This is a genomic window from Micromonospora sp. NPDC005163, from assembly GCF_053599835.1.
On the sequence record NZ_JBSFYP010000033.1, the window covers coordinates 1 to 56,269 of the forward strand.

52 protein-coding genes and 2 pseudogenes are annotated in these 56,269 nt (G+C 73.1%); 28 read left to right on the plus strand and 26 right to left on the minus strand.

What is annotated here, in order from left to right:
• Positions 1-97: 97 nt before the first annotated feature.
• On the plus strand, positions 98-721 hold the full coding sequence (locus ACWD6N_RS22105; RefSeq protein WP_354964765.1) for a GTP-binding protein: 624 nt from the start codon (positions 98-100) through the stop codon (positions 719-721).
• A gap of 42 nt (positions 722-763) precedes the next feature.
• On the opposite strand, the gene ACWD6N_RS22110 is transcribed toward ACWD6N_RS22105, so the two are convergent.
• The 6 genes and pseudogenes from ACWD6N_RS22110 to ACWD6N_RS22135 all read right to left on the minus strand — a co-directional run.
• Positions 764-1,852, minus strand: a complete 1,089-nt coding sequence (locus tag ACWD6N_RS22110) for a uroporphyrinogen-III synthase (protein WP_354964764.1) — start codon at positions 1,850-1,852, stop codon at positions 764-766.
• A complete protein-coding gene (gene nirD, locus ACWD6N_RS22115; protein WP_354964763.1) occupies positions 1,852-2,199 on the minus strand; it encodes a nitrite reductase small subunit NirD in 348 nt (115 codons plus the stop codon). The genes ACWD6N_RS22110 and nirD overlap by 1 nt, the downstream gene beginning before the upstream one ends.
• A complete protein-coding gene (nirB, locus tag ACWD6N_RS22120; protein ID WP_387327820.1) occupies positions 2,196-4,757 on the minus strand; it encodes a nitrite reductase large subunit NirB in 2,562 nt (853 codons plus the stop codon). The genes nirD and nirB overlap by 4 nt, the downstream gene beginning before the upstream one ends.
• The gene (locus ACWD6N_RS22125) at positions 4,754-6,190 is read right to left on the minus strand and encodes an FAD-dependent oxidoreductase (protein ID WP_354964761.1); all 1,437 of its coding nucleotides are present in this window, start codon (positions 6,188-6,190) and stop codon (positions 4,754-4,756) included. Before ACWD6N_RS22125 ends, nirB begins: the two co-directional genes overlap by 4 nt.
• A pseudogene (locus tag ACWD6N_RS22130) lies at positions 6,187-6,768 on the minus strand (molybdopterin oxidoreductase family protein); the annotation flags it as partial. The gene ACWD6N_RS22125 and the pseudogene ACWD6N_RS22130, both read right to left, overlap by 4 nt.
• 60 nt (positions 6,769-6,828) lie before the next feature.
• Positions 6,829-8,328, minus strand: a pseudogene (locus tag ACWD6N_RS22135) (molybdopterin oxidoreductase family protein); the annotation flags it as partial.
• A gap of 159 nt (positions 8,329-8,487) precedes the next feature.
• Between ACWD6N_RS22135 and ACWD6N_RS22140 the strand changes: the two are divergent.
• From ACWD6N_RS22140 to glmM, 7 genes are all read left to right on the plus strand, one after another.
• Entirely contained in the window at positions 8,488-9,195 is a 708-nt protein-coding gene (locus ACWD6N_RS22140) for a methyltransferase domain-containing protein (RefSeq protein ID WP_354964759.1), read from the plus strand.
• Positions 9,196-9,295: 100 nt separating this feature from the next.
• Positions 9,296-9,553, plus strand: a complete 258-nt coding sequence (locus ACWD6N_RS22145) for a DUF6364 family protein (RefSeq protein WP_354964758.1) — start codon at positions 9,296-9,298, stop codon at positions 9,551-9,553.
• A complete protein-coding gene (locus ACWD6N_RS22150) occupies positions 9,543-9,836 on the plus strand; it encodes a hypothetical protein (RefSeq protein WP_354964757.1) in 294 nt (97 codons plus the stop codon). The genes ACWD6N_RS22145 and ACWD6N_RS22150 overlap by 11 nt, the downstream gene beginning before the upstream one ends.
• 158 nt (positions 9,837-9,994) lie before the next feature.
• Positions 9,995-11,368 carry a nitrate/nitrite transporter gene (locus tag ACWD6N_RS22155; RefSeq protein WP_354964756.1) on the plus strand — a complete coding sequence of 458 codons (1,374 nt, stop codon included), beginning with the start codon at positions 9,995-9,997 and terminating at the stop codon, positions 11,366-11,368.
• A gap of 210 nt (positions 11,369-11,578) precedes the next feature.
• Positions 11,579-12,022: a 50S ribosomal protein L13 gene (gene rplM / locus ACWD6N_RS22160; RefSeq protein WP_074314528.1), complete on the plus strand. Its 444-nt coding sequence runs from the start codon at positions 11,579-11,581 to the stop codon at positions 12,020-12,022.
• A 20-nt stretch (positions 12,023-12,042) separates the two neighbouring features.
• Positions 12,043-12,516: a 30S ribosomal protein S9 gene (gene rpsI / locus ACWD6N_RS22165; RefSeq protein WP_053653862.1), complete on the plus strand. Its 474-nt coding sequence runs from the start codon at positions 12,043-12,045 to the stop codon at positions 12,514-12,516.
• 117 nt (positions 12,517-12,633) lie between these two features.
• Entirely contained in the window at positions 12,634-13,989 is a 1,356-nt protein-coding gene (gene glmM, locus ACWD6N_RS22170) for a phosphoglucosamine mutase (protein WP_354964755.1), read from the plus strand.
• 18 nt (positions 13,990-14,007) lie between these two features.
• Here the strand turns inward: glmM and ACWD6N_RS22175 are convergent, their stop codons facing one another.
• Together ACWD6N_RS22175 and ACWD6N_RS22180 are read right to left on the minus strand one after the other, a co-directional pair.
• Entirely contained in the window at positions 14,008-14,754 is a 747-nt protein-coding gene (locus ACWD6N_RS22175) for an ABC transporter ATP-binding protein (RefSeq protein WP_387327815.1), read from the minus strand.
• A gap of 2 nt (positions 14,755-14,756) precedes the next feature.
• Positions 14,757-17,585: an FtsX-like permease family protein gene (locus ACWD6N_RS22180; protein ID WP_354964753.1), complete on the minus strand. Its 2,829-nt coding sequence runs from the start codon at positions 17,583-17,585 to the stop codon at positions 14,757-14,759.
• Positions 17,586-17,660: 75 nt separating this feature from the next.
• Between ACWD6N_RS22180 and ACWD6N_RS22185 the strand changes: the two genes are divergently transcribed.
• Positions 17,661-18,311, plus strand: coding sequence for a PadR family transcriptional regulator (locus ACWD6N_RS22185; RefSeq protein WP_354964752.1), 651 nt, complete (start codon positions 17,661-17,663; stop codon positions 18,309-18,311).
• A 9-nt stretch (positions 18,312-18,320) separates the two neighbouring features.
• Here the strand turns inward: ACWD6N_RS22185 and ACWD6N_RS22190 are convergent, their stop codons facing one another.
• Positions 18,321-19,508, minus strand: coding sequence for a pyridoxal phosphate-dependent aminotransferase (locus tag ACWD6N_RS22190; RefSeq protein WP_354964751.1), 1,188 nt, complete (start codon positions 19,506-19,508; stop codon positions 18,321-18,323).
• Between the two features lie 148 nt (positions 19,509-19,656).
• On the minus strand, positions 19,657-20,241 hold the full coding sequence (locus tag ACWD6N_RS22195; protein WP_354964750.1) for an MmpS family transport accessory protein: 585 nt from the start codon (positions 20,239-20,241) through the stop codon (positions 19,657-19,659).
• Positions 20,242-20,864: 623 nt separating this feature from the next.
• Between ACWD6N_RS22195 and glmS the strand changes: the two genes are divergently transcribed.
• Positions 20,865-22,778, plus strand: a complete 1,914-nt coding sequence (gene glmS / locus ACWD6N_RS22200) for a glutamine--fructose-6-phosphate transaminase (isomerizing) (RefSeq protein WP_354964749.1) — start codon at positions 20,865-20,867, stop codon at positions 22,776-22,778.
• A 79-nt stretch (positions 22,779-22,857) separates the two neighbouring features.
• Here the strand turns inward: glmS and ACWD6N_RS22205 are convergent, their stop codons facing one another.
• The gene (locus tag ACWD6N_RS22205) at positions 22,858-24,537 is read right to left on the minus strand and encodes an alpha/beta hydrolase (protein ID WP_354964748.1); all 1,680 of its coding nucleotides are present in this window, start codon (positions 24,535-24,537) and stop codon (positions 22,858-22,860) included.
• Entirely contained in the window at positions 24,534-24,830 is a 297-nt protein-coding gene (locus tag ACWD6N_RS22210) for a hypothetical protein (protein ID WP_354964747.1), read from the minus strand. The genes ACWD6N_RS22205 and ACWD6N_RS22210 overlap by 4 nt, the downstream gene beginning before the upstream one ends.
• A 172-nt stretch (positions 24,831-25,002) precedes the next feature.
• Between ACWD6N_RS22210 and ACWD6N_RS22215 the strand changes: the two genes are divergently transcribed.
• The 6 genes from ACWD6N_RS22215 (at position 25,003) to ung (ending at position 30,454) form a co-directional block, all read left to right on the plus strand.
• Positions 25,003-25,371 (plus strand): holo-ACP synthase, encoded by a 369-nt coding sequence (locus tag ACWD6N_RS22215; protein WP_354964746.1) that lies wholly within the window; start codon positions 25,003-25,005, stop codon positions 25,369-25,371.
• 52 nt (positions 25,372-25,423) lie between these two features.
• Positions 25,424-26,893 carry an NAD(P)H-hydrate dehydratase gene (locus ACWD6N_RS22220; protein WP_354964745.1) on the plus strand — a complete coding sequence of 490 codons (1,470 nt, stop codon included), beginning with the start codon at positions 25,424-25,426 and terminating at the stop codon, positions 26,891-26,893.
• Positions 26,894-26,982: 89 nt separating this feature from the next.
• Positions 26,983-28,101: an alanine racemase gene (alr, locus tag ACWD6N_RS22225; protein ID WP_354964744.1), complete on the plus strand. Its 1,119-nt coding sequence runs from the start codon at positions 26,983-26,985 to the stop codon at positions 28,099-28,101.
• Positions 28,098-29,204: an alpha/beta fold hydrolase gene (locus tag ACWD6N_RS22230; RefSeq protein WP_387327808.1), complete on the plus strand. Its 1,107-nt coding sequence runs from the start codon at positions 28,098-28,100 to the stop codon at positions 29,202-29,204. Before alr ends, ACWD6N_RS22230 begins: the two co-directional genes overlap by 4 nt.
• Positions 29,201-29,683: a tRNA (adenosine(37)-N6)-threonylcarbamoyltransferase complex ATPase subunit type 1 TsaE gene (gene tsaE, locus ACWD6N_RS22235; protein ID WP_354964742.1), complete on the plus strand. Its 483-nt coding sequence runs from the start codon at positions 29,201-29,203 to the stop codon at positions 29,681-29,683. Before ACWD6N_RS22230 ends, tsaE begins: the two co-directional genes overlap by 4 nt.
• Positions 29,684-29,752: 69 nt before the next feature.
• Positions 29,753-30,454: a uracil-DNA glycosylase gene (ung, locus tag ACWD6N_RS22240; RefSeq protein WP_354964741.1), complete on the plus strand. Its 702-nt coding sequence runs from the start codon at positions 29,753-29,755 to the stop codon at positions 30,452-30,454.
• 27 nt (positions 30,455-30,481) lie between these two features.
• Here ung and ACWD6N_RS22245 read toward each other — a convergent pair whose 3' ends face one another.
• Positions 30,482-31,186, minus strand: a complete 705-nt coding sequence (locus ACWD6N_RS22245) for a helix-turn-helix domain-containing protein (RefSeq protein ID WP_387327804.1) — start codon at positions 31,184-31,186, stop codon at positions 30,482-30,484.
• Positions 31,187-31,451: 265 nt separating this feature from the next.
• Here ACWD6N_RS22245 and tsaB point away from each other — a divergent pair, with 265 nt between their 5' ends.
• From tsaB to ACWD6N_RS22280, 7 genes are all read left to right on the plus strand, one after another.
• On the plus strand, positions 31,452-32,129 hold the full coding sequence (tsaB, locus tag ACWD6N_RS22250) for a tRNA (adenosine(37)-N6)-threonylcarbamoyltransferase complex dimerization subunit type 1 TsaB (RefSeq protein ID WP_354964739.1): 678 nt from the start codon (positions 31,452-31,454) through the stop codon (positions 32,127-32,129).
• A 2-nt stretch (positions 32,130-32,131) separates the two neighbouring features.
• Positions 32,132-32,605 (plus strand): ribosomal protein S18-alanine N-acetyltransferase, encoded by a 474-nt coding sequence (rimI, locus tag ACWD6N_RS22255; RefSeq protein WP_354964884.1) that lies wholly within the window; start codon positions 32,132-32,134, stop codon positions 32,603-32,605.
• Positions 32,598-33,644, plus strand: coding sequence for a tRNA (adenosine(37)-N6)-threonylcarbamoyltransferase complex transferase subunit TsaD (gene tsaD, locus ACWD6N_RS22260; protein WP_354964738.1), 1,047 nt, complete (start codon positions 32,598-32,600; stop codon positions 33,642-33,644). The genes rimI and tsaD overlap by 8 nt, the downstream gene beginning before the upstream one ends.
• 14 nt (positions 33,645-33,658) lie before the next feature.
• On the plus strand, positions 33,659-33,913 hold the full coding sequence (locus ACWD6N_RS22265; RefSeq protein WP_053660576.1) for a hypothetical protein: 255 nt from the start codon (positions 33,659-33,661) through the stop codon (positions 33,911-33,913).
• 100 nt (positions 33,914-34,013) lie between these two features.
• Positions 34,014-35,714, plus strand: a complete 1,701-nt coding sequence (locus ACWD6N_RS22270; RefSeq protein WP_354964737.1) for an ABC transporter ATP-binding protein — start codon at positions 34,014-34,016, stop codon at positions 35,712-35,714.
• Positions 35,714-37,519 carry an ABC transporter ATP-binding protein gene (locus ACWD6N_RS22275; RefSeq protein ID WP_354964736.1) on the plus strand — a complete coding sequence of 602 codons (1,806 nt, stop codon included), beginning with the start codon at positions 35,714-35,716 and terminating at the stop codon, positions 37,517-37,519. The genes ACWD6N_RS22270 and ACWD6N_RS22275 overlap by 1 nt, the downstream gene beginning before the upstream one ends.
• Before the next feature lie 124 nt (positions 37,520-37,643).
• A complete protein-coding gene (locus tag ACWD6N_RS22280; RefSeq protein WP_387327829.1) occupies positions 37,644-38,741 on the plus strand; it encodes an IS481 family transposase in 1,098 nt (365 codons plus the stop codon).
• On the opposite strand, the gene ACWD6N_RS22285 is transcribed toward ACWD6N_RS22280, so the two are convergent.
• The 10 genes from ACWD6N_RS22285 to ACWD6N_RS22330 all read right to left on the minus strand — a co-directional run bounded on the left by ACWD6N_RS22285 (position 38,656) and on the right by ACWD6N_RS22330 (position 47,227).
• A complete protein-coding gene (locus tag ACWD6N_RS22285) occupies positions 38,656-39,396 on the minus strand; it encodes a DUF4142 domain-containing protein (protein ID WP_354964735.1) in 741 nt (246 codons plus the stop codon). The genes ACWD6N_RS22280 and ACWD6N_RS22285 overlap by 86 nt on opposite strands.
• A 122-nt stretch (positions 39,397-39,518) precedes the next feature.
• Complete coding sequence (locus tag ACWD6N_RS22290; RefSeq protein WP_354964734.1) at positions 39,519-39,818, minus strand: DUF1707 SHOCT-like domain-containing protein; 300 nt, start codon at positions 39,816-39,818, stop codon at positions 39,519-39,521.
• A gap of 19 nt (positions 39,819-39,837) precedes the next feature.
• Complete coding sequence (locus ACWD6N_RS22295) at positions 39,838-41,019, minus strand: ROK family protein (RefSeq protein WP_354964733.1); 1,182 nt, start codon at positions 41,017-41,019, stop codon at positions 39,838-39,840.
• Positions 41,020-41,039: 20 nt separating this feature from the next.
• The gene (locus ACWD6N_RS22300) at positions 41,040-42,302 is read right to left on the minus strand and encodes a sugar ABC transporter permease (RefSeq protein WP_387327798.1); all 1,263 of its coding nucleotides are present in this window, start codon (positions 42,300-42,302) and stop codon (positions 41,040-41,042) included.
• Entirely contained in the window at positions 42,299-43,123 is an 825-nt protein-coding gene (locus tag ACWD6N_RS22305; protein ID WP_354964731.1) for an ATP-binding cassette domain-containing protein, read from the minus strand. Before ACWD6N_RS22305 ends, ACWD6N_RS22300 begins: the two co-directional genes overlap by 4 nt.
• 115 nt (positions 43,124-43,238) lie before the next feature.
• On the minus strand, positions 43,239-44,333 hold the full coding sequence (locus tag ACWD6N_RS22310) for a sugar ABC transporter substrate-binding protein (protein ID WP_354964730.1): 1,095 nt from the start codon (positions 44,331-44,333) through the stop codon (positions 43,239-43,241).
• Between the two features lie 178 nt (positions 44,334-44,511).
• Positions 44,512-44,991 carry a Cys-tRNA(Pro) deacylase gene (gene ybaK / locus ACWD6N_RS22315; RefSeq protein WP_354964729.1) on the minus strand — a complete coding sequence of 160 codons (480 nt, stop codon included), beginning with the start codon at positions 44,989-44,991 and terminating at the stop codon, positions 44,512-44,514.
• A gap of 10 nt (positions 44,992-45,001) precedes the next feature.
• Positions 45,002-46,204, minus strand: a complete 1,203-nt coding sequence (locus ACWD6N_RS22320; RefSeq protein ID WP_354964728.1) for a THUMP-like domain-containing protein — start codon at positions 46,202-46,204, stop codon at positions 45,002-45,004.
• Positions 46,205-46,247: 43 nt separating this feature from the next.
• Entirely contained in the window at positions 46,248-46,436 is a 189-nt protein-coding gene (locus ACWD6N_RS22325; RefSeq protein WP_387327793.1) for a DUF397 domain-containing protein, read from the minus strand.
• A complete protein-coding gene (locus ACWD6N_RS22330; RefSeq protein ID WP_387327790.1) occupies positions 46,427-47,227 on the minus strand; it encodes a helix-turn-helix domain-containing protein in 801 nt (266 codons plus the stop codon). Before ACWD6N_RS22330 ends, ACWD6N_RS22325 begins: the two co-directional genes overlap by 10 nt.
• A 336-nt stretch (positions 47,228-47,563) precedes the next feature.
• Between ACWD6N_RS22330 and groES the strand changes: the two genes are divergently transcribed.
• The 4 genes from groES (at position 47,564) to ACWD6N_RS22350 (ending at position 52,702) form a co-directional block, all read left to right on the plus strand.
• Positions 47,564-47,878, plus strand: a complete 315-nt coding sequence (groES, locus tag ACWD6N_RS22335) for a co-chaperone GroES (protein ID WP_084757526.1) — start codon at positions 47,564-47,566, stop codon at positions 47,876-47,878.
• A 70-nt stretch (positions 47,879-47,948) separates the two neighbouring features.
• Positions 47,949-49,583, plus strand: a complete 1,635-nt coding sequence (gene groL / locus ACWD6N_RS22340) for a chaperonin GroEL (protein ID WP_354964727.1) — start codon at positions 47,949-47,951, stop codon at positions 49,581-49,583.
• 124 nt (positions 49,584-49,707) lie between these two features.
• Positions 49,708-51,471, plus strand: a complete 1,764-nt coding sequence (locus tag ACWD6N_RS22345) for a molybdopterin-dependent oxidoreductase (RefSeq protein ID WP_354964726.1) — start codon at positions 49,708-49,710, stop codon at positions 51,469-51,471.
• Positions 51,472-51,532: 61 nt separating this feature from the next.
• Positions 51,533-52,702, plus strand: a complete 1,170-nt coding sequence (locus ACWD6N_RS22350; protein WP_354964725.1) for a low temperature requirement protein A — start codon at positions 51,533-51,535, stop codon at positions 52,700-52,702.
• 121 nt (positions 52,703-52,823) lie between these two features.
• Here the strand turns inward: ACWD6N_RS22350 and ACWD6N_RS22355 are convergent, their stop codons facing one another.
• The 3 genes from ACWD6N_RS22355 to ACWD6N_RS22365 all read right to left on the minus strand — a co-directional run bounded on the left by ACWD6N_RS22355 (position 52,824) and on the right by ACWD6N_RS22365 (position 55,141).
• Positions 52,824-53,567: an SDR family NAD(P)-dependent oxidoreductase gene (locus ACWD6N_RS22355; RefSeq protein ID WP_354964724.1), complete on the minus strand. Its 744-nt coding sequence runs from the start codon at positions 53,565-53,567 to the stop codon at positions 52,824-52,826.
• A gap of 156 nt (positions 53,568-53,723) precedes the next feature.
• Positions 53,724-54,623 carry a LysR family transcriptional regulator gene (locus tag ACWD6N_RS22360; RefSeq protein WP_354964723.1) on the minus strand — a complete coding sequence of 300 codons (900 nt, stop codon included), beginning with the start codon at positions 54,621-54,623 and terminating at the stop codon, positions 53,724-53,726.
• 134 nt (positions 54,624-54,757) lie between these two features.
• Positions 54,758-55,141 (minus strand): WhiB family transcriptional regulator, encoded by a 384-nt coding sequence (locus ACWD6N_RS22365; protein ID WP_354964722.1) that lies wholly within the window; start codon positions 55,139-55,141, stop codon positions 54,758-54,760.
• 252 nt (positions 55,142-55,393) lie between these two features.
• On the opposite strand from ACWD6N_RS22365, the gene ACWD6N_RS22370 reads away from it, so the two are divergent.
• Positions 55,394-56,203, plus strand: a complete 810-nt coding sequence (locus tag ACWD6N_RS22370) for a helix-turn-helix transcriptional regulator (RefSeq protein WP_354964721.1) — start codon at positions 55,394-55,396, stop codon at positions 56,201-56,203.
• Positions 56,204-56,269 lie beyond the last annotated feature (66 nt).

Sequence of the window (56,269 nt, forward strand, 5' to 3'; positions counted from 1 at the left end):
CCATCCGTAGCATCATCGTGCGGGCGTGGAAGCACTACCGGTGGGACACCCGACCCCGCAGCCCTCGCATCCGATGACCTACTGGCGGACGCTCTAAGTGGACTTCGCAGGCTATGACCCCGCCGGGGGACGGCCGAGCCGGGGAATCGTCTCCGCGAAGATCGTCGTCGCGGGCGGCTTCGGCGTCGGTAAGACGACGCTGGTCGGGTCGATCTCCGAGATCACACCGCTGACGACGGAGGCGGTGATGACCGCGGCCGGTGTCGGCATCGACGATCCGTCCAAGGTGCCGGGCAAGGAGACCACCACGGTCGCCATGGACTTCGGCCGTATCACCATGGCGCAGGACCTGATTCTGTACCTCTTCGGCACCCCCGGCCAGACCCGGTTCTGGTTCATGTGGGACGAGATCATCCGGGGTGCGGTGGGTGCGGCCGTGTTGGTGGACACCCGCCGGATCACGGACGCCTTCGCGCCCCTGGACTACTTCGAGAACCGCAACCTGCCGTACGTGGTGGCGCTGAACCGGTTCGACGACGCTCCCCAGTACGAGCTGGAGGAGGTCCGCGAGGCGCTGGCCATCTCGCCGCAGGTGCCACTGGTGATGACCGACGCCCGGCACCGGGAGTCGGTCAAGCAGGTGCTGGTGACGGTGGTCGAGCACGCCATGCTCCGGCTCGAGGCCGAGCACGGCCGGGGATTCGCCACGCCGGTCGGCTGACCCGGGGCGGCCGGCCGGCACACGCCGGCCGGTCGCGAGGCGTCAGTCGACCCGGAGCCGGTAGCCGCGCTTGACCACGGTCTGCACCACGCGGGGGGCGTGCAGGCCGGCCCGGAGCCTGGCCACGGCCATCTCCACCGCGTGCTCGTCCGCGCCCCGGGGCAGGGTTCGCAGGAGCGCGGTACGGGACAGCACCCGGCCGGGGGACTGGGCCAGCGCACGCAGCACCGCCATCGGGGCGGGGGCGAGCGGGCGCAGCTCGCCGTCGATCATCGCGGCGTGTCCGCGCAGGGTGAGCAGGTGCCCACCGGCCTTGAACGTCGTCGTCCGGCGGGGCAGCTCGTCGACGATGGTCCGTACCAGCGCGCCCAGCCGGGCCCGGCCCGGCGCGCTGACCGGCACCCCGAGCCGTAGCAGCGGCTCGGCGGTCACCGCGCCGACGCAGCTGGCCAGCACGTCGCCACGGAACGCGGACAGCACGGCGTCGGTACGGTCGCCGGCCGTCCGCAGCAGCGCCTCGGCCGCCGGTGCCGAGGTGAACGTCACCGCGTCCACCAGCCGGCCGGCGATCAGGTCGACCAGCCGGTGCAGCGGCGCCGGGTCGGTCGGCGGTGCCCAGCGGTAGACCGGCACCTCGATCACCGTGGCCCCGGCGGCCTCCAGCGCGAGCGTGCAGTCCGGCTGCCGCTCGCCGTGCAGCTGCATGGCGATCACCTGCCCGGCCACCCCGCGCCGCCGCAGGTGGTCGACGACCTCGTCGCAGCTCTCCGAGGCGGGCGACCACTGGTCGTGCAGCCCGGCGGCGCGGATCGCGCCGCGTGCCTTGGGGCCTCGGGCCACCACGTACGACCTGGCGAGCACCGAGCGCAGTGGCTCGGCCAGCCCCCAGCCCTCGGCAGCCTCCAGCCACCCGCGCATGCCGATGCCGGTGTTGGCCATCAGGATGTCCGGCGGCCGGTCCAGGCAGGCGCGGGTCGCCTCGCGCAGCTTGGTGTCGTCGGACAGCGGCACGATGCGCAGAGCCGGGGCGAGGACCACCCGGGCACCTCGGCGTTCGAGCAGCGCGGCCAACTCGTCGCGCCGCCGGTCGGCGGTCACCCCGATGGTGAAGCCGGCCAGTTCCTCCCGCATCAGGCCTCCTGTCGCAGCCGCACCTCGACCAGCCCGTCCCGGCAGCGCACGTCGTGCCGGGCCACGGCCACCCCGGGCAGGTCGAGGCAGCGACCGGTGCGCAGGTCGTACACCTGCTTGTGCAGCGGCGAGGCAACCGTCGGCGCCGCGCCGCGGCTGCCCACGATGCCCCGGGACAGCACGTACGCGCCGGTGACCGGATCGTGGTTGTCGATGGCGAACAGCCCGTCCGTGGTCCGGAAGAGTGCCACCTGCACGCCGTCGACCAGGGCGGCGACGCCGCGGTCGGGCTCCAGCCGGTCGAGCCGGCAGATCCGGGTCCAGGTCAGGGTGGCGGTCCCGCTCATCGCCGTACCTCCGGCAGGCCCAGTGCCACGGGCTGCCGCCGCCGGCCGGTGTCGGCCGGTTCCCGTTCCCGACGGTCGTCGCCCGGGGTGGCGGGCGGCGGACCACCGCCCGCCGGCACCGGCTGGCCGCGCTCCAGCGCGAAGGTGATCGACGGGTCGGGTACGTCCGGCGCGTTGACGAAGGAGGTGAACCGGCGCAGCCGCTCCGGGTCGTTCAGCACGTCCCGCCACTCGTCGGAGTACGACGCGACGTGCCGGGCCATCGCCGCGTCGAGGTCGGCGCAGAGCCCCAGCGAGTCGTCGACGATGACCGACCGCAGATGGTCGAGGCCGCCGTCCATCGCCTCGATCCAGGCGGCGGTGCGTTGCAGCCGCTCGGCGGTGCGGATGTAATACATCAGGAACCTGTCGATCAGCGAGATCAGCGCTTCGGTGGACAGGTCGGAGGCGAACAGGTCGGCGTGCCGGGGCCGGAAACCGCCGTTGCCGCCGACGTACAGGTTCCAGCCGGTCTCGGTGGCGATCACGCCGAAGTCCTTGCCGCGCGCCTCGGCGCACTCCCGGGCGCAGCCGGAGACCGCCGACTTGATCTTGTGCGGGGCGCGTAGCCCCCGGTAGCGCAGCTCCAGCGCGACGGCGAGCCCCACCGAGTCCTGCACCCCGTACCGGCACCAGGTCTCGCCGACACAGGACTTCACCGTGCGCAGCGCCTTGCCGTACGCGTGGCCGGACTCGAAGCCGGCATCCACCAGCCGCCGCCAGATCTGCGGCAGCTGCTCCACCCGGGCTCCCAACAGGTCGATCCGCTGACCACCGGTGATCTTCGTGTAGAGGCGGAAGTCCCGGGCCACCTCGCCGATGACGATCAGCTTCTCCGGGGTGATCTCCCCGCCGGGGATCCGCGGCACGACGGAGTAACTGCCGTCGCGTTGCAGGTTGGCCAGGAAGTGGTCGTTGGTGTCCTGTAGCGACGCCTGCTCGCCGTCGAGCACGTGCCCCGCGCCCAGCGAGGCGAGGATCGACGCCACCACGGGCTTGCAAATGTCGCAGCCGCGTCCCCGGCCGTGTTCGGCGACCAGCCGGGAGAAGGTGCGGATGCGGCGTACCCGGACGATCTCGAACAGCTCGCGCCGGCTGGCGTCGAAGTGCTCGCAGAGCGCGGTGGACTGCGCCACGCCGGCCGCGTCCAGGAGCTGCTTCAGCATCGGCACGCAGGAGCCGCAGCTGGTGCCGGCCCTGGTGCACGCCTTCAGTGCCGACACGTCCGCGCATCCACCGGCGATGGCGGCGTCCACGTCGCCCCGGGTCACCGCGTTGCAGGAGCAGACCTGGGTGGCGGCGGGCAGCGCGCCGGCGTCCGCGCCGCCGTCCGGCGCGAGCAGCGCCAGCGGAGCGGCCGGCAACGGGCCACCGACGCTGGCCCGCAGCGTCGGGTACGCGCTGGCGTCACCGACCAGCACACCACCGAGCAGGGTGCGCGCGTCGTCGGAGAGGACCAGCTTGGCGTAGACCCGGGTGGCCGGGTCGGTGAACGTGACATCCAGGCAGCCCGGGGTCACGCCGTGCGCGTCGCCGAACGAGGCCACGTCGACGCCGAGCAGTTTCAGCCTGGTGGCGGTGTCCGCGCCCGGGAAGGTCGCCGCACCGCCGAGGAGCCGGTCGACCACCACCTCGGCCGTGGCGTACCCCGGGGCGACCAGCCCGTGGCAGGTGCCGTCGACCGCCGCGCACTCGCCGACCGCCCAGATCCGCTCGTCGGCGCTGCGGCAGGTCGCGTCGACCAGCACCCCGCCGCGCGGACCCAGCGGCAGGCCGGCGGCCCGGGCCAGTTCGTCCCGGGGCCGGATGCCGGCGGCCACCACCACCAGTTCGGCCTCCACCGTGCGGCCGTCGGAGAGGTCCAGCGCGGCGACCGCGCCGTCCGGACCGGGCCGGATCGCGGTGGTGGCCACCCCGAGGTGGGTCCGCACGCCCAGCTCCTCGACGTAGCGGCGGAGCATCGCGCCGCCGGCCGGGTCCACCTGCACCGGCATCAGCCGGGGTGCGAACTCGACCACGTCGGTGCTCAGGCCGAGCAGCCGCAGGGCGTTCGCCGCCTCCAGCCCCAGCAGCCCGCCGCCGATCACCGCGCCGGCCCGCCGGCCCCGCGCGTACGTCCGGATCGCCACCAGGTCGTCGAGGGTGCGGTAGACGAAGACCCCGGGCAGGTCCGCGCCGGGCACCGGCGGCACGAACGGGTACGACCCGGTGGCCAGCACCAGCGCGTCGTACCGGTGTTCGCCGGTGGCCGTGCTGACCACCCGCCGCTCGCGGTCGATCGCGGTGGCCGGCTCGCCCAGGCGTAGCCGCACCCCGTCGTGCGGGGTGTGCAGGTTCAACGCGTCCGCGTCCACCCCGTCGAAGAAGGCCGAGAGTCGCACCCGGTCGTACGCGGGTCGGCTCTCCTCGGCGAGCACCGTCACCCGCCAGCGCCCGCGCGGGTCGCGGGCCCGCAGCGCGTCCACGAAGCGCTGCCCGACCATGCCGTTGCCGATGACGACCAGATCGCCGTCGTTCATCGTGTCACCTCCACGGAGTCCGCCTGGGAAAGCCAGTCGACGATGCCGGCGACGGCGTCCCGACAGCCGCCGCAGCCGGTTCCGGCCCGGGTCGCCGCCAGCACGGCGTCGACGCTCCGGGCGCCGGAGCGCCAGCAGCTCACCAGGGCGCCCTTGGTCACGGTGTTGCACTGGCAGACCGTGGCCGCGTCCGGCATCAGCGCCGGGGACGCGGCCGGTGCCGCGCCGGCGCTGCCCGAGGCCCGGCCCAGCAGCAGTGACCGCCGGTCGGCCGGGACCGGCTGACCCCGGTCGAAGAGCTGGATCACGGTGCCGATCGTCGGGTTGTCGCCGATCAGGATCGCGCCGGTCAGCCGCTCGTCGCGGATCCGCAGCCGGGCGTACGTGCCCCGGGTCGGGTCGCTGAAGGTCAGTTCCTCACCCGGACCACCGCCGGTGGCGTCGCCCATCGCGGCCAGGTCGACACCGGCCGCCTTGAGCCGGGTCACCGCCGGCCGGGGCCGGTACCGGGCCAGCGGCTCGGCACCGCTGAGCACCTGGGCCAGCACCCGTGCCTGGGCCCAGGCGGGGGCGACCAGCCCGGTGAGTGTGTCGTCGTGCTCGGCGCAGTCGCCGATCGCGGAGATCCGCCGGTCGCTGGTGCGCAGCCGGTCGTCCACGACCACGCCGCGACGCACGTCCAGGCCGGCGTCGGCGGCGAGCGTGGTGTCGGGGCGTACCCCGCAGGAGAGCACCAACAGGTCGGCGTGGAGCGACCGGCCGTCGGCCAGGTCGAGGCGGACGCCGGTCGAGTCCGCGGCCACGCCGGTCGCCGGCACGGCCAGCTGGATGGTGACGCCCAGGCCGGTGAGCGTGTCGGCGAGCACGCCGCCGGCCATCGGGTCGAGCTGCCGTTCCATCAGGTGCCCGGTGGGGTGGACCACGGTGGTCGCCAGCCCCCGGGTGGCCAGCCCGCGGGCGGCCTCCAGGCCGAGCAGTCCGCCGCCCAGGACCAGCGCGCTGCGCGCGCCGCCGGCCACCCGGAGGATCCGCCGGCAGTCGTCCAGGGTGCGGAACGGCGCCACCCGGCGCGGCAGCTCCCCGGTCAGGCCGGGCAGCGGCGGCACCATCGCCCGGCTTCCGGTGGCCAGCACCAGGTGGTCGTAGCCGATCCGGTCGCCGTCGGCGGTGTGGACCGTCCGGCCGGCCCGGTCGATGCCGGTCACCGGCACGCCGGTGCGCAGGTCGCTGCTGTGCCTGGCGGCCTCGGCCAGCTCCACGTCCTGCTCGCCGATCCGGCCGGCCAGCAGCGCGGAGAGCATGATCCGGTTGTACGCCCGGTGCGGTTCCGCCCCGAGCACGGTGACCTTCCGGTCGCCGGCGCGGGCGTGCAGCTCGGCGGCGAGCCGTGCGCCCGCCATCCCGTTGCCGACGACCACCACGCGCTCGGTCATGCCCTCTCCACCCGCACGGCGCAGATCTTGAACTCGGGCATGCCGGAGATCGGGTCCACCGCGTCGTTGGTGACCGAGTTGGCCCGGGCGGGGCCCGGCCAGTGGAACGGCGCGAAGACGGTGTCCGGCCGGATGGTCGGGCTGAGCCGGGCCGGCGCCCGCAGCTCGCCCCGCCGGGAGGTGACCCGTACCGGCTCACCGTCGCCGATGCCGAGCCGGGCGGCCAGGTCGGGGTGCAGCTCGACGAAGGCGTCCGGTGCGGCCAGACGCAGCGCGTCCACCCGGCGGGTCTGGGTGCCGGACTGGTACTGGGCGAGCACCCGGCCGGTGGTGAAGTGCAGCGGGTACTCGTCGCAGACCGGCTCGGCGGCGGGACGGTGGTCCACCGGATGGAACCGGGCCCGCCCGTCCGGGGTGGCGAACCGGTCGGTGAAGAGTCGTGGCGTGTCCGGCCCGTCCTCGGTGGGGCAGGGCCAGAAGACACCGTCGGCGGCGTCGATCCGGGACCAGCTGATCCCGGCGTAGTCGGCCGGCCCACCGGCGGAGGCCCGCCGCAGCTCCGCGAAGACGGCGGCCGGGTCGGTCGGGAACCGGGCCACCGCGGCGCCGGTCGGCACCTCTGTCGGCTCGGCGGCGGCCAACCGGGCCGCCAGGTCGGCGAGGATGGCCAGATCGGTACGGACGCCCGGCGGGGGAGGGCGGAGCGCCCGTCGGCGCAGCACCCGGCCCTCCAGGTTGGTCATGGTGCCGTCCTCCTCGGCCCACTGCGCGGTGGGCAGCACCACGTCGGCCAGCGCGGCCGTCTCGGACAGCAGCAGGTCGGCCACGACCAGCAGATCGAGCTCCCGCAGTCGGCGTTCGACGTGGGCCGCCCGGGGTGCGGACACCACCGGGTTGGAGCCGAGCACCAGCAGCGCCCGTGGCCCGCCCGGGGTGCCGAGCGAGTCGAGCAGTTGGTACGCCGGCACGCCCGGGCCGGGCAGCTCGTCGGCCGGTACGCCCCAGACCCCGGCGACGTGCTCCCGTGCGGCCGGGTCGTCGATGCGCCGGTAACCGGGCAACTGGTCGGCCTTCTGCCCGTGCTCCCGTCCACCCTGGCCGTTGCCCTGGCCGGTCAGGCAGCCGTACCCGGAGCCGGGGCGGCCGGGTAGCCCGAGGGCGAGTGCGAGGTTGACGTACGCGGTGACGGTGTCCACGCCCTTGGCGTGCTGTTCGGCGCCGCGCGCGGTGAGGATGATCGCCCGTCCGGCGGTGCCCAGAGCCCGGGCGGTCGCCTCCAGGTCGGCCACCGGCACGCCGGAGAGCTGTTCCGCGCGGGCCGGCCACCAGGCCGCCACGCTGCGCCGGACCGCCGCGAAGCCGGTGGTCCGCTCCCCGACGTACGCCCGGTCGACCCAGCCCTCGGTGAGCGCGATGTGCAGCAGCGCGTTGGCCACCGCCAGGTCGGTGCCGGGCAGCGGTTGCAGGTGCAGGTCGGCCTGGCGTGCGGTGGCGGTGGCCCGTGGGTCGACCACGATCAGCCGGCCGCCGTTGCGGCGCTGCTCGGTCAGCCAGCGGACCAGCGGCGGCATGGTCTCCGCCGGGTTGGCGCCGACCAGCAGCAACGTGTCGGCCCGGCCCAGGTCGGCGAGGGGGAACGGCAGCCCGCGGTCGACGCCGAAGGCACGTAGGCCGGCGGCAGCCGCCGAGGACATGCAGAACCGTCCGTTGTAGTCGATGTGCCGGGTGCGCAGCGCGACCCGGGCGAACTTCCCCAGCGCGTAGGCCTTCTCGTTGGTCAGTCCGCCGCCGCCGAACACGGCGACCGCGTCCCGGCCGGACTCGGCCTGGACGGCGCGGATGCCGGTGACGATCCGTTTCAGCGCGGCGTCCCAGCTGGCCGGGCGCAGCTCGCCGCTGGCCGGGTCGCGCAGCAACGGGGTGGTCAGTCGTTCGGGGTGGTCGAGCAGCTCGGCGGCGGTCCAGCCCTTCTGGCACAGCCCGCCCCGGTTGGTGGGGAACTGCCGGGGGAGCACCGTCACCCCGTCGGGCTCCTCGCGCAGCAGCATGCCGCACTGGAGCGCGCAGTACGGGCAGTGCGTGGCAACCTCGCGGGGCGGGAACCCCGGTGGAGTTGCCGACCGTGCACCGTCTGTCATGTCGGCAAAGCGTGCCGTCGGGCGGTTTCCGGTCCGGGTCCCTTCTGTTTCGGTCCTGTCAAGTGGGGCTCACACCGCACCGAGGCAGGGGACGCGATGGCGGGGCGACGCCCTCGGCCTAGAATATGAGAAACCTGTCTCGATAATTGGGAGGGCGCGATGAGCGTGGCGGACGCCTTCGACGCGGTGGCGGGCAGCTACGACGCGGCACGCCGACGGTTGGTCCCCTGCTTCGACTCCTTCTACGGCACGGCGGTGCAGGTGGCCGCGCCCCCGCTGCGGGCCGCGCAGGCGGCCGGGCGTACCCCGGAGGTGCTGGACCTGGGCGCGGGCACCGGCCTGCTCTCGTTGCTGCTCGCCGCCGCGGTACCGGGGGTGCGGCTGACCCTGGTGGACGCCGCGCCGGCGATGCTCGCCCGCGCCGCCGACCAGCTGCACGTCCGGTCCGTGCCGCACCGGACGGTCCGGGCCGACCTGGCCGACCCGCTGCCGACAGGCCGGTACGACGCGGTGGTCAGCGCGCTGGCGATCCACCACCTGGCCGACACCGGCAAACGTGCCCTCTACCGGCGGGCCGCCGCCGCGCTGGTGCCCGGCGGGGTGTTCGTCAACGCCGAGCAGGTGGCCGGCCCGACCCCGACTCTGGACCGGCGCTACGACGAGGTGTGGACCGAGCGGATCACCGAGCTGGGCTCGCCCTCCGAGGAGATCGCCGCCGCCCGGGAGCGGATGCGGCACGACCGACCGGCGACCGTCGCCGACCAGTGCCGGTGGCTCACCGAGGCCGGCCTGGTCGATGTCGACTGCTACTTCAAGGAATGGCGCTTCGCGGTGTTCGGCGGTCGGGCGACCGGCGCCGGGCGCTGACGCGGTCCGACCAACGCCGGAATGTACGTTTCGACGCCAATGGTGACCTGCCCGGTCGCGAGGATGACTGACGGTCATACCGATGGGTAGTCTCACCGGCATGACTGCCAAGGTGACCCTGTCGTTCACAGACGAGACGATCGAGGAGGCCCGACGGTTCGCCAAGCGCGAGGGCCTGTCGCTCTCCGCGTGGATGGACCAGGCCGCCCGGGAGAAGGCGCTGCGTGAGGTCTTCACCGCACACGCCGCCGCGGTGAACCGCGCTGGCCTGGATCTGGAATCCGCCGCCCTCGCCGACGCGCGCGAGGTGGGCATGGTCGACGACCTGCTCTTCCGCGGCCGGCCGCGTGCTGCGTAGGGGTGAGGTCTGGCGCATCGAGGGCGCCCGGGAACGCCTCGGACTCGTGATCAGCTCGGACGTCTACAACTCCACCGACGTGCCCATCGTGATCGTCGTCGAGGTGGTCGAGGAGTCGCTGCTGCGGGACTCCCCGCTCGCCGTGTCGATGGGCCGGTACGTGGTGATGCCCGACCGGCTCTCCTCGCCGATGAAGAAGTGGTTCACCGAATGCGTGGATGTCGCCGACACCGACACCATGCTCCGGGTCGGCCGCGCGCTGCGCATCCTCCAGGAGCTCTGACCACCGCCGCTACCCGTCCGGCCGTCGCCGGGCGGGTCTCACCGTCGCCGCCGGCCTGCGGTGCGGCCCTCGTTTCCGCGCCGACCCGCGACGGGCACTGCCCGGTAACCCGGCGTTCCTAGCGTTCCCCCTGGTCACACCGACGAGGAGGAGCCGCAGTGAGCACGCTCACCAGCACAACCGCCCCACCCGCCGCCGCCGGGCGCCGGCACGAGCTCGCCGACTGGCGGCCCGAGGACCCCGACTTCTGGCGTACGACGGGCGCGCCGATCGCCCGGCGCAACCTCTGGGTCTCGATCTTCGCCGAGCACGTCGGCTTCTCGGTGTGGAGCCTCTGGTCGGTGACCGTGCTCTTCCTCGGCCCCGAGTACGGCATCGACCCGGCCGGCAAGTTCCTGCTCACCGCGGTGCCAGCCGCGCTGGGCGCGGTGCTGAGGCTGCCGTACACGCTGGCGGTGGCCCGCTTCGGCGGACGACGGTGGACCATCGTCAGCGCGCTGCTACTGCTGGTGCCCGCCGTGCCGATGGCGGTGCTGCTGGAGCCGGGCGTCTCGTACCCGACCCTGATGGTGCTGGCCTGTCTGACCGGGGTCGGCGGCGGCAACTTCGCCTCCTCGATGGCGAACATCAACCTGTTCTATCCGCAGCGGCTCAAGGGCCGGGCCCTCGGGCTCAACGCCGGTGGCGGCAACCTGGGCGTACCCGCGGTGCAACTGGTCGGGCTGACGGTGCTGGCCACCGCCGGGGCCGCGTACCCCCGGCTGGTGCCGGCGGTCTACCTACCGCTGATCGTGCTGGCCGCGCTGGCGGCAGCCCGGTGGCTGGACACCGTCCCCGGGGCCCGGAACGAGCCCGGCGCGCTGCGCGAGGCGGCCCGCGACCCGCACACCTGGATCATGTCGGTGCTCTACGTCGGCACCTTCGGGTCGTTCATCGGGTTCGGCTTCGCCTTCGGCCAGGTGCTCCAGCTCCAGTTCGCCGAACGCTTCCCCACCCCGGTCGACGCCGCCGGGCTGACCTTCCTCGGCCCGTTGGTCGGCTCGCTGATCCGGCCGCTGGGCGGGCACCTCGCCGACCGGCTGGGCGGAGCCCGGGTGACCTTCTGGAACTTCGTGGCGATGGCGGCCGGCGCCGGAACCGTCCTGTACGCGGCCCGGGAGCGGTCGTTCGTGCTCTACCTGGTGGGTTTCCTCGCCCTGTTCGTCTTCTCCGGCGTCGGCAACGGCTCCACGTACAAGATGATCCCGGCGATCTTCCGGGCCCGGGCGGCGGGCGCGGTGGCCGACGGCCGGTGCGATCCGGTGGCCGCCGCCCGCTGGGCCCGCCGGATGACCGGCGCGCTGATCGGCATCGCGGGAGCCGTGGGCGCCTCCGGCGGACTGCTGGTCAACGTCGCGTTCCGCCAGTCGTTCCGCACCACCGGCACGGCCGACGCCGCCTACCTCGCGTTCATCACCTGGTACGCGTTCTGCGTCGCGGTGACCTGGCTCGTCTACCGTCGGCGGGGGGCGGCCCGACTGGCCGGCGTGTGAGCTGTGCCATGATGGGCCGTGTCGGCACGCGCGACCGTACCCCCGTTTTGACCTGCTGATGGGGCGCCGGGTATCGTTGCCTGCTGTTGTACGACATCCAGAGGCGTGCCCTATCAGGTACGCTTGGTCGTTCGTGCGCGCTGGTCCGGCCTGCAAGATCTGGTCACCTCGGCGCGCGACCCCAGACCGACGACGAGACAAGGTAGACCTGTGCGTACGTACAGCCCGAAGCCGGGTGAGATCGAGCGTCAGTGGCACGTCATCGACGCCTCTGATGTCGTGCTGGGCCGCCTGGCCACCCACGCCGCCACGTTGCTGCGTGGTAAGCACAAGCCGACTTTCGCGCCGCACGTCGACACGGGCGACTTTGTCGTCATCGTGAACGCGGGCAAGGTTGCGCTGACCGGCAACAAGCGCCAGACCAAGATCGCCTACCGCCACTCCGGTTACCCGGGTGGTCTGAAGCAGATCGGCTACGAGGAGCTGCTGACCAAGCGCCCCGAGCGGGCCATCGAGCTCGCCGTGAAGGGGATGCTCCCGCACAACAAGCTCGGCCGTCAGCTGATCAAGAAGCTGAAGGTCTACGCCGGTGCCGAGCACCCGCACCTCGCGCAGCAGCCGGTGCCGTTCGAGATCAAGCAGATCGCGCAGTGAGCGCGGGCGAAGGAAGCAGCATGACCGACATCACCGAGACCGAGGTTGCCCCGGAAGCCCCCGAGGCCACCGAGGCGCCGGCGCCCGTCGCCCGCGCGCCTCGTGGTGACCGGCCGATCCAGACCGTGGGCCGCCGCAAGGAGGCCATCGTCCGGGTCCGTATCGTCCCGGGCACCGGCAAGATCACCTGCAACGGCCAGGACCTCGAGGCCTACTTCCCGAGCAAGGTGCACCAGCAGCTCATCAAGGACCCGCTGGTCACCGCCGAGAAGCTCGAGCAGTTCGACGTCATCGCCAACCTGCGTGGCGGCGGCACCACCGGGCAGGCCGGTGCGCTCCGGCTGGGCATTGCCCGCGCGCTGATCATCAACGAGCCGGACGACCGCCCGGCCCTGAAGAAGGCCGGCTTCCTCACCCGGGACGCCCGGGTCAAGGAGAGCAAGAAGTACGGCCTCAAGAAGGCCCGTAAGGCTCCCCAGTACTCGAAGCGCTGATCTTCGCCAGCGCCTTGTACTTCTGACGGACGGCCGGTCCGCCTCCCCTCGAACGGGGAGGTGGGCCGGCCGTTCCGCTTTCTCCTCATTGGCAGTGCTCATCGGAAGTTGGCGGGTATGGGTCGGTTGTTCGGCACGGACGGCGTACGCGGGCGGGCAAACGCGGATCTCACCCCGGAGTTGGCGCTCGCGCTCGCGGTGGCCGCCGCGCACACTCTCGCCGAGACGGACCGCAGCCATCCGCCGCTCGCCGTGGTCGGCCGGGACACCCGGGCCAGCGGCGAGATGCTGGAAGCGGCCGTGGTGGCCGGGCTGACCAGCGCCGGCGCCAACGTGGTGCGGGTCGGCGTGCTGCCCACTCCGGCGGTCGCGTTCCTCACCGCGGAGGCCAAGGCCGACCTCGGGGTGATGCTCTCCGCGTCACACAACCCGATGCCGGACAACGGCATCAAGCTCTTCGCCGCCGGCGGGCACAAGCTGCCCGACGAGATCGAGATGCAGATCGAGGCGGCCGTCGAGACGAACGCCACCACCGCCTGGGACCGGCCGATCGGCGCCGGTGTCGGCCGGGTGCACGACCTGCTCGACGGCGCCGACCACTACGTCCAGCACCTGGTCGGCACCGTGCCGCACCGGCTCGACGGGATCAAGGTCGTGGTCGACTGCGCCAACGGCGCCGCCGCCGAGGTCGCCCCGGTCGCCTACCGGGAGGCCGGCGCGGAGGTCGTGGCGATCCACGCCGAGCCGGACGGGCTGAACATCAACGACGACTGCGGCTCGAACCACATCGAGGCGCTGCGAGAGGCCGTCGTCGAGCACGGCGCCCACCTGGGCATCGCCCACGACGGCGACGCCGACCGCTGCGTGGCGGTCACCGCCGACGGCGACGAGGTCGACGGCGACCAGGTGATGGCCATCCTCGCGCTCGCCATGCGGGACGCCGGCACGCTCACCCAGGACACCCTGGTGGCCACCGTGATGAGCAACCTCGGGCTGCGGCTGGCGATGTCCGCCGAGGGCATCCGGCTCATCGAGACGAAGGTCGGCGACCGGTACGTGCTGGAGGAGCTGCGCGCCTCCGGGCTGGCGCTCGGCGGTGAGCAGAGCGGCCACATCGTCATGCCCGCGCACGCCACCACCGGCGACGGAGTGCTCACCGGCCTGCACCTGATGGCCCGGATGGCGGACACCGGCCGATCCCTGGCCGAGTTGGCCTCGGTCGTCACCAAGCTGCCCCAGGTGCTGATCAACGTGCCGGTCGGCGACCGCACCGTCGGCGCCGCCGCGCCGGCCGTACGCGCCGAGGTCGAGCGGGCCGAGGCGGAGCTGGGCGAGACCGGTCGGGTGCTGCTGCGCCCGTCGGGCACCGAGCTGCTGGTCCGGGTGATGGTCGAGGCGGCCACCGAGCAGACCGCCCGCTCCGTCGCCGAGCGGATCGCGGAGCAGGTCCGCACCGCCAGCCCGGTCGGCTGAGGCCGCCACCCGGCGGCCTCACCACCGCAGTTGAGCCGCCCGCTCGTACGTGTCGGCGGGGTCCTCGCCGTCGGTGAGGTCGAGGTCCTCGACCATGCTGCCGTCACCGAGCCGGACCAACCGGTCGCAGCGGGCCGCGATCGACCGTTCGTGGGTGGCCAGCAGGATCGTCATGCCGTGCCGCTCCCGCAGGTCGAGCAGCAGGTCGAGGATCTGGGCGCTGGTGGTCGAGTCGAGGTTGCCGGTGGGCTCGTCGGCCAGCAGCAGCCCGGGCGCGCCCATCAGCGCCCGAGCGATGGCGACCCGCTGCTGCTCGCCACCGGACAGCTGCGCCGGCATCGCCCGCTCCCGTCCCGCGAGGCCGACCGCGTCGAGCAGCTCACGGGCCCGGGTCGCGTGGTCGGCCCGGCCGCGTTGCGGCAGCACCGGGGTGATCACGTTGTCCAGCACGGTCAACGCGGGCAGCAGGCGGTAGCGCTGGAAGACGAACCCCACCCGCTGCCGGTACCGGGCCAGCGCGGTGCGGCGCAGCGCCGTGATCTCCACGTCGTCGACCGTGATGGTGCCGCTGTCGGCCTGCTCGATGGCGCCGATCAGGTGCAGCAGGGTCGACTTGCCGGAGCCGCTGGGACCGGTCAGTGCCACGACCGACCCGGCCGTGATCTCCAGCGAGACGTCGTCGACCGCGGTCAGCCGCTCGGCTCCGGTGCGGAACTGCCGGGTCAGCCCGAGGGTCCGGACCGTGCTGCCCGTCGTTGCCTCCATCGTCACTCCTCTGCGAGTAGCCGTGCGGTCGGGAGCCGGCGCAGCAACGCGGCCGGCACGAGCGCCGCGAGACAGGTGACCAGCACCCCGACGAGCGCCACCGCGGCGGCGACCAGGACCAGGGCGCTCGGCAGGCCACCGACCAACCAGGCGGCCCCGGCGAGCCCCAGCCCGGCGCCGGCCACCGCCCCGAGCGCGCCGATGAGGAGCCCTTCGTAGCCCACGAGGCGGCCCAGCGCGGCGTCCGTCCAGCCGACCGCGCGCAGGGTGGACAACTCCGCGGCGCGGTCCCGGACGTTCAGGTACAGCACGTCGGCGACGGCGCCCGCGCCGAGCAGGACGGTGACGACCGCGGCCAGGGTGTCCGCGCCCCGCACGTTCAGCGAGACGGTGTCACCGAGCAGGCTGCCGACGATCGCGCCGCGGAAGGCGTAGGCGGCGGCGCTGACCAGGGTGAGCGCGGCCAGCCCGATGGCCAGCGCGCCCGCCCCGAGCAGGGTGCGCCCGGGCGTGCGGACCACATTGGACAGCGCCAGCCCGAACAGGCCGCGGGGCCGACGTACCCAGCGGGCCGGGGCCACCAGCGGTCGCAGGGCGGCGGCCGGGTGGGCGCCCGCGGCCCGCAGCGCCGGGACCAGGCCCGCCACCAGCGCCAGCAGCAGAGCCACCGGTACGGCGAGCACCGCCTGACGCCAACCGATCCCGATGTCCAGCGCGGCGGCCAGGGGGAACGCCAACCCCAGGGCGAGCAGGCCGGCGGCCAGCCCCAGCGCGGCCACCTCGCCGAGGACCAGCGCCGCGATCCGACGGGCTGACCAGCCCAGGCAGGCGAGCACCGCCAGCTCGCGGCGCCGGTCCCGGACGGCGGCGGACACGGCGTTGCCGAGGAACAGCCCGCAGACCACCAGCACCAGCCCGAACAGCACGAGGCTCTTGCGGTCGACGGCCTTGGTGATGACCGACGCCACCCCGAGGGCGGACCACGGCTCGGTGAGCCGCAGCTCGGGCCGGCCGAACGAGCCCGCCGGCAGCTCCACGGTCTGCGGGGCGGGAGACGAGCCGAAGGTGAGATCGACGTCCAGCCCGGTCGTGTCGGCGATCCGCTCGGCGATGAGCCGGACCCGCTCGGCGGACCGGTCGGTGTAGCCGTCGACGCCGGCGACCCGGACCCGGATCGCGCTGATCGGCGCTGTTCGGGTGGGGGTGGCGTCGTCCGCCAGCAGCTTCGGCACCGCAGTCAGGCTGGTGAGCATCAGCGGCGGCGAGGAGAGGTAGCCCGCCGGGTTTCCGCTCGGCTCCAGCGGCCGACCGCCCAGCGCCTGGCGGCTGCGTTCGTCGGCGCCGTCGGTGCGTGGCGGCTCGTAGGTCTCCAGTGGCACCCGGGACAGGTCGCTGAACCCGCTCACCTTCTCCGGATCGAAGATGCCGACGGTCCGCCAGAGCCGGACCTGGAGGTGCGCGCCCGACGGCGGCTGAGGAAGCGCAGTCACCGGGCGGAAGCCGTTGTCGTCGGCCAGCCACGGACGGGAGCGGAAGTTGAGATCGTTCTCGCCGCCGTAGAGCGCGTGATCGAACGGTGGTCGCACGACAGCGCGGAGAGTGCCGTCGGGGAGCCGCTCGTACTCCGGTGCGCCCGCCTGAATGATCGTCTGTAAATCACCCGTGCAGCAGCCGGTCTTGGAGATCCCCTCGGCGAGCAGGTCGCGGTACCCGTCGGTCAGCGCGTACTCCTCGGTCCCGACCCCGAGCCCGGTGGCGCTGCCCAGCGTCCGCTCCAGCTCGTCGATCGGCAGCCCCGCGGGTCGCGCCTGCGGCAGCCGGGTGAGGGCGGACCGCACGGTGACGTCGAGGTAGGGACGGCTGGTGCTCAACACCGGGACCGACCGCTCGGTCACATTGGGCCCGGGAGAGGTCTCGGTGGCCGTGTCGTCGAGCCGGAGCGAGCGACCCTCGGTCACCGCGTCGTCCAGGCCGACGAGGCGCTGCTCCGCGTCGGGGTCGACCGCCGCCAGCAGGAACGGCACCGTCACCCGGTAGGTGACCACCAGTTGGTCGGTGACGACGCGTTCGGCGCGGCCGGGGAACCAGCGGTTCGCCTCGAAGCGCCCGTCGGGCAGGAGCCGGACGGTGTCGACGCTCCAGTCCTCCCGTTCGGAGGTCAGCCCACCGTTCGCCGTCCGCACGGTCAGGCGCGGGTCGCAGATCGGTTCGCTGCGTCCACCGGGGAACACCTCCCGTGGGACCTGCCCGCAATAGTCGTCGTACTTGTACGTCTTGCCGTCCGAGTACGGAGACGACGAATCGTTCACGTCGCCGCCCCACTCGGGGTAGAGCAGCGGGCGCTTGGTCACGTACACGTAGCGCGGGCTGCTGGGGGCGGTGGAGAGCCCTCGCTCGGCGGTGAAGGTGGGGTTGAGCCGGATGACCTGCTGCTCCAGCGAGGGGTCGACCGCGCTGGTCACGTCGAATCGGACCGGCACCGTCGAGGTCGAATAGCCCAGCATGGCGATCGGCGCGGCGACGTCGATGCCGGCGAGCCCCTTCACCTGCTCGTACTGCGCGGGGGTGATGCCGCCGAAGAGGCCGGAGAGGTAGTTTGGGCGGACCAGCCCGCGTTCGGCCTCGAGCGGTGTGCGCGCCCCCTTGGGCCGGACCAGGATGTCGTAGGCGGCTCGGGTGTTGCGCTCCACCGCGCCGGTGACGTCGAGGCGGGAGGTGGTGGTGGCGCCGGTCAGGACGACGAAGCCGGTGGTCGCCACCAGCACCCCCGCCAGCAGCGCCACCGACCGCCCAGCACGGCCGCGTAGCTGCCCCCAGATGAACCCCAGCATGTCGCGCCTCCCCGTGTGCCACCTCACACTCTGCGCGTTACATTGTCACAATGCAAGACCTGGTCCGGTCGGCCAGTGGAATCGGAGGAGACGGTGGCGATCCAGCACGCGGTCCTGGCACTGCTCGCACGCGGCCCGAGCTACGGCTACGAGCTGAAAGGCGCCTTCGAGGCCGCCACGGGTCCACAGTGGGGGCCGCTCAACATCGGCCACCTCTACCAGATCCTCGACCGGCTCTCCCGGGACAGCCTGGTGGTCGCCGAGCGGCAGGCCCAGCAGGTCAAACCCGACCGGGTGGTCTACCAGATCACTCCCGATGGCCGGGCCGAACTCGACCGATGGCTCAACGAGCCGAGCCCGCGCAGTGGCGGCTTCCGGGACGACTTCTTCCTCAAGGTCACCGCTGCCGCCCGATCGGGTTCCGCGCACACCGTCCGCACCGTGCTGAGCAACCAACGCGGGCACCTGCTCCGCGAGCTGCGCAACCTCGACGGGCTGCGCCGCAGGGCCGGCGACCCGGTGGTCGGGCTGCTGCTCGCCGCGGCGAGCCGGCACGTTGAGGCCGACCTCGCCTTCGTCGATGATGCCGAGGCGGTGCTGCTGGCCGACAGCGGCGCGCTGCTCGCCACCCTGGCGGTCACACCGTCGGAGATCACGGCGTCCGCCGTCGACGCCTCGCCGCCCCCGCAGGCGGACGACGCCGGACCGGCCCGCGCGGCCGGCTGACCCCACCGGTCAGTGCAGCCCGCGCAGCCGGGTGACCGCCTCGGTCAGCACCTCCGGGCGCTTGCAGAAGGCGAACCGGACCAGCCGCCGGCCGGCCTCCTGGTCGTCGTAGAAGACCTGGGTGGGCACGGCCACCACGCCGCAGCGCTCCGGCAGCGAACGGCAGAACTCCACCCCGTCCCGACCGCCGAGGGCGGTGACGTCCGCGGTGACGAAGTACGTGCCCTCCGGCACCAGCACCTCGAACCCGGCGTCGGTGAGGCCGCCGACGAGCTGGTCACGGCGCTGCTGGAGCCCGTCCCGGAAGCCGGTGTAGTAGTCGTCGGGCAGGGCCAGCGCCACGGCGACCGCGGGTTGCAGCGGGGCGGCGTTGACGAAGGTGAGGAACTGCTTCACCCGCAGCACCGCCGAGACGAGCGCCGCCGGACCACTCACCCACCCGACCTTCCAGCCGGTGCACGAGAACGTCTTGCCGGCCGAGGAGATGCGCAAAGTCCGCTCCCGCATCCCGGGCAGGCTGGCCAGCGGCACGTGCGGGCTCGACGCGTCGGTGAAGACCAGGTGCTCGTACACCTCGTCGGTGACCGCGTACGCGCCGTACTCCTGGCACAGCTCCGCGACCAGTGCCAGCTCGGCCCGGGTGAAGACCTTGCCGGTGGGGTTGTGCGGCGAGTTGAGCAGCACCAACCGGGTGCGTGGGCCGAACGCCGCGCGCAGCTCGGCCGGGTCGAAGGCGTACCGACCATCGGCCGCGGGGCGCAGGGTGACCGGCCGCCGGACCGCGCCGGCCAGCGCGATCGAGGCGGCGTACGAGTCGTAGTACGGCTCGAAGCAGACCACCTCGTCGCCCGGCTCGCACAAGGCGAGGATGCTGGCCGCGATCGCCTCGGTCGCGCCCGCGGTGATCACGATCTCGCCGTCCGGGTCGTACGCCAGGTTGTGGAACCGCCGCTGGTGGGCCGCGACCGCCGCGCGCAGGGCGGGGATCCCCGGCCCGGGCGGGTACTGGTTCTGCCCGCCGCGCAGCGCCTCGGCCGCGGCGGCCAGCATCTCCGGTGGGCCGTCGGTGTCCGGGAAGCCCTGGCCGAGGTTGACCGCCCCGGTCCGTACGGCGAGGGCGGACATCTCGGCGAAGATCGTCGTGCCGAACGGCCGCATCCGGGCCACCAGCGGGTCGACATCGGTGCTCGTCGTCACCTGCGCCAGCCTACGGGCACCCGCGGGCCGAACCCCAGCCTCAACAATCCGTTTCGAAACATGATCGACTCGAGATCGTTGATATCGGGGTGTCAGCGGCATCCCGATACCGCGGTATCGCTGATCCCGTGTCGATCAAGCGAGAGCCTCACTCCGCCGTGCAGGTGGTCCGCCAGTAACCGCGGGTCTTGTCGACGACCGGCTTGCCGGTGCCGGTGACCGTGACCGTGCAGTCGAGAGGTCCTTGATATTCGATGTCGGGCCAGGTGGCTTCCACCATCACCCGGCTCCGGCCGTTGGTTCGGATGGTGGTGCGCCACGGCAGCTTCACGTCGTCGACGTGGATGAGGTCGCTCTCGGCGTCGTAGTACGAGATGTCGGCCTCGCCCGCTCCGGTGACCTCGTAGACCACCGTCACCGGGGCCGGCCCGGAGGTGGGGCGTGTGATCGGCTTCTTGGTGGGGGTGGGCGCGACGGCCGTTGGTCCGGCGGTGGGCGGCTCGGCCGTGGGCGTGGTCCGGCCGTCGTCGGGAACGACGTACGGCTCTCCGGCGATCGGATCCGGGGTGGACGCTTCGAGCAGCAGGCCGGCCCCGCAGGCGCAGCCGCAGACGGCCAGCACCAGCGTCACGACGATCGCGATCACGATCCCGACGACCCGACCGGTGCCCGTGGAGGCGCTGCTGGCCGGTGGGTGCCCGGGGTGGGTGTAGGGCGGCGGATAGCCCGGCACCGGCCATCCCTGGGGTGTCGGCTGGCCGGCGCTCGGCGGCCAGTCCGCGGGCGGCTGCGGCGTGGACGTCCATGGCGGGGTGGGGGGTGCGGGCGTCCACGGCGCGGCGGACGGATCGGGCGTCCATGGCGGGGTGGGCGGGGGCGGTGCCCACGACGGGGTCGGTGAGGTTGGCGTCCACGGTGACGGTGGCGCCCATGGTTGCCCCGGAGCCAGTGGGTCCGGCGCTGGCAGCGGTGCCGACGGGGTCCACGAGTGCGGTGCGGTGGGGTCCGGTGGGAGGCCGCCACCCGGGGCGGCCGATGGTTCCGGTGCCGCCGAGCCGCCGGGAGACGGATCCGAGGGCGGCGTCGGGGACGGGTCGGGCGGGGGCGCGTCGGACATGGCTGCTCCGGGCGGGAGTGGGTATGGGTCGAGCGAGCCGCGGAGAGGACCCGCCGCACCCGCCGAGAGACTTTCGTACCCGGGAAAGCCTCGCAACCCCGTCGCGCCGGGCACGCCCCGAGCGGACCGGGGTGGCTCGTCCCGTTGTTACCCACCAGCCACCGATCGCTCAGATTCAGTGATTGTTTAGCCGACTTTCGAGCAACCATCGTGAGCGAAACTGGGTTAGGCTGCGGGCCATGTGTGGAATCGTGGGTTACGCGGGCGCACGCCCCGCACTCGGCATCGTGCTGGACGGGCTGCGGCGGCTGGAATACCGCGGCTACGACTCGGCGGGCGTCGCCATCGTCTGCGACGACCAGCTGCTGATCGAGAAGAAGGCCGGCAAGCTGGCCAACCTGGAGAAGGTGCTCTCCGAGCGGGCCGCCGACGACCCGACCTCCTGCGCGGCCAGCCCGATCGGCATCGGTGACGGCACCACCGGCATCGGGCACACCCGCTGGGCCACCCACGGCGGCCCGACCGACCGCAACGCCCACCCGCACCTCGCCCCCGACGGCCGGGTCGCGGTGATCCACAACGGCATCATCGAAAACTTCGCCAAGCTGCGCGCCGAGCTTGAGGCCGACGGCGTCCAGTTCACCAGCGACACCGACACCGAGTGCGCCGCCCACCTGCTCTCCGCCGCGCTGGCCGACCTGCGCGCCGCCGGCCAGCCCGACAGCCCGCAGCTGCTCGCCGCCGGCATGCGGGTGGTCTGCCAGCGGCTGGAGGGCGCCTTCACCCTGCTCGCGGTGGACGCCGCGGTGCCCGGCGCGGTCGTCGGCGCCCGGCGCAACTCGCCGCTCGTCGTCGGCCGGGGCGACGGGGAGAACTACCTGGCCAGTGACGTGGCCGCGTTCATCGAGCACACGCGGGACGCGGTGGAGCTGGGCCAGGACCAGATCGTCCTGATCACCGGCGACAGCATCGAGATCACCGACTTCGAGGGCCAGCCCGCCACCGGCAAGGACTTCCACATCGACTGGGACTCGTCGGCCGCGGAGAAGGGCGGCTACGACTGGTTCATGCTCAAGGAGATCGAGGAGCAGCCGCAGGCCATCGCCGACACGCTGCTCGGCCGGCTCACCGAGACCGGTGAGATCGCCCTCGACGAGGTCCGCCTCAGCGACCAGGACCTGCGCGACGTCGACAAGATCTTCATCGTGGCCTGCGGCACGGCGTACCACTCCGGCCTGGTCGCCAAGTACGCCATCGAGCACTGGACGCGGATCCCGTGCGAGGTGGAACTGGCCAGCGAGTTCCGGTACCGCGACCCGGTGCTCGACCGGTCCACGCTGATCGTGGTGATCTCGCAGTCCGGCGAGACGATGGACACCCTGATGGCGCTGCGCCACGCCAAGGAGCAGAAGGCCCGGGTGCTGGCGATCTGCAATACGAACGGCTCGACCATTCCCCGCGAGTCCGACGCGGTGCTCTACACCCACGGCGGGCCGGAGATCGCCGTCGCCTCCACGAAGGCGTTCCTCACCCAGCTCGTCGCGTGCTACCTGATCGGCCTGCACCTGGCCCAGGTACGCGGGATCAAGTTCGCCGACGAGGTGGGCGCGGTGGTCGCGCAGTTGCAGGAGATGCCCGGCAAGCTGCGCGAGCTGCTGGACCGGATCGAGCCCGTGCGCGAGCTGGCCCGGGAGCTGAAGTCCGAGCCCACCGTGCTGTTCATCGGCCGGCACGTCGGCTACCCGGTGGCCCTGGAGGGCGCGCTCAAGCTCAAGGAGCTGGCGTACATGCACGCCGAGGGCTTCGCCGCCGGCGAGCTGAAGCACGGCCCGATCGCCCTGATCGACAAGGGCACGCCGGTGATCTGCGTGGTGCCCTCGCCGGTCGGCCGGGGCATGCTGCACGACAAGGTCGTCTCCAACATCCAGGAGGTGCGGGCGCGCGGCGCCCGGACCATCGTGATCGCGGAGGAGGGCGACGAGGCCGTCGTCCGGTACGCCGATCACCTGATCTACGTGCCGCGTACGCCGACCCTGCTCGCCCCGCTGGTCACCACCGTGCCGCTCCAGGTGCTCGCCGCCGAGATCGCCGCGGCCCGGGGGCACGACGTGGACCAGCCCCGCAACCTGGCCAAGTCCGTCACCGTCGAGTAACCGAGCCTGACCACCGACCCGGGCCCCGGACGTCGCACCACGCGGCGACCGGGGCCTCCGTCGTGCCTGACCTGGCCCGTCAGCGGCCCAGGACGATGCGGGCCATGCCGTCCAGCGCCGGGTTGGCCGGATCCCAGTAGCCCACGTGACCGTGCCGCCCGCTGGGGAAGGTGCGCCCACCGAAGCCCGCTCCGGCCGGATCCCGGCCGAACCACAGCTCGTGCTCGCCCTGCCCGGCCAGGTTGAGCGCGGCCGCCAGCGGTGACGTGCCGAGCAGCACCTGCCGGGCCAGGTCGGCCGGGGGCCGGGTCAGCCGGATCACGTCGTCCGGGGCGCTGCTCGCCCAGACCTGCCCGGGCGGCACGCCCAACTCGGCGGCCTGCGCGGCGCCGACCCCCGGTGAGCCGACGAAGACCAGCGCGTCGGCGGCCAGCCCGTGGTCCCGGGCGGCCATGCCCACCACCAGCGACCCGTAGCTGTGCCCGAGCACGGTCTGCCGGGCCGGCGGCCCCTCGTGGCTGGCCCGCAGCCCCTCCTGGAAGCGGTGCAACGCCGGACCGGCGTCCCGCGCCTGGCCGGCCGTGGCCGCCTCGTGCAGGAAGTCCGGGGCGTCGTAGTCCAGCCAGAGCACCCCGGCGGTCTGCTCGCCCGGGTCGAGCGTGGCGCACCGGCCCTGCACACGCGCCACCCGGGCCAGTTCGCCCGGCGCGTCGTCGAGGCCGGCGGTCATCCCCGGCACGTAGGTCACCACCCGGTCGGCCTGGTCCGGGTCGCCGAGCGAGACCACCACCCGTCCCTCGCCGGCCGGGTCCAGCCGGAGCAGGTAGGCCCGCGGGGCTCGCGGCTCGCCCAGCCGGTCGGCGAGCGCCTCCAGCCCGGCCAGGCGCGCGTCGACCCGGCGCAGCCGCAGTGCGCCGACCGGCCCGGGCGGGACGCGGGACAGCAGCCGCCGCCGCTCGGCGACCAGCTCCTCCCGCCGGGCGTCGAGCAGCAGCCGGTTGGCCTGGTCGCGGGCTGCCACCGGCAGGCCGTCGAGCCGCCCGACGAGCGTCGGCTCGTGCCCCACCAGCCACCGGCGCTGCGCCGGGGTCAGCCCCGCCCACCACGCCCGGACGTCGACCGGGGTGGCACCCGGCGCGGGCCGGCCGGGCGGCGGCGGTGCCTGCCAGCCGTCGAGAGCCGCCGTGACGAGTTCGCCCAGCCGGGCGGTCGCGGCCCGGTCCGCCGCCCCGGCCAGCTCCAGCGCCGCCCGTAGCGCCGCCGCCACCCGGGCGGCCGCCGGCCCGTCCCGCTCACCGGGTGATCGCGACCGGGCCGGATCCGCGCCTACCCGCCCGTCCCGGTCGATCAGCAGCCCCGCTCCGTCTGCCAGGGCCACCGCCGCGGCCAGCCGGCCCTTCGCCACCGTGAGCCGACCGGCGAACTCGGCGAGCACCTGATCGGCCTCGATCAGCGCGGGTGCGATCGAGGTCAGCTCGCCGCGCAGCCCCGCGAGCCGACCGTCGGCCGCCGTCGCCGCCCGGCCCGACCAGGCGACGCGCAACGCCCTCGCGTCCGTGCTCAGCTCGCCGGCCCGCCTCTCGACCAGCGCGGTCAGCCCGGCCCACGCGGCTCCGGCGGCCTGCCACGGCCCCGGATCGGCGGCCCAGAGCTGGGCGTAGCCGACCGCGGGCGCCGACGGGTCGTCGCGATCCGCCGCGCCGCGTCCCCGGGCCCCCGCCGGCCCGCCGTCCGCACGCGGGCGAGTCGGCGCGGTCACCGGGGTAGCGCGGTGAGCCGGCGGGCGGCCCGGTCGTCCACCGCCCGGTAGGACTCCACCGCCGTCCGGACCGCTCCGCCGGTCACCGCCACCAGGCCGCCGAGTCGGCCCAGCCACCCGTGCACCGCCGACTCCAGCCCGACCAGCGCCGCGCCGGTCGGCCAGTCGGGCGCGGACACCACCAGCCCGGGCACCCCGACCAGCCCGTGCGCCAGCCGGTACGCGTCGTCGTCCAGCGCTCGGGCCACCCCTCGCAACAGCTCCGGTCGGACCGTCAACGGCTCCTCTGTCATCCCACACCCCCGCGTGCGATCGGCATCGACGTGTCGACGGTAGGCGGGACACGTACACCCCGAAGTGCCCTGTGGACGGCCGTTGGCGGCCGTACCCCGACCTGTCCACAGGCGTTGCCCACCGCCTGGCCGACGGCTAATCTGCGGCCTCCGACGCCGGTAGGGTGGGTTGGTGATCGTCGCGGTCGGCATCGACGTCGTCCTGGTCGACCGGTTCGCCCGGTCCCTGGCGCGGACGCCGCTGCTCGCCGACCGGCTCTTCACCGAGGCCGAGCGGTACACGCGCTCCGGCAATCCACGCTCGCCGGAGTCGCTCGCCGCCCGCTTCGCCGCCAAGGAGGCCGTCGCCAAGGCGCTCGGCGCGCCGGCCAATCTGAGCTGGCACGACTGCGAGATCGTGTCCGACCCGGACGGCCGTCCCTGGCTGACGGTCTCCGGCACGGTGGCGGCGGCGGCCGTGGAGCGCGGGGTCGACCGCTGGCATCTCTCGCTGTCGCACGACGGCGGGATCGCGTCGGCGATGGTGGTCGCGGAACGGTGACGTCGGCCGGGTGGGCCGTTCCGGCCGCCCGCAAGCGGAATGGGGCGGTGGCATGAGATCGGTGTGGCGGGTGGCCGACGTACGGGCGGCCGAGGCGGGGCTGATGGGCACGCTGCCCGAGGGCACGCTGATGCAGCGGGCCGCCGCCGGTCTGGCCCGTCGGGCCGCGCTGCTGCTCGCGGAGCGGGGCGGGGTGTACGGCGGGCAGGTGCTGCTGCTGGTCGGCTCCGGCGACAACGGTGGCGACGCCCTGTACGCCGGGGAGCGGCTGGCCCGTCGGGGCGTCACCGTGTCCGCCCTACTGCTCACTCCCGGGCGGGCGCACGCCGCTGGGCTGGCCGCGCTGCGGGCCGCGGGCGGCCGGTTGGTGGACCACCCGACCGGCCCGGTCGACCTGGTGCTGGACGGCATCGTCGGCATCGGTGGCACCGGCGGGCTGCGGACGAACGCGGACGAGGTGGTCCAGGGTCTCGGTGAGCTGCGCGGGCGGGACGGCGGCCGGGCCACGGTGCTGGCGGTGGACGTGCCGAGCGGAGTGGCGGTGGACACCGGGCACGTGCCGTTGTCCGCGTCCGGCCGGCCCACCGCGGTCCGCGCCGACGTGACGGTCACCTTCGGCGCGCTGAAGCCCGCCCTGGTGGTCGGGCCGGCAGCCCCGCTGGCCGGTCAGGTGGAACTGGTCGACATCGGGCTGCGGCCGTGGCTGCGGGGCACCCCGGCGCTGCGGGTCACCGAGTGGTCCGACCTGGTTGACTGGTGGCCGAGGCTGGGCCCGGCATCGGAGAAGTACAGCCGGGGCGTGGTCGGCCTGGCGACCGGCTCGGAGACGTACCCGGGGGCAGCGGTGCTCTCCGTCGGCGGGGCACTGGCCGGGCCTACCGGCATGGTCCGCTACGCCGGCGGCGCCCGGGCCGAGGTGCTGCACCAGCATCCCTCGGTGATCGCCACCGGCCGGGTCGCCGACGCGGGCCGGGTGCAGGCCTGGGTCTGCGGCTCCGGGCTGGGCACGGGGGAGGACGCGGCGGCCGAGCTGCGCGCCGTGCTGGCCGCGCCGGTGCCCGTGGTGCTCGACGCCGACGCGCTGACCCTGCTGGTCGACGGTTCGCTCGCCGACCGGCTGCGCGGCCGGGACGCCCCGATCGTGATCACCCCGCACGACCGGGAGTTCGCCCGGCTCTGCGGGGAGGAGCCCGGCGCGGACCGGGTCGCCGCGGCGCTGCGGCTGTCCGCCTGGATGAACGCGGTGGTGCTGCTCAAGGGGGACCGCACGGTGATCGGCACGCCGGACGGTCGGGCGTACGTCAACCCCACCGGCACCCCGGTTCTGGCCACCGGCGGCACCGGCGACGTGCTGGCCGGGCTGCTCGGCTCGCTGCTGGCCGGCGGTGTGCCCGCGGACCGGGCGGCGGCCTCGGCCGCGTACCTGCACGGGCTGGCCGGCCGGGAGGCGGCCCGAGGCGGGCCGGTGACCGCGCCCGACGTGGCCACCGCGCTGCGTCCGGTCGTTGCCCGGCTGGGCTGATCGCGGCGTTGCGGCCGGGATGACCGGATCGATGACTCGGGACGTGCGTCGCCGCCCGCGGTGATCACGGCGGAAAGTAGGCTGGGCTCATGTGGCAGGCCGAGGTACGCGTCGATCTTGACGCGATCCGTGAGAACGTGAGTCGACTCCGGTCCGGCACCAACGCCGAGCTGATGGCGGTGGTGAAGGCCGACGGGTACGGCCACGGCATGGTCCCGGCCGCCCGGGCGGCGATCGACGCCGGTGCGGACTGGCTCGGTGTCTGCACCCTCGACGAGGCGCTCACCCTGCGTCGGGCCGGTGTGGCCGTGCCGGTGCTGGCTTGGCTGCTCGCGCCCGGCCTGCCGCTGCACGAGGGCGTCAGCGCGGGGGTGGACCTGGCGGCGGCCAGCCTGGCGCAACTGGACGAGATGATCGAGGCGAGTCGGCGTGCCGAGCGCCCGGCCCGGCTGCACCTGAAGATCGACACCGGGTTGTCCCGGGGTGGGGCGACCGTCGCCGACTGGCCGGCGCTGCTCGACGCCGCCGCCAAGGCGCAGGCCGACGGCCTGGTCGAGGTGGTCGGTGTGTGGAGCCACTTCGTGTACGCGGACATGCCCGGCCACCCGACCACGGACCGGCAGTTGGCCGTCTTCCACGAGGGGCTGGCGATGGTGGAGCGGGCCGGGCTGCGCCCGCGCTGGCGGCACCTGGCCAACTCGGCGGCCACCCTGACCCGGCCGGACACCCACTTCGACCTGGTCCGCCCGGGGCTGGCCGTCTACGGGCTCTCCCCGGTGGCTGGCGAGACGTACGGGCTGCGGCCCGCGATGACCGCCCGGGCCCGCGTGATGCTCACCAAGCGGGTGCCGTCCGGCACCGGCGTCTCCTACGGGCACACCTACACCACGGCGAGCGACGCGAACCTGGCCGTGGTGCCGCTCGGGTACGCCGACGGAGTGCCCCGGCACGCGTCCAACAGTGGGCCGGTGCAGCTCGCCGGCGCGCGGCGGACCATCTCCGGGCGGGTCTGCATGGACCAGTTCGTGCTGGACTGCGGCGACGACCCGGTGGCCGACGGCGACATCGCCACGCTGTTCGGCAGCGGCGCCGACGGCGAGCCGACCGCCGACGACTGGGCCGAGGCCGTCGGCACGATCAACTACGAGATCGTCACCCGGTTCGGCAGCACCCGGGTGCCCCGGGTCTATGACGGTGAGCGGCCATGAGCCCGTACCGCATTCCACGACCGCGGACCGCTGCCGGCCGGGTCGCCGGGCTGGTCGGCGCCGCGGTCGGAGTGGCCGCGGCCGGCCTGGCGGCCGGCGTCGCGACCGAGCGCACGCTGGTCCGCCGGCTCAAGGCCGACCCGACGGACCGCTACGCGCACGAGACGTTCGGCGAGCAGCGGTACGACGACGCGTTCCGGCTGGAGCTGCCGGACGGCACCGACATCCACGTCGAGGTGGTCGAGCCGACCCGGCCGGTGCCCGGGCACCCGACGGTGGTGCTGGTGCACGGCTTCTGCCTGGACATGGGCACGTTCCACTTCCAGCGCCAGATGCTCGCCGCGCGCGGCGACTACCGGATCGTGACGTACGACCAGCCCGGTCACGGTCGGTCCGGCCGGCTGGAGAGCGGCGAGTACGACCTCGCCGCGCTCGGCCAGACGCTGCGCCGAGTGATCGACCGGACCGCGCCCGAGGGGCCCCTGGTGCTGGTCGGTCACTCGATGGGCGGCATGACCATCATGGCGTTCGCCGAGTTGTTCCCGGAGCTGTTCGGTGACCGGGTGGTGGGTACGGTGCTGATGGCCACCTCGGGCGGGCTGATCGCGGAGACCAAGCTGGTCGCGCCGGCGCTGCTCGGCCGGGTCGGCGGCCCGGTGCTGTTCATGGTCAGCAACGCCACCCGGTACGGCGGGCCGGTGATCGACAAAGCCCGCAAGTCGACCTCGAACGTGGCCTGGTTGCTGACCCGCAAGTACGGCTTCGGCACCCGCAAGCCCAGCCCGGCGCTGGTGTCCTACGTGGAGATGATGAACTCCCGGACTTCGGCCGACACGGTGACCCGCTACCTGCGGACCCTGGCGACCCACTCGCGCTTCCCGGCGCTCGCGGCGCTGGCCGACACCCCCGTGCTGGTGGTGGTCGGCGACAAGGACATGATCACTCCGGTGACACACTCGGAGGAGATCGTCCGGCGGTTGCCGCACGCCGAGTTCGTGAAGATCCAGGACAGCGGGCACGTGGTGATGCTGGAGCACGCGGACGAGGTCAACACCGCGCTGGCGGAGTTCCTCGAGTCACTGGAGAGCGTGGAGGAACGGTGAGTCACGTCGTCAAGCTCCCGACCGTCGAGGACACCCGGGAGTTCGGCCGCCGGTTGGCCGGGCTGCTGCGCGCCGGTGACCTGGTGCTGTTGACCGGGCCGCTGGGCGCCGGCAAGACCGCCCTCACCCAGGGCGTCGGCGCCGGGCTCGGGGTGCTCGGAGACGTCACCTCGCCGACGTTCGTGATCGCCCGGGTGCACCGGCCCGATCCGGCACGGGGTGGCCGGGTGGCCCTGGTGCACGCCGACGCGTACCGGCTGGGTGACGCCACGGACCCGCGCGCCGAGATCGACGACCTGGACCTGGACGCATCGGTCGATGAGTCGGTGACCGTGGTGGAGTGGGGCGAGGGGCTGGTGGAGCAGTTGGTGGACGCGCACCTGCGGGTCCGCATCGACCGCCGCGACGACGACACCCGGATCGTCGAGCTGGACCCGGTCGGTGGCGACTGGTCCCGGCGGCTCGCCGACCTGGGTTAGGCCGCCGGGCCGCTGTCGTACCCGATGCCTAGAGTGCGGGGGACCGACCCGCGCTGTGAGAGGTTCCCGATGCCCGACGACGCCCCCGCCCTGGATCTGCTGGCCCTGCTGCCGGAGCAGTGGCGTGCCGTGCTCACCCCCCACCTGGATCCGGCCCGCGCCGCCGCGCTGGCCGAGTTCGTCGCCCGGGAGTACGCGACGCACACCGTCTTCCCGCCGTTGGCGGACCTGTTCTCCGCATACCGGCTCTGCCCGCCGCAGGGCACCCGGGTGCTGATCCTCGGGCAGGACCCGTACCACCGGGCCGGGCAGGCGCACGGGTTGAGCTTCAGCGTCCGGGACGGGGTGACGGTGCCGCCGTCGCTGCGCAACGTCTTCAAGGAGCTGGGCGAGGACCTGGGCGTGCCCAAGCCGCGTAGCGGCAACCTCGACGGCTGGGCCGCGCAGGGCGTGCTGCTGCTCAACGCGGTGCTGACGGTCCGTCAGGCCACTCCGGGCTCGCACGCCAGCTCCGGTTGGGAAGAGTTCACCGACGCCACGATTCGAGCGTTGGACGCGTCACCCGACCGGGTGGTCTTCCTGCTCTGGGGCGGGTATGCCCGCAAGAAGGCCGCGCTGGTCACCAACCCGCAGCACGTGGTGCTGGAGGCCGGTCACCCCAGCCCGATGAACCCGCGCGGCTTCCTCGGCAGCCGGCCGTTCAGCGCGGCCAACAAGGCGCTGGCCGACGCCGGCCTGCCCACCATCGACTGGGACCGCACCGCCGGCTGACGCGGTCCCGCCGACGGGTCGGGACCGTCACTTCCCGCTGGCGACCTGCCGGGCCCGGTAGCGGCGCAGCAGGTCGCCGGCCCGCGGCTCGGTCAGCTCCAGCTCTACCAGCGGCACGACCCGGTAACTCCGGCCGCCGTGGCGTACCTCGATCGTTTCGGGCAGTTCGTCACACATCGTGGCCCTGATCTCGCCGTACCGGGTCGTCCAGAAGTGCTCGCCCTGCTCCTCGGGCTCCAACCACACCCCGCCGAACTCACCCCAGCGGGCGTTCCACCGCTGGCCGTAGGCCGCCTCCAGCCAGCGGGTGAACAGTTTCGAGTCCTGCCAACGCACGGCGATCTCCAGCGCCTCGACCGGCACCGGAGCGCCCTGCAGCAGGGCCGCCGTGCTTCCGGTGATCACCTGTGGGAAGTCGGTGAGCCGGTCCAGCATCCGGTGCAGGCCCAGCTCGTCGATCCGCTCGGCGATCGGGCGGGCGGCCAGGTCGTCGATCCGGGCGTCGAGGTGCGCGTCCAGCGGTTCGACCCCGACAACCAACTGCACGTCCATGGCCGCGAGCAGTCGCTCCAGCACCGGGATGCTGGGCGCCCGATCGCCGCGCTCGATCCGGGCGACGGCTGCCTGGCTGACCTCGGCCAGGTCCGCCAGCTCCCGCTGGCTCAGCTCGCACAGGTGCCGTTGCCGTCGCACGACGGCGCCGAGGAGGGGGACGAGGCGAGTGGAGGACATCCCGGCATCGTGGATCAGGGGAAGCGGCGGCGATACCGGTGAGGCAACTTGTCGACTCACGGGGCTCCGGTGGGGAGCCGACCCCAGGAGGACGACGTGCCTCGGGGCGGCGGGCCTCGCTCTGATGAGCCTGATACCTGTGAGGCATAAATATGCCTGAGAGGTATCACGCTCAGGGGGGTGACCGGCCCCCTGACCCAAGCCCCGCGCCTTCGCCGGGGCCACCGGGTGGTGGGCCGGGCTGGGGCGGCTAGGCTGGCTAACCGTGCTCGTACTCGTGGTGGACAGCTCGACCCCCGCGGTGACCGCAGCGCTGGTGGAGGTCTCGGCGGACGGTGTGGCGTCCCGGGCGCACCGATGCACGGTCGACGCCCGCGCGCACGGTGAACTGCTGGCCCCTCAGGTCGACGCGGTCCTCGCCGACGCCGACGCGCGCCCGCGGGACCTGGGCGCCATCGTCGCGGGGCTCGGGCCGGGGCCGTTCACCGGACTGCGGGTGGGTCTGGTCACCGCCGCCACCATGGGCCAGGCGCTCAACATCCCGACGTACGGCGTCTGCTCGCTGGACGGCATCGGCTACCCGGCGGCAGCCGGCGAGCCGGTGCTGGCCGCCAGCGACGCTCGGCGCAAGGAGCTCTACTGGGCCGTCTACGACGGCGCCGGCCAGCGGATCGTCGGACCCGAGGTTTCCACGCCCGCGGTGGCCGCCGCCCGCGCCCGGGAACTGGGAGCGACGGTCGCGGTCGGTGACGGTGCACACCGGTACGCCGAGACTCTGAGCCTTCCGGTCCGGGTCGAGCCGCGCTACCCGGACGCCACCGTGCTGGCGCTGCTCGCCGCCGAGCGGATCCGGGCCGGCGCACCCGGTGAGCGGCTCACCCCGCTCTACCTGCGCCGTCCGGACGCCGTGGTGGCGACCGCGCGCAAACCGGTCCTCCCGTGAGTGTGCGGCTGGACCGGTTCCGCTGGTGGCACATCGACCAGGTGCTGCCGATCGAGGCGGACCTCTTCGGTGCCGAGCAGTGGTCGCCGGCGATGTTCTGGAACGAGCTGGCGAACGGGCACCACTACCGGGTCTCCGTCGACGACGACGGCACGGTGTTGGGCTACGCCGGCCTCGCCGGGGCTCCGCCGGACGAGGTGTGGGTGCAGAACATCGCGGTCCGCCGCGACGCGCAGCGGCGCGGCGTCGGCCGTGCCCTGCTGGAGGAACTGCTCGCCGAGGCGGCCCGGGTCGGCGCCCGCAGCACCCTGCTGGAGGTCGCCATCGACAACGCTCCGGCCCAGCGGCTCTACGCGATGTACGGGTTCGAGCCGATCGGGGTGCGGCGCGGCTACTACCAACCGAGCAACACCGACGCGCTGGTCATGCAGCGCGTCGCCGAGTCGACCGGGGACGGACCACACGACCATGGCTGACGAACCGCTGATCCTGGGCATCGAGACCTCCTGCGACGAGACCGGCGTCGGCATCGTGCGAGGGCACACACTGCTGGCCGACGCGCTCGCCTCCAGCGTCGAGGAGCACGCCCGGTTCGGGGGCGTGGTGCCCGAGGTGGCCAGCCGGGCCCACCTCGAGGCCATCGTGCCGACCATGGACCGGGCGCTGGCCGATGCCGGCGTCACCCTGGCCGACATCGACGCCATCGCGGTCACCTCCGGCCCCGGGCTGGCCGGCGCGCTGCTCGTCGGCGTCGCCGCCGCCAAGGGATACGCGGTCGCCGCGGAGAAGCCGGTGTACGGCGTCAACCACCTGGCGGCGCACGTCGCCGTGGACACCCTGGAGCACGGTCCGCTCCCCGAACCCGCCATCGCGCTGCTGGTGTCCGGCGGGCACTCGTCCCTCCTGCTGGTCGACGACCTGGCCCGGGGCGTCACCCCGCTCGGCGCCACCATCGACGACGCGGCCGGCGAGGCGTTCGACAAGGTCGCCCGGCTGCTCGGGCTGCCGTTCCCGGGTGGACCGCCCATCGACCGCGAGGCCCGGGCCGGCGACGCGGCCGCGATCGCCTTCCCGCGCGGCCTGACCGCCGCCAAGGACCTAGCCGCGCACCGGTACGACTTCTCGTTCTCCGGACTGAAGACGGCGGTGGCCCGCTGGGTCGAGGCGCGGCAGCGCGCCGGCGAGCCCGTGCCGGTGGCCGATGTCGCCGCGTCCTTCCAGGAGGCCGTGTGTGACGTGCTGACCACCAAGGCGCTCGCCGCCTGCCGGGCGAACGGAATCGAGACCCTGGTGATCGGCGGGGGCGTGGCGGCGAACTCGCGGCTGCGAGCTCTGGCCGAGCAGCGGGCCGAAAAGTACGGCATCCGGGTCCGGGTGCCCCGGCCGAAGCTGTGCACCGACAACGGGGCGATGGTTGCCGCGCTCGGGTCGCACCTGGTCGCCGCCGGGGTGGCGCCCAGCCGGCTGGACCTGCCGGCCGACTCGGCGCTGCCGTTGACCACGGTCAGCGTGTGACGGAGGCGACGGACATGATCGTGCGGATGTGGGAGGCGCGCGCCGAGGCGTACGGCGTCGCCGACCTGATCACCTGGGTGTGCGACACCGCCCTGCCCGAGTTGGAGCACGACCCGCTGCACGTGTCCAGCGAGGTCTTCTCCTCCACCGACCACCGGGTGGTGGTCATCTCCAAGTGGCGCAGCAACCCGCGCCCGTTACCGGATCCGCCGGCTCTGCTGGTGGCCCGCGCCCCGCACTCCTGGGACTTCACCCAGGTCGACCGCTGACCCGTCGACCCCGCCCGCGCCGTGAGCTGCGGCACCTTCGGCGCCTTCGGGCGGTAATTGATTCGCCCGGGCCAGTGTCGCCGCCTAGCGTCGAGCCGCTATGCGCTTCTCACCGGCCGGCGAACCCGGCGTACCCGATGCCCGGTCGGCGACCCGCTACCTGATCTGGTTGGCCGGACGGCACAAGCGGCTGTTCACCGCCGGCATCGCGCTCGGTGTGGTGTGGATGGTGGCGCAGGCGCTGATGCCGGCCGCCGTCGGCCGGGCCGTCGACGGGTTGGCACGCCGCGACGAGGACGCCCTGCTCACCTGGGGTCTGGTGCTGCTCGGGCTGGGCGTGCTCCAGGCGGCAGCAGGGATCCTGCGGCACCGCTGCGCCGTGCACAACTGGCTGGCCGGGGCATACCGCACGGTGCAGTTGACGGTCGAGGCGGCGAACCGGCTCGGAGCCGCGCTGCCCCGCCGGGTGGCCGCCGGCGAGGTGGTGAGCATCGGCACGGCCGACATCGGCCAGATCGGGCACGCCATCGACATCACCGCCCGGGGCGCCGGTTCGCTGGTCGCGATCGCCACCGTCGCGGTGATCCTGCTGAACGCCTCGATGCCGCTCGGGCTGGTCGTGGTGCTCGGCGTGCCGTTGCTGATGGCCGTGGTGGCGCTGCTCATCCGGCCGCTGCACCGCCAGCAGCAGGCGTACCGGGACGCGGAGGGAGCGCTGACCACCCGGGCCGGCGACATCGTGTCCGGGCTGCGGGTGCTGCGCGGCGTCGGGGGCGAGCCGGTGCTCTCCGCCCGCTACCGGACCCGGTCGCAGGAGCTGCGTACGCGTGGCCTGCGGGTGGCGCGGGTGGAGTCGCTGCTGGAGGCGGCGCAGGTGCTGCTGCCCGGTGCCTTCCTGGTGCTGGTGACCTGGCTGGGCGCCCGGTTCGCGCTGCGTGACCAGATCAGCGCCGGGCAGCTGGTCGCCTTCTACGGCTACACCGCGTTCCTGGTCAGCCCGCTGCGCAACCTCACCGAGGCGGTCGACAAGCTGACCCGTGGGCACGTGTCGGCCCGCCGGGTGGTCCGGCTGCTGCAACTCACCCCGGAGCTGGTCGATCCGGCGCAGCCGGTGGCGCTGCCGGACGGGCCGGGTGAGCTGGCCGACCCCGACTCGGGGGTGGTGCTGCTCCCCGGCCGGTTCACCGCGCTGGCCGCCACCGCCCCCGAGGACGCGGCCACGATCGTGGACCGGCTCGGCCGGTACACCGATTCGGACGCCACGCTGCACGGCGTACCGCTGCGGTCGCTGGCACTGGCGACGGTGCGCGCGCGGATCCTGGTGGCCGACAACGACGCACATCTGTTCACCGGCCGGCTCCGCACGGAGCTGGACCCGCACGACCGGGGCGACGACGCGGCACTCGCCGCGGCGCTGGTGGCGGCGAGCGCCACGGACATCGTCGAGGCGCTGCCCGACGGGCTGGACAGTGCGGTGGCCGAGCGTGGCCGGGAGTTCTCCGGGGGGCAGCGGCAGCGGCTGCGGTTGGCCCGCGCGCTGGTCGCCGACCCGGAGACGTTGCTGCTGGTCGAGCCGACCAGCGCGGTCGACGCGCACACCGAGGCGCGCATCGCGCAGCGGTTGGGTGACGCGCGCGCCGGCCGGACCACCCTGGTCTGCACCACCAGCCCGCTGGTGCTCAGCCGAGCCGACCGGGTGATCTTCGTGGAGGACGGCAAGGTGGTGGCCGAGGGGACGCACGCCGAGCTGCTGGACGGCGAGCCGCGCTACCGGGCGACGGTCAGCCGGGAGGAGGACTGATGGCCACCGCACTGCCGGTCGCCGACGCGCGGCAGGTCCGCCGGTACGCGCGCACGCTGGTCCGCCGGCACCCGCGCGCGCTGGCCGCCGCGCTCGGCCTGCACGCGCTGGCCGCAGCCGCCGGGCTGGCCGCGCCGCGGCTGCTCGGCGACATCGTGGAGGGCATCGCCCGAGGTGTCGGTCAGTCCACCGTGGACCGGGCCGCGCTGCTCATCGGCGGTTTCGTGCTGGCCCAGTCGGTGCTGGTCCGGTTCGCCCACCTGGCCTCGGCCCGACTCGGTGAGAGGGTCCTCGCCGAGCTGCGTGAGGAGTTCGTGGACCGGATCCTCGACCTGCCACTGGCCACCGTCGAGCGGGCCGGCACCGGCGATCTGCTCACCCGTACCTCCCGGGACGTCTCCGCGCTGTCGCGGACCGTCCGCCTGGCGGTGCCCGAGACTCTGATCGCGGTGGTCACCACCGGGTTCGTGATCGGCGCGCTGCTGTTGATCGGCCCGCTGCTCGCGCTGCCCTGCCTGCTGGCGGTGCCGCTGCTCTGGGCCGGCACCCGCTGGTACCTGCGCCGCGCACCCGCCGGCTACCTGCGGGAGAACGCCGCCTACTCGGACATCACCGACGGCATCAGCGAGACCGTCGAGGGTTCGCGGACCACCGAGGCGTTGCGGCAGCAGGCGCGCCGCCGGGCCCGCACCGACGTGGACGTCCGCCGGTCGTACGCGGCGGAGCGGTACACCCTCAACCTGCGGACCGTCTTCTTCCCGGTGGCCGAGATCGGGTACGTGGTGCCGGTGGTCGCCACGCTGCTGATCGGCGGCTGGTTCTACCTGCGGGGCTGGGTCAGCCTCGGTCAGGTCACCGCGGCCACCCTCTACGTGCAGCAGCTGGTGGACCCGGTCGACCGGCTGCTGTCCTGGCTGGACGAGCTCCAGGTCGGCGGCGCGTCGATGGCCCGGCTGCTGGGGGTGGCCCGCACCGGCGACAGCCCCGCCGCCGACGCGCGACCCGCCGGCACCGCGCCGTCCCCCGCCGCGTCCGTCGACGGCGGCGTCGAGCAGCTCGCCGCTCGCGACGTCCGGTACGCGTACCGGACCGGGCGGGACGTGCTGCACGGGGTGACCCTGATCCCGAGGCCGGGGGAGAAGCTGGCCATGGTGGGGCCGTCCGGCGCCGGCAAGTCCACCCTGGGTCGCCTGCTGGCCGGGGTGCACGCCCCGCGCAGCGGCTCGGTGACCGTGGACGGCCGGCGGCTGGACGAGTTGCCGCTGGACGAGCTGCGCTCGCACGTCGCGTTGGTCACCCAGGAGCACCACGTCTTCATCGGCTCGCTGCGGGAGAACGTGGCCATGGTCCGGCCCGGCGCCGACCCGGCGCAGGTGCGGGCGGCGCTCGCCGCGGTCGCCGCCCTGGACTGGGCCGACGCGCTTCCCGACGGGCTGGACACCGTGGTCGGCGCCGGTGGCCACCCGCTCTCCCCGGCGCAGTCGCAGCAGGTGGCGCTGGCCCGGCTGGTGCTGGCCGACCCACACACCCTGGTGCTGGACGAGGCGACCTCGCTGATCGACCCGCGTGCCGCCCGGGAGTTGGAACGCTCCCTGGCCGCCGTGCTCGCCGGCCGTACCGTGATCGCCATCGCGCACCGGCTCTTCTCGGCGCACGACGCCGACCGGGTGGCGGTGGTGGAGGACGGCCGGATCACCGAGCTGGGCCCGCACGACGAGCTGGTGGCGGCCGGTGGTTCGTACGCGGCGCTGTGGCGCTCCTGGCACCACAGCGACGCGCCCGACGACCGACCCGCCACGAGCTAGGTGTGCTGTCCAGGGAGGTTGGTCGAGGTTGTGTGACGACACGATCTGATGTCGTAGGTAGGTGAAGGCCTCCGGTTGTGGAGTGGAGCTGTCGAGGAACCGCTCCGCCAACCAGGAGGCCTTCGTGTCCCACGCTAACGCTGCCTTGACTCCTCGCGCACGTCTGCGCTTGGCGCGTCTGATCGTGGATGAGGGCTGGCCGGTCGCTGCGGCAGCGCGTCGTTACGAGGTGTCCTGGCGCACCGCGGACCGGTGGGCGCAGCGATACCGGCAGCAGGGCGTCGAGGGCATGCAGGACCGTTCGTCGCGGCCGCACCGCAGTCCCGCGAAGACAACGGGGCCGGTGGTGCGCAAGATTGTGCACCTGCGGTGGAAGCAACGCCTGGGACCCGTGCAGATCGGCGGGCGTCTGGGCATGCCGGCCTCGACCGTGCACGCGGTGCTGACCCGGTGTCGACTGCAGCGGCTGTCCCACATCGACCGGGTCACCGGGGAGCCGATCCGCCGCTACGAGCACCCGCATCCGGGAGCGATGCTGCATGTGGATGTCACCAAGTACGGCAACATCCCTGACGGCGGCGGCTGGCGTTTCGTCGGCCGCCAGCAAGGCGGGCGCAACCGTCAGGCCACCGCACGACGGACCGGGGCACGTAACGGCGTCTACGAACCGCAGATGGGCACCGCGTTCGTGCACACCGTCGTCGATGATCACTCCCGGGTCGCCTACGCCGAGATCCGTGACGATGAGAAAGCCGCCACGGCTATCGAGGTGCTGCGCAACGCGGTCGGCTGGTTCGCCGCCCGCGGCGTCACCGTCGAACGCGTCCTGTCCGACAACGGCTCGGCCTACAAGTCGCATGCCTGGCGCGACGCCTGCGCCGAACTCGGGATCACGCCGAAGAAGACCCGCCCCTACCGGCCGCAGACCAACGGCAAGGTCGAACGGTTCCACCGGACCCTGACCGACGGCTGGGCCATCGCCCGCTTCTACAGCTGCGAACAAGCCCGCAGGAAGGCCTTACCGGCCTTCCTGCATCACTACAATCACCACCGACCCCACACCGCCACCGGCGGCCTACCACCCATCACCAGGTTGACCAACGTCCCTGGACAGCACAGGTGTGCAGCACCGACGGTCAGCTGCGGCGCAGCATCCGGTAGGTGGCGATCCCGCCGGTGCCCAGCGCGGCGAGGAAGACCAGCCAGACGACGGTGCTGCTGACACCGACCTGCGGGCCGGTGTTCGCGGCGGCGGCCGCCAGCAGCCCGTCGTTGCCGGGGGCGGGCAGAGCCGCCGGCGGCAGCTCCGGCCAGCGGACCAGATTGGTGCTCTCCAACATCTGCATGTGGTGCAGCACGAAGCTGTTGGCGTCGTCGCAGAGCTTGCGGACGGTGGCGTCCCGAGTGCTCGCCCGCACCGCGCCGATCACCGGGAAGATCTTGCCGTGGGCCACCCGGAGCCGGGTGACGAAGATCTGGTCGAACCGGGCGCCGGAGGCCTTCTGCATCTCCGACAGCCAGCCCTTCTGCTCGGCGGTCGGCTCGGACGGGATGCTCGCGCCCAGCTTGTTGGCGGCGTCCACGACGAGCTGGTCGAGCTTCTGGTGCTCGTTGGCGATGCCCGCGCCGATTTCCCGGACCTTGGCCGACTGCCCCTTCTCGGCGGCCATCTGACCGGCCGGCATCTCCCACAGCCCGGCCAGCCGCACCCCGTTGAGCAGCGTCATGTCGGCGGCGTTGAGCTGCTGCCCGCCGGCGGGTGCGGCGACGGCCACGCCGGGCAGGACACCGACCCCCGCGATGACGGCGATGAGCAGCATCGCCGCCCGGTGGGTCCGGTTGCCCGGCCGGCGACGGGCGGATCTGAGCGGTGCCATGTCTGCGGTGCCTCCTCGGTCCGGACCGAAACGCGTCTGGACCGGGCAGTCGCGTGCCGACTGCCCGTCCGTCCACTGGTACGGACTGACCGCCCGATCAGTTCACCGGTTGGGGCAGCGGGTCAGCGGGTGACGGCGAGGAAGCCGCCGAGCAGCAGCAGGGTGAGCGCGGCGACGGCGAAGAGCACCAGCAGCTCCCGGCGGCCGTGCCCGGTGGGGTCGCCGCCGGCCGAGGCGTCGGCGGCCAGGGCCGGCAGGTCGCGGGTCAGTGCGGCCAGGTCACCGAGGGTGCGGGCGCTCCACACCGCGCCCACCCGGTCGGAGAACTCGTCCAGGGTGAGCCGGCCCGCCGTGGTGTGCCGGTGCAGCTCGGCGACCACCCGGTTGCGGTCGTCGTCGGAGGCGCGCAGCTCGACATCCACGCCGGACAGGGTACGCGGATCAGCCCACATCGAGGGGGTCGGCGAGCAGCCGTTCGAAGGCCAGCTCGGCGGCGCCGATCAGGGGCGCGTCCTTGCCCAGTTTGGGGGTGCGCAGCCGGACGTGCTCCAGGCAGGCGCCGAGCGCGTTGGAGTTGAGCCGGCTGCGGACCTGGGCTGCCGCGGCGAGGTAGAGGTCGCGCATGGTGCCGCCGAAGATGACCATCTCGGGGTTGAAGACGTTCACCAGGTTGGCCACCCCGAAACCGAGCCAGTCACCGGCCTGGCGGACCGCCGTCTGAGCCCGGGCGTCGCCCCGGTCAGCGGCGTCGAAGACCGCCAGCAGCGCGTCCCGGCCCCGGGCGTCGGAGCGCCCGGCGGCACGGAGCAGGCCGTGCTCGCCGATCTCGGTCTCCCAGCAGCCCCGGGAACCGCACTCGCAGGGCATGCCGTCGCGGACCACCTTCATGTGGCCGACCTCGCCGCCGTACCCGCCGTGCCCGGTCAGCCGACGCCCGCCGGCGATGATGCCGGCGCCCACGCCGACGTCGCCGTACAGGTAGATGACGTTGTCGCAGCCGGCGGCGACACCTCGCGCGTGCTCGGCGAACGCGGCCACGTCGGCCACGTTGCCCACCGTGATGGGCACGTCGATGCCCAGTTCGGCGCCGAGCGCCGCGCCGATCGGCTCGTCCACCCAGCCGGTGGTCGGGCCGAGTCGGACCAGGCCGTCGTCGCGGCGGACCATGCCGCAGACCGCGACGCCGGCGCCCACGCAGATCGCGTCGGGCGGTACGCCCTGCTGCATCTCCTTGACCGCGCCGGCCAGCAGCGGCGCCGCCTCCGCGGCGAGCAGGCCGCGCGGTCGGTCCAGCTCCCGTTGGTCCAGCACCGCGCCGCCGAGGCCGATCCGGGCGGCGCGCAGCCGATCCACCTCAACGGAGTACGCGTACGCGAACACCCGGTCCGACTCGGGCCGGACGACCAGCGACGGTCGTCCGGCCCGGCCGGTCTCCCTCGGTGCTTCCTCGCTGACCAGCCCGACTCCGGCCAGGTCGGCGGTGAGTGCGCCGATGGTGCTGCGGTTCAGGCCCAGCGTGGTGGTGAGTTCGGCACGTGTGGTCGCCCCGTGGACGTGCACGTGCCGCAGCAGAGCTCCGAGGTTCTGCCGTCGGACCTCGTCCTGGCTTGGTGCCGGGCGCATCGCGGTGCTACCTCCCGCGGTCAGCGGGTGCCGGTGGCCGCCGCGCGGCGGCGGGAGACGGCGTCGACACTCGCGGCGAGCAGCAGCACGACGCCGGTGACCACGTACTTGACTCCCGCGCTGTACCCCATCAGGCCCATTCCGTTTTCGATGACCGCGACCACCGCGCCGCCGAGCACGGCGTCGAGGACGCGGCCCTTGCCGCCGAAGAGGCTCGTGCCGCCGATCACCGCCGCGCCGACCGCGTAGAGCAGTACGTTACTGCCCCCCGTGTTCGGGTCGACCGAGTTGGCCCGGCTGGCCGCCACGATGCCACCGACGGCGGCCATGGACGAGCAGATCACGAACACCGAGATCCGGATCCGGTCGACGTTGATGCCGGCCCGGCGGGCCGCTTCCCGGTTGCCGCCCACGGCGTAGATGTGCCGGCCGTAGCTGGTGCGTTGGAGCACGAAGGTCCAGACGATCAGCAGCACCGCGATGACCGGCACCACGATCGGCACACCCTTGAGCGAGACGATCAGTACGTTGCGGCTGCGCTCCAGGTTGAGGACGTACACCGCCGTGCCGAGGATGACGGCCAGCCCGCCGATCCGGAGCGCCACCACCGCGATCGGGTCGGTGATCAGACCGCGGGCCACCCGGTTGCGGTGCCGCAGCAGCTGCACCGTCCCGTACCCGGCGACCGCGAGGGCGGCCAGCACCCAGCCCAGGACGGGGCTGAGGTTGCGGTTGGCGATGGCGACCAGCACCTCGTCCCGGACGGAGATGTTGGTTCCCTCCTTCACGAGCAGCAGGACGATGCCCTGGAAGGCGAGGAAGCCGGCGAGGGTGACCACGAAGGACGGAATTCCGATCTTCGCGACGAGCAGACCGAGACCGGTGCCGATGACCAGACCGGTGGCGACTGCGGCGAGCACGGCCACCCACCAGGGGTAACCGAGCACGGTGACCACATTGGCCAGCACCGCCGCGCAGACCCCGCTGGCGAAGCCGGCGGAGAGGTCGATCTCGCCGAGCAGCAGCACGAAGACCAGACCCATCGCGATCAGCGTGACCGCCGCGCCCTGGGTGAAGAGGTTGGCGAAGTTGCCGGCCGACAGGAACGACGACGGCCGCATGACCGCGAAGACGGTGCAGAGCACGATCAGGCCCAGCACGGCCGGTAGCGCGCCGACGTCGCCACCGCGTACCCGGCTCCAGTAGTTGCGGACGTGGCCCCCGACGGTCGGCGCCGGTGTGACGGCCGCGGGGCCGCCCTTCCGCACGGCGGTGGTGGTCATCGGTCGCCTCCTGAGTTCGAGTCGGCCGGCTGTGCGCCGTTGCCGTTGCCGCCTGTGCCCGCGTCGGTGGCGAGGCCGAGCCCGCCCGAGCGCCCGGCCGTGATCAGTTCGACCACCTGGGCGTGGGTGATGTCGGTGGTCTTCACCTGGGCGACCATCTGGCCGAGGTACAGCGCGGCGACCCGGTCGGAGACGGCGAAGACGTCGTTCATGTTGTGCGAGATGAGCACCACGGCCAGGCCGTTGTCGGCGAGACGGCGGACCAGTTCGAGCACCTGGGCGGTCTGTGCCACACCCAGCGCCGCGGTCGGCTCGTCGAGGATGACCAGCCTGCTGTTCCACAGCACCGCCTTGGCGATGGCCACGGTCTGGCGCTGACCGCCGGAGAGGCTGGAGACGTGTTGGCGGAGCGAGGTGACGGTGCGGATGGAGAGCCCGGCCAGCGTCTCGGCGGCGAGTTGTTCCATTGTCGGTTCGTCCAGCACGATGCCGCTGCGCTTCTCCCGGCCGAGGAACATGTTCTGCACGATGTCGAGGTTGTCGCAGAGCGCCAGGTCCTGGTAGACGACCTCGATGCCGAGCGCGGCGGCGTCGCGCGGGTTGCCGATGTGCACCGGTTCGCCGTTGAACAGGAACTCGCCGGCGTCGGTGGGGTGGATGCCGCTGATGCACTTCACCAGGGTCGACTTGCCAGCGCCGTTGTCGCCGACCAGTGCGGTCACCTCGCCCGGGTGGACGGTGAGGGCGACGTCGCGGAGCACCTGGACGGGACCGAAGCTCTTGTCGATCCCGCGTACTTCCAGCAGGGGGGTCGCGGACACGGGGGGTCTCCTTCTCAAGGGAGGTCGGGGCCCGTCCGGCGGGCGCCGCCCGGCACGGGAGGGGTGCTCCCGTGCCGGGCGGCGATGGTCGTCCCGGCGGGTACTGCGGAGTCGGTCAGCTGATGCCGGCGTCGGCGCAGAGCTTGGCGTACGTCCCGGAGCAGACCTCTTCCTTGGTCACGTAGCCGTCGGCGATGACGTCCTTGACGTTCTCCTTGTAGATGGCCTTGGGGGTGAGCAGCACCGAGGGGACGTCCCGGCCGCCCTCCGGGTCCTTCACCGTCTGGCCGGTCTCCTTCTTCTCACCCTTGGCGAGCGCGACGGCCAGGTCGGAGGCGGCCTTGGCCTCTTCCCGGACCGCCTTGTAGACAGTCATGCACTGGTCGCCGGCGAGGATGTTCTGCAGGCCCTCCGGGGTGGCGTCCTGCCCGGTCACCGGCACCTTGCCGTTGAGCTTGTTCTTCTTCAGCACGGAGATGGCCGCGTTGCCGAGACCGTCGTTGGCGGCCAGCACGCCGTCGATCTTGCCGTTGGCCTTGGTGAGCTGCTGCTCGAAGATCGTGGCGGCCTGCGCGTTGTCCCAGGCCGGTACGGCGTCCTCCGGGCCCTTGGTGTATTCCTTGGCGTCGAACTTCGGCTTGAGCACCGAGTCGTAGCCGTTCTTGAACAGGGTGGCGTTGTTGTCGGTGGGGGAGCCGTTGAGGTACGCCACGACCGGGTTCTTGGCGCTCTGGTCGGTCAGGCACTTGACCAGACCTTCGCCCTGGAGCTTGCCGACGGTCTCGTTGTCGAAGCTGACGTAGTACTGGGCCGAGCCGCCCAGGGTCAGCCGGTCGTAGTCGATGGTGGCGACGCCCTGCGACTTGGCCTTGTCGAGCACGGCCTTGCCGGTGCCGGAGTCCAGGTTGACGATCATCAGGGCGGTGACGCCGCTGGTGATCATCTGGTCGGCGATGGTCTGGAAGGCGGTCTTGTCGTTCTGGGCGTTCTGGATGTCGTACTGGACGCCGGCGGCCTTGAACGCCTCTTCCAGGAACCGACGGTCCGCGCTCTCCCAGCGGGCGGAGGACTTGCTGTCCGGAAGGATGACGCCGATCTTGGGGGTCTTGGCGGAGCTGGCCTGGTCGTCGCCGGAGTCGCCGCCACAGGCGGTCATGCTGCCGGTCGTGAGCAGGCCCACGGCGGCGATGGTGAGGAGCCCCTTACGCATGTGCAGGGTCCTTTCGGGGTGGGGGAAGGTGTTCTTTTGTTGTGCCCGGCAACGTATTGCGCCCCGCGCACGGTTCACAAGACCGGCGGAGCGTCAAGTTTGTTGGGAGCGATAACAATTCAGCAACGCGACTGTCACTCCCTGATCATCCAGGGGAAATGACCATGGACGGCAGCCGTCAGCGGGCCTGCAAAGCCGCCGTGCGCGCCTCGGTCAACGCCACCAGATCCGTCGCGGCCAGTTCGAGTTGCAGACCGCGCCGGCCAGCGGAGACATAGATCGTCGGCAGGCCCAGCGCGGAGTCGTCCAGCACGGTCGGCAGTCGCCGGCGCTGCCCGAGCGGGCTGATCCCGCCCCGCACGTAGCCGGTCGCCCGCTCGGCGACCGCCCGCTCGGCCAGCGTCGCCCGCTTGCCGCCGACCGCCGCCGCCAGCGCCTTGAGGTCCAGCTCGCCGGTGACCGGTACGACCGCGACGGTGAGCGCGCCGTCGACCTCGGTCACCAGCGACTTGAACACCCGCTCCGGGGGTACGCCGAGCGCCGCCGCCACCAGCGCGCCGTAGTTCGGCGCGTCCGGCGACACCCGGTACGGGTGGGTGCGATGCGCGATCCCGCGCTTGACCAGCAGTGCCGTTGCCGGAGTGCCCTGTCCCGCCACGTCAGCGAACCTAGTCGACCGGCTGACAGATCAGAACGGTCGGTGCCCCGGCGACCCGGGTGAGCACCAGGCTCGCCGCCGCGTCACCGGTCAACCGCAGGTCCCGCCGGAGCTGCTCCGGAGTGAGCGCGGAACCCCGCTTGAGGATCTCCACCCGCCCGACCCGGCGGTCCCGCAGCAGGGCCCGCAGGCGCTTGAGCGAGAACGGCAGCACGTCGGTCACCTCCAGGCAGCGCGCGTACGGGGTGCGGGTCGGGTGATCGGCGTAGAGGTAGGCGATGCTCGGGTCGCCGAGGGTGGCGTCCAGCTCGCCGGCCAGCTCGGCGACGAGGTGCGCGCGGACCACCGCGGCGTCCGGGTCGTACAGGTAGCGGCGCGTCGGGCCGACCGGAGCCTCGGCGGCGCCCGAGCCGGTGAGCTCGTGGCGGCGGGTCTCGTCGCCGTCCGCTCCCTGCCGGTAGAGCGTGGCGCGGCGGGGCACCTCCGCCAGCTCGCCGCACCAGAGCGCGGCCTCGACCAGGTCGCCGTCCACGCCGACCCACTCGGCCTCCGCGCCCGCCGGGATGAGCGCGTGATCCAGGCCCGGCGCCACCTTGACGACGGTGCGTGGCACCCGCTCGGCGAGCCCGGTGACGAAGTCCCACGGCGGCGAGTAGGCGCGCGGGTCGAAGATCCGCCGCCCGGTGCCGGCCCGGCGACGGGCCGGGTCGCAGAAGACCCCGTCGACCCGGGAGACGTCGAACGTGGTGGCGTCGCCGCACTCGACCGTGAACAGCTCGGCCAGCCCGTGCGCCGCGGCGTTGGCGGCGGCCATCGCGGCGGTCACCGGATCGGCCTCCACCCCGTACACCCGGATGCCGGCGCGGGCCGCGGCGAGCGCGTCGGCACCGAGCCCGCAGCCGAGGTCGGCCAGGGTACGCACGCCGGCCGCGCGCAGCCGGGCGGCCCGGCGGTCGGCGACCACCCGGCGGGTGGCCTGCTCCAGCCCGGCGCGGGTGAGGAACATCCCGGCGGCGGCCGGGCCGAACTTGCCGACCGCCCGATGGCGCAGCTCGGCCTGGGTCAGTGCCGCCGAGGCCAGTGCCGGCGGCACACCGGTCGCGCGCAGGGCCGACGCCGCGACCAGCGGGTCACCGCCGGCCAGCCCGGCCGCCGCCGCGAGCGCGGCCGACCCCTCGGGGGTACGCAGCGCCGCCAACTGGTCGAGATCCACCCGAGCATTGTCCCGGGCCGACCGGACTGGCCGGACAGTGGTGTCAGTCGGTGGGCGTGGCGGCGACGAAGGCCCGCCAGCTCGCCGGGGGGAAGGTGAGCGCCGGCCCGGCCGGGTCCTTGCTGTCGCGCACGGCGACCACGCCGGGCAGGTTGTCGGCGACCTCGACACAGGCGCCGCCGTTGCTGTTGCTGCGGGAGGACTTGCGCCAGGTGGCGTGGGTCAGGTCCATGTCTGCACCACTTCCTCGATCAGCCGGGCGGACTGCCGGCATGGCAGCGCCTCGCCGGTCACAGTCTCCCAGCGCCGCTCCAGGGCGGCAACGTCGTTCGGGCTGTCCACGGTCTGCCCCCGGAGCTGGTTGTCCAGGTGGGCCAGCTCGGCCCCGTTCTGGAGCCGGGCCAGGATGAACGGGCCGTTGAGCCCGACATGCCAGGGAGCGTCGGCCGGCACGACCCGGACCTGCACGTTCGGCTCGGTGCCCACAACCAGCAAATGCTGTAGCTGCTCGCGCATGGTCTCCCGGTCGCCGAGTTGCCGGCGCAGCGTGTGCTCCTCCAGCACCGCGACGAGGTGCGGACGCGGCTCGGCGGCCAGCAGGGACTGCCGGGCGAGCCGGGCGACCACCCGCGTCTCCACCTCGTCGGCGGTCAGCTCGCCGCCCACGCCGAGCATCGCCCGCGCGTACCCCTCGGTCTGGAGCAGGCCGGGGATCACCGTCGGGTCGTACCAGCGCAGCGCCGCCGCCTCCCGCTCATTCTCGTCCCACGGGCGGAACCAGTCCGGCGCGGCGTGGAAGCGGATCAGCTCCAGCATGCCGACGAAGAGACCGCCGGTGTCCAGGGTCGAGTCGATGCGGCCGACGTAGTCCGGCTTGACCGGGCTCTGCCCGGTCTCGACCGCACTCACGTACGACGATGAATAGTTGATCAGTTTGCCCAGCTCCTCCTGGCTGAGCCCGCGCGCCTGGCGTGCGCGGCGTAGCTGTTCGTGCAGGAACGTCAGTGTCGGTATCCGGGACACTCGGCTCCCCTTTCCGCGGCTTCTGGTGGAGGCAACCGACGGTAGGGAGATGGCCACTCTGTGGCGAGGTGTTCCCGGCGTGTTGCGGTAACGACTGGCGGATCTGTGGCGACACGGCGAACGGTGCGTTGGCACTCTCCTTGACGGAGTGCTAGCCACGGAATAACCTGCGATTAGCACTCTCACCCTGAGGGTGCCAGCTTCCGGGTTTCACGACCCGGGTGCGAAACGCCAGGCGGACCGGCACCCGCGACGACGGCCCCGCCCGGTGGCATGTGGCAGATTGACGCTGGTCGGCCCCGCCGGCCAGCAACGAAACCAATACCCCAGGAGGGTATGCCCGTGACTACCGCGACCAAGGTTGCGATCAAGCCGCTCGAGGACCGGATCGTGGTCCAGGCGAACGAGGCTGAGACCACCACGGCGTCGGGCATCGTGATCCCCGACACCGCCAAGGAGAAGCCGCAGGAGGGCACTGTCCTCGCTGTCGGCCCGGGCCGGATCGACGACAACGGCAACCGTGTGCCGCTCGACGTCAAGGTCGGCGACACCGTTCTCTACTCGAAGTACGGCGGCACCGAGGTCAAGTACGCCGGCGAGGAGTACCTGGTGCTCTCCGCCCGCGACGTCCTCGCGGTCATCGAGAAGTAAGCAACCGATCAGTGCCATTGCCCCGGTCCGGCTCGCCGGGCCGGGGCAGTGGCGCTTCGAAGGGACATTCATGGCGAAGATCCTGAGCTTCTCGGACGACGCCCGGCACCTGCTGGAGCACGGTGTCAACGCCCTCGCGGACGCGGTCAAGGTCACCCTCGGCCCGCGCGGGCGCAACGTCGTCCTGGACAAGAAATTCGGTGCGCCGACGATCACCAACGATGGTGTGACCATCGCCAAGGAGATCGAGCTCACCAACCCCTACGAGAACCTCGGCGCGCAGCTGGTCAAGGAGGTGGCGACCAAGACCAACGACGTCGCCGGCGACGGGACCACCACCGCGACCGTGCTGGCCCAGGCCATGGTTCGCGAGGGCCTGCGCAACGTGACCGCCGGGACCAACCCGGCCGGGCTCAAGCGGGGCATCGACGCGGCGGCCACCAAGATCTCTGAGGCGCTGCTCGGTCGGGCCGCGGAGGTCACCGGCAAGGAGTCGATCGCGAACGTGGCGACGATCTCCGCGCAGGACTCCACCATCGGCGAGCTGATCGCCGAGGCGATGGAGCGGGTCGGCCGCGACGGTGTCATCACCGTCGAGGAGGGCTCGATGCTCACCACCGAACTGGACGTGACCGAGGGTCTCCAGTTCGACAAGGGCTTCATCTCGCCGAACTTCGTCACCGACCTGGAGGGTCAGGAGTCCGTCCTTGAGGACGCGTACATCCTGGTCACCACCCAGAAGATCTCGGCGATCGAGGAGCTGCTGCCGCTGCTGGAGAAGGTCCTGCAGAACAGCAAGCCCCTGCTGATCATCGCCGAGGACGTGGACGGCCAGGCGCTCTCCACCCTGGTGGTCAACTCGCTGCGCAAGACCCTCAAGGTCTGCGCCGTGAAGGCCCCGGGCTTCGGCGACCGGCGCAAGGCGATGCTCCAGGACATCGCGATCTCCACCGGCGCCGAGCTGGTCGCCCCGGAGCTGGGCTACAAGCTCGACCAGGTCGGCCTGGAGGTGCTCGGCACCGCCCGGCGCGTCGTGGTCGACAAGGAGAACACCACGATCGTCGACGGCGGCGGCCAGAAGGCCGACGTCGCCGACCGGGTGGCCCAGATCCGCAAGGAGATCGAGGCCTCCGACTCCGACTGGGACCGGGAGAAGCTGGCCGAGCGGCTGGCGAAGCTCTCCGGCGGCATCGCCGTGATCAAGGTGGGCGCGGCGACCGAGGTCGAGATGAAGGAGCGCAAGCACCGCATCGAGGACGCCATCGCGGCGACCAAGGCCGCGGTCGAGGAGGGCACCGTGCCCGGCGGCGGCGCCGCCCTGGTGCAGATCCTCCCGGTGCTCGACGACGACCTGGGCTTCACCGGTGACGAGAAGGTCGGCGTCTCGATCGTGCGCAAGTCGCTGGTCGAGCCGCTGCGCTGGATCGCGCAGAACGCCGGTCACGACGGCTACGTCGTGACCCAGAAGGTCGCCGACATGAAGTGGGGCAACGGCCTCGACGCGGCCAAGGGCGAGTACGTCGACCTGGTCAAGGCCGGCATCATCGACCCGGTGAAGGTGACCCGCAACGCGGTCACCAACGCCGCCTCGATCGCCGGTCTGCTGCTCACCACGGAGAGCCTCGTGGTCGAGAAGCCGGAGCAGGCCGAGCCGGCCGCCGCCGGCGGGCACGGCCACGGCCACCAGCACGGCCCGGGTTTCTGATCCGGTAGCGACACCCGTTCCGGGGCACACCGTCGTACGGCGGTGTGCCCCGGTCCGTCTCCAAATCATTACCGCACCCTGACATGGTTGGCGACCCGCCGAGTTGATCGCGCACACTGGGCCGATGAGCACCACGTCGCGCCGGTACGCCGCGCTGGCCGGAGTCACCGCCGCCGCCATCGCGATCGGGATCGCGGAACCGGTGGCGGTGCTGACCGGGCCCCGGTCGGCGCCGCTGGTCGCGGTCGGCGGGGTGGTCGTCGACGCCGTCCCGGAGTCGCTGAAACAGCTCGCCATCGACATCTTCGGCACCGCCGACAAGATCGCCCTGCTGGTCGGCACCGCGCTGCTGCTGGGCGCGTTCGCCGCGCTGCTCGGGGTGCTGGCGGTGCGCCGGTTGGCCCTCGGCCTGGCCGGGATCGCGGCGTTCGCCGCCGTCGGTGCGGCCGCCGCCCTGACCCGTTCCGGCGCGGACGCCGCCGACGCGCTGCCGTCGGTGGTCGGCGGCGGCCTCGGCGCCCTGGTGCTCTGGCTGTTCATTGCCGGTCCGCTGGAGCTGGACCCCTGGCCCTGGTCCCCACCCAGCCCACTCGCGTCCCATCAGCCGGTGACACCGGCACCGGTGTCGCCAGCCGGCCCTTCGGCGGCGGACGGCCGCGCGGTGCCCGGCACCCCACCGGTGCCGTCCGCCTCGCCGGAACCGGCCGTGCCGCCGGTGTCGTCGGCCTCGCCGGGGGCGGCCGTGCCGCCGGTCTCGTCTGCCTCGCCGGGGTCGGCCGTGCCGCCCCCGGAGTCGGCGGCGCCGGGCGAGGGGGTCGATCCGGAGTCACGGCGACGGTTCCTCACCGGCGCCGGGTTGCTGCTCGGCACGGCCACGGTGGCCGGTCTCGGCGGGCGCTGGCTGGCCGGGCGACGCGGGGTGTCCGCCGCCCGGGAGGCGATCCGGCTGCCCGCGCCGGCTGTCCCCGCACCGGCCCTGCCGGCGGGCGCGGACCTCTCGATGGCCCAGCTCGCGCCGTACGTCACCTCGAACTTCGGGTTCTACCGGATCGACACCGCGCTGGTGGTGCCCCAGGTGGACCCGGCGACCTGGCGGCTGCGGATCCACGGGCGGGTCCGTACCGAGCGCACCTACAGCTACGCCGACCTGCTGGCCCGGCCGTTGGTCGAGCGGTACATCACGCTGGCCTGCGTCTCCAACGAGGTGGGCGGGGATCTGATCGGCAACGCCCGCTGGCTCGGCGTACCCCTGCGCGAGCTGCTGGACGAGGTCGAGCCGGAGGCGGACGCCGACCAGGTCGTCGGCCGGTCGGTCGACGGCTGGACGTGCGGCACCCCCACCGCCCTGCTGCGCGACGGGCGGGACGCGCTGCTGGCCATCGGCATGAACGGTGAGCCGCTGCCCGTCGAGCACGGCTTCCCGGTACGGGTGGTGGTGCCCGGCCTCTACGGCTACGTGTCCGCCTGCAAGTGGGTGACCGAGCTGGAGTTGACGCGGTTCGCCGACTTCGACGCGTACTGGGTGCCGCGGGGCTGGTCGGCCCAGGGGCCGATCAAGACCCAGTCGCGGATCGACGCGCCCCGGGCACGCAACCGCCTGACCACCGGCCCGGTGACCGTGGCCGGCGTGGCGTGGGCGCAGCATCGGGGCATCCGCCGGGTCGAGGTACGCGTCGACGGCGGGCCCTGGCAGGAGGCGGAACTCGCCCCGACGGTGTCGGTGGACACCTGGGTCCAGTGGTCGTGGCGCTGGGACGCCACGCCGGGCGAGCACCGGCTCCAGGTCCGGGCGACCGACGCGACCGGCGAGACCCAGACCGAGCGCACCCAGGGCGTCGTCCCGGACGGCGCCACCGGCTGGCACACGGTCACCGTCACCGTCCGCTGACCGCGGTGGCATGCTGGCCAACCGGGGTCAACCGGACACCAGTCCCCGTTAACCTCAGCCGGTGGAGGCAGGGCGTGGCGGCAGGCGCTCCCTGATCCATGGCTACGGTGTTGCGCGCCGAGCCAGCTGGCTGGAGCTCTTCTTCGACCTGGTGTTCGTGGTCGCCGTGTTCCGGCTCGGCCAGCGGCTGGTGGACGATCCGTCGGCCCGCGGAGTGCTGGTCTTCGCCGGTCTGATCAGCGCGATCTGGTGGTTGTGGTTCAGCTTCTCCTATTTCGCCGACCTCTTCGACGACGACCGCCCACCGAGCCGCCTGGCGCAGCTGACCGCGATGCTGGGGGTGCTCGCGTTGGCAGCTTCCCTCCCCGGTGACGCCGCTGCCGACGCCAGCCGCTTCGCGGTGATCTACGGGCTGCTGCTGGCGCTGCTCACCGCGATGTACGCAGTCGTGGGCTGGCTCGATGTCGAGGCACGGGAATTCTGCTGGTGGAACGCGGCCGGCTTCCTGGCCGCCGCCGGGCTCTGGTGTGGCTCGCTCCTGGTGGCCCCACCCGCGCGGTACGGGGTCTGGAGCGTCGCACTCGTCGTCAACGCCACGATCGCCGGACCGCTGGCCTACGCCGTGGTGCGCCGGGCGCCGACGCAGAAGTCCCACATGCCCGAGCGGTTCGGTCTGTTCACCATCGTCGTGCTCGGGGAGGCGGTCCTGTCGGTCGCGAACGGGATCGACGCCACGGGGTGGCGAGGTGTCTCGGTGGCGACCGGGATCGGCGGTTTCGTCATCGCCAGCGGGGTGTGGTGGGTGTACTTCATCGCCACGTTCGACAGCGAGGCGGGAAACCGGGCGCTGCGTGCCGGGCGGCAGGCGGTGGTCCGGAGCTACCTCTACGCCTACGGGCACCTGCTGGTCTACGCGGCGATCGTGACCGCGGGTGTCGCCGTCGAGCTGGCGGCGGAGGAGGCGGCCCACCGGGGGCCCGGACATGACGTGGCCGGGCGGCTGCTGGGCGGTAGTCAGCTGGCGATGATCGCCGGCTGCGTCATCATCTACCGGGGAATCAGCCTGTCGGTCAGCCGCCGGGTGGCGTTGGCTCAGGCCGGGGTGGGCTTCGTCGCGCTGGTGGTCGCGCTGGGGGGACTGCCGCCGCTGGTGGCGGTGTGGCTCATCGCGGCGGCCTGGGTGGTGCTGGCGGTCGTCGAACAGGGTGCCGCGTCGGGCCGGTCACGCTGACGGCCTTCCCGCCGTGGTGCCGCGACCGCTGGTCACGCTCGGGTCGGCCCGACTCGGCTGGCCGCGGCCCGCCCCACGGTTGGAGCACCGTGAAGCGGGCCGCGAGGTGGTGCCGGGCACGTCAGACGGCGATGCGTCCACCGTCGACGGGCAGCACCGCGCCGTGCACGAAGCTCGACCGCTCGGTGGCCAGGAAGGCGACCGCCTCGGCGATCTCCTCGGCCGAGCCGGGCCGGCCGGCCGGTGCCATGGTGGCCAGCTGGTCAAGGTTGTCCCCCATGCCGGCGGTGCCCTCGGTGCGGGTCGGGCCGGGGCTTACCGCGTTCACCCGGACGCCCTGAGGCCCGTACTCGGCGGCCCAGGACTTTGTGAGCAGGACCAGCGCGGCCTTGCTCGACCCGTAGAGGCTCATCCCCGCCTGACCGAACTCGGCGACCATGGTCGTCAGGTTGATGATCGCGCCGTGGCCGCGCTTCGCCATCTCTGGCGCGAGTTCGGCGACCAGGAAGTACGGGGCCTTCACGTTCAGCGCGAACACCGAGTCGAAGTCCTGCTCGGTGGTCTGCTCGGTGGGGCCGAACGGGTAGATACCGGCGTTGTTGACCAGTACGTCCACCTGCCCGACCAGCTCCCTGGTCCGCGCGGCCAGGTACCGGGCCGACGCCTCGTCACGCAGATCGGCGACCAGGAAGTCCGCCCGCCCGCCTGCCGCACGGATCTCCCGGACCACGTCGCCGCCCCGGGTCTCGTCCCGCCCGGAGATCACCACGTGGGCACCGAGCGTGGCCAGCGCCATCGCGGTCGCCCTGCCGATGCCGCTATTGCCACCGGTCACCAGCGCCGATTTTCCTCGAAGGTCTGTCATCGTTTCTCCACCCACATTCAGTTCCGTCAATCGGCGGCTTCGGTCGGGGCTGTCCCGACCAGTGGGTGCAAGTCGTCCAGGGGCTCAGCGTTTCCCATCGCCCTCTGCGGGCTGCTTATGGCCGCCATAAGCACCGCGGTCGTGCAGCTGCCGGAGCTACTCCGGGTCCCGCAGTTCCAGCGCGGCGATGAAATGACCGAGGTCGCGCCGGTGGGAGTCGGCCGGCCAGGCCGCCCAGGTACGCCGGACCAGGGGATGCCCGACCAGCGGTGACCAGGTGACCGGGTCGGGAATCGGTGGTGACCAGTCGGGTGGCGCCAACGCGAAGGCTGCGCCGGCGGTCACCGCGGCGAGCTTCACCGCGGGGATGAGTTCCTGTCCTTCCGGCGCGACAGGCCCGAGATCGAGTCCATGGCTGCGCAGGATCGCGGTGAGTTCGTCGTACCAGGCGGGGCTCCCGGAGCGGGGGAAGCCCACCCAGCTCAGCCCGGCCAGCGCGTCCAGGCGAATCCCGTCGGGCCCGGCGATCTTGGCGGCCGGTTCGGTGGCCAGCAGCACACCCAGCCGTTCCTCGATGACCAGCACAGCGTCCAGGTCCGGGCCGACCGGGCGTTCTCGGACCAGTCCGACGTCGATGTCGCCGGCCCGCAGTGCGGCGACCTGCGCCGCGGTGGACATGTGGCGAGCCTGCACCCGGGTGCCCGGGTAGGCCGCGGCGAGATCGGCCAGCGGTCGGGAGAGTACGTCGGTGGGGAGTTCCAGCGGGATCCCGAGCCTGAGCACGCTGTCGCCGACGGAGGTGTGCCGGGCGACGGCGGCGACCGCCTGGTCGTGCCGGGCGAGCACCGCGCGAGCCTCGTCGAGCAACGTCATGCCCGCCTCGGTGGCCCGCACTCCGGTGCTGCCACGAATCAGCAACTGCACGCCGAGTTGTCGCTCCAAGGCGTTCATGCTCTGCGACAGCGCGGGCTGGCTCACGTGCAATCTGCGCGCGGCCGCGGACAGACTCCCCTCCTCGACGACCGCGACGAACGCCCGCATTTCCCGTATTTCCACCCGCCCATCACATCACGCAGGCCGATGCCCCTCGCGCGGCGAGCCCTCGGGTGCCTGCTCCGCGATGTGCGTCGACGCCGCGCCCCGGTGCAGAGGCGCGGCGTCGCATGTCGGTGTCGCGGAGGTGAGGCCGCTCAGGCGACGTTGCGCTGGGCCGGGACGGTGGACTTGTGCGGGCGGCCCAGCCGGGCCTCCAGGCGGGCCACGTCGACACGGGCCTGCCGGCGGTCCGCCAGGTCCTCCCAGCCGAGGGCGAGGAGCCGCAGCCGCTCCGACTCGCTGAAGCCGCCCCACACGCCGTACGGCTCGCGGACCGACAGCGCGTGCGCGGCGCACTCGGCGCGGACCGGGCAGGCGCGGCAGACGGTCTTGGCGGCGGACTCCCGACGTAGCCGGGAGGAACCCCGCTCGCCGTCGGGGTGGAAGAACTGGGCACTGTCCCGCCCTCGGCAGGCACCGAGCCGCTGCCAGTCCCATAGGTCGACGATGGGTCCGGGCAGTCTACGTACGTTCGACATCAGCACCCCTCCTCCCGCGCGGCACCGCGAGATCCTTTTGGCCGGCTTCCGGGCGGCGGGCCGCGCAGGCGCACCGTTCCCGGCCTGGATGTCTCGGTACCCGGGCTTTCCCCGGCTCACACGTCTGTGATCGAGAACGCCCCAGATGTTGCGGCTTTTGTCCTATCTGTCGGAAAAGTTCGGAGGATTGCCCGGAACCCCCTCCTCAGCCGACCCCGTCATGGTCTGCTCGTTGGCGGAGAGGAGATCACAGTGCGTACCGTTCTTGTGTGCGTTCGGACACCACTCGCGGCCCAGCACCTGACTTCGGCCGCCGCGCGGCTGGGGCTGTCCGCGATCGTTCGTACCGCCGTCTCCGATCCCGAGGTGATGCTGCGGCTGGCCGAGCGACCGGCCGACGTGGTGCTGGCCGACACGGCCCTCACCCGGCCGGACAGCGCGGGCTTCGTCCGCCGGGTCCTGGCCCGCGCGCCGCAGGCGGCGGTCGTGCTGCTCGGCGCCGAGGAGTCCGAGGCGGCGGCGGCGACCATCAGCGCTGGCGCTCGGGGCCTCATCCAGAACGCCGACCATGACCTGACCAGCGCGGTGGCCAAGGCTCTGCTGCTGCTCACCGCGCCCGGCCGGGCGTCCCGGCAACGGATCACCGACCCGGCCCGGGACACCGCGGCGGTCGGCGGGCGCTCCGCGCCGTCGCTGCGCGGCTCGGGCGAGCCCGGCTGGGGCGCCGCGCCCGGCGAGGGCCCGGCGGGTGTGCCGTCGGTGCCGGTGCAGCGGGGCGACGACGAGGTCGAGCCGGCGACCGGTGAGCCGGAAGCGGACCAGACCGAGCCGCCCAGCCCCGCCCCGAGCGCCCGGCCTGCCCGGGCGGTCGGACTCACCGAGCGGGAGCTCCAGGTGCTGCTGGGAATGGCCGAGGGCAAGAGCAATGCGGAGATCGGCCGGGAGCTGTTCGTCTCGGAGGACACCGTCAAGACCCACGCCCGTCGGCTGTTCCGCAAGCTCGGCGCCCGGGACCGGGCGCACGCGGTGGCCGCCGGGTTCCGCGCCGGCCTGGTCGCCTGATCCACCACTCCGACGCGACACGGGCCTGATCGTGCTCGATCCAGGATGTAGTGGCTTCCTCGAACC

Excerpts from the sequence above, each read along its gene's own strand:
- ACWD6N_RS22110 (WP_354964764.1), bottom strand. The coding sequence starts at position 1,852 with ATGCGGGAGGAACTGGCCGGCTTCACCATCGGGGTGACCGCCGACCGG.
- nirD (WP_354964763.1), bottom strand. The coding sequence starts at position 2,199 with ATGAGCGGGACCGCCACCCTGACCTGGACCCGGATCTGCCGGCTCGAC.
- nirB (WP_387327820.1), bottom strand. The coding sequence starts at position 4,757 with ATGAACGACGGCGATCTGGTCGTCATCGGCAACGGCATGGTCGGGCAG.
- ACWD6N_RS22125 (WP_354964761.1), bottom strand. The coding sequence starts at position 6,190 with ATGACCGAGCGCGTGGTGGTCGTCGGCAACGGGATGGCGGGCGCACGG.
- ACWD6N_RS22140 (WP_354964759.1), top strand. The coding sequence starts at position 8,488 with ATGAGCGTGGCGGACGCCTTCGACGCGGTGGCGGGCAGCTACGACGCG.
- ACWD6N_RS22145 (WP_354964758.1), top strand. The coding sequence starts at position 9,296 with ATGACTGCCAAGGTGACCCTGTCGTTCACAGACGAGACGATCGAGGAG.
- rpsI (WP_053653862.1), top strand. The coding sequence starts at position 12,043 with ATGACCGACATCACCGAGACCGAGGTTGCCCCGGAAGCCCCCGAGGCC.
- glmM (WP_354964755.1), top strand. The coding sequence starts at position 12,634 with ATGGGTCGGTTGTTCGGCACGGACGGCGTACGCGGGCGGGCAAACGCG.
- ACWD6N_RS22175 (WP_387327815.1), bottom strand. The coding sequence starts at position 14,754 with ATGGAGGCAACGACGGGCAGCACGGTCCGGACCCTCGGGCTGACCCGG.
- ACWD6N_RS22180 (WP_354964753.1), bottom strand. The coding sequence starts at position 17,585 with ATGCTGGGGTTCATCTGGGGGCAGCTACGCGGCCGTGCTGGGCGGTCG.
- glmS (WP_354964749.1), top strand. The coding sequence starts at position 20,865 with ATGTGTGGAATCGTGGGTTACGCGGGCGCACGCCCCGCACTCGGCATC.
- ACWD6N_RS22210 (WP_354964747.1), bottom strand. The coding sequence starts at position 24,830 with ATGACAGAGGAGCCGTTGACGGTCCGACCGGAGCTGTTGCGAGGGGTG.
- ACWD6N_RS22220 (WP_354964745.1), top strand. The coding sequence starts at position 25,424 with ATGAGATCGGTGTGGCGGGTGGCCGACGTACGGGCGGCCGAGGCGGGG.
- alr (WP_354964744.1), top strand. The coding sequence starts at position 26,983 with ATGTGGCAGGCCGAGGTACGCGTCGATCTTGACGCGATCCGTGAGAAC.
- ACWD6N_RS22230 (WP_387327808.1), top strand. The coding sequence starts at position 28,098 with ATGAGCCCGTACCGCATTCCACGACCGCGGACCGCTGCCGGCCGGGTC.
- ung (WP_354964741.1), top strand. The coding sequence starts at position 29,753 with ATGCCCGACGACGCCCCCGCCCTGGATCTGCTGGCCCTGCTGCCGGAG.
- ACWD6N_RS22245 (WP_387327804.1), bottom strand. The coding sequence starts at position 31,186 with ATGTCCTCCACTCGCCTCGTCCCCCTCCTCGGCGCCGTCGTGCGACGG.
- tsaD (WP_354964738.1), top strand. The coding sequence starts at position 32,598 with ATGGCTGACGAACCGCTGATCCTGGGCATCGAGACCTCCTGCGACGAG.
- ACWD6N_RS22265 (WP_053660576.1), top strand. The coding sequence starts at position 33,659 with ATGATCGTGCGGATGTGGGAGGCGCGCGCCGAGGCGTACGGCGTCGCC.
- ACWD6N_RS22270 (WP_354964737.1), top strand. The coding sequence starts at position 34,014 with ATGCGCTTCTCACCGGCCGGCGAACCCGGCGTACCCGATGCCCGGTCG.
- ACWD6N_RS22275 (WP_354964736.1), top strand. The coding sequence starts at position 35,714 with ATGGCCACCGCACTGCCGGTCGCCGACGCGCGGCAGGTCCGCCGGTAC.
- ACWD6N_RS22285 (WP_354964735.1), bottom strand. The coding sequence starts at position 39,396 with ATGGCACCGCTCAGATCCGCCCGTCGCCGGCCGGGCAACCGGACCCAC.
- ACWD6N_RS22295 (WP_354964733.1), bottom strand. The coding sequence starts at position 41,019 with ATGCGCCCGGCACCAAGCCAGGACGAGGTCCGACGGCAGAACCTCGGA.
- ACWD6N_RS22300 (WP_387327798.1), bottom strand. The coding sequence starts at position 42,302 with ATGACCACCACCGCCGTGCGGAAGGGCGGCCCCGCGGCCGTCACACCG.
- ACWD6N_RS22310 (WP_354964730.1), bottom strand. The coding sequence starts at position 44,333 with ATGCGTAAGGGGCTCCTCACCATCGCCGCCGTGGGCCTGCTCACGACC.
- ACWD6N_RS22325 (WP_387327793.1), bottom strand. The coding sequence starts at position 46,436 with ATGGACCTGACCCACGCCACCTGGCGCAAGTCCTCCCGCAGCAACAGC.
- groES (WP_084757526.1), top strand. The coding sequence starts at position 47,564 with ATGCCCGTGACTACCGCGACCAAGGTTGCGATCAAGCCGCTCGAGGAC.
- groL (WP_354964727.1), top strand. The coding sequence starts at position 47,949 with ATGGCGAAGATCCTGAGCTTCTCGGACGACGCCCGGCACCTGCTGGAG.
- ACWD6N_RS22345 (WP_354964726.1), top strand. The coding sequence starts at position 49,708 with ATGAGCACCACGTCGCGCCGGTACGCCGCGCTGGCCGGAGTCACCGCC.
- ACWD6N_RS22355 (WP_354964724.1), bottom strand. The coding sequence starts at position 53,567 with ATGACAGACCTTCGAGGAAAATCGGCGCTGGTGACCGGTGGCAATAGC.
- ACWD6N_RS22365 (WP_354964722.1), bottom strand. The coding sequence starts at position 55,141 with ATGTCGAACGTACGTAGACTGCCCGGACCCATCGTCGACCTATGGGAC.